Raw genomic sequence first — 56,142 nt, forward strand, 5'->3', positions numbered from 1 at the left:
GGGTCGTGGTCGACTACCTCGCGAAGGCCGGGCTGACCCCGCACCTCGACGCGCTCGGGTTCCACCTCACCGGGTTCGGGTGCATGACGTGCATCGGCGCCTCGGGTGGGCTCATTCCCGCAGCGTCGCAAGCGGTCCGCGAGGGCGACCTGTCCGTGGCGGCGGTCCTGTCGGGCAACCGGAACTTCGAGGGCCGCATCAACCCCGAGGTGCGCATGAACTTCCTGGCCTCACCGCCGCTGGTCGTCGCGTACGCCCTCGCCGGGACCATGGACGCCGACCTCGCGACCGAGCCGCTGGGCACCGATCCCGAAGGGGCGCCGGTGTTCCTGGCCGACCTGTGGCCGAGCCCCGAGGAGGTGAACGCGGTCATCGCCGAGGCAATCGACCCGGGCATGTTCGCGGAGGCGTACGCCGACGTGTTCGGCGGCGACGAGCGCTGGCGGTCCCTCGACGCGCCTGAAGGCGCCGTCTTCGCCTGGGACGCGGCCTCCGACTACCTGCGCCGGCCGCCCTATCTCGACGGCCTCGCCGCCGAGCCGGAACCGCTGGGCGACATCGTGAACGCCCGCGTGCTGCTGCGCCTGGGCGACACCGTGACCACCGACCACATGTCGCCGCCCGGCGCCATCGGCGCCGACACCGTGGCGGGCCGGTACCTGCACGACCGCGGCGTCCCCGAGCGGGCCTTCAACACCTACGCCTCCCGGCGCGGCAACCACGAGGTGATGGTGCGCGGCGCGTTCGCGAACGTGCGCCTGCGCAACCGCCTCGCCCCCGGCACCGAGGGCGGCTGGACCGTGCGCGACGGCGCCGAGGCCACCGTGTTCGACGCCGCGGCGGCCTACCGCGAGGCCGGGGTGCCGCTCATCGTGCTGGCGGGCAAGGAGTACGGCACAGGGTCCTCAAGGGACTGGGCGGCGAAGGGCCCGGCGCTGCTGGGCGTCAGGGCCGTCATCGCCGAGTCCTTCGAGCGCATCCACCGCTCCAACCTCGTCGGCATGGGCGTGCTGCCCCTCCAGTTCCTCCCCGGTGAGAACGCGGAGACGCTGGGGCTCACCGGCTTCGAGGCGTACACCGTGACCGGCGTCGAAGACGGGACCGCGACCGTGCGCGCCGACGACCGCGAGTTCCAGGTGACCGTCCGGCTCGACACCCCGCGGGAGGTCGCCTACCACCGGCACGGCGGCATCATGCCGTACGTGCTGCGGACCCGCTTCAGCCGTTGAGGCCCTTCGCAAGGCCGAGCCCTTTTGCAAGAAAACTGATCGACTCGTCGATCGCGGGCAGGCGCGGCAGGTGGTTCAGGTGCCCGTGGGTCATGCCGAGCGCGAGGTACGACTCGACCGGCACGCCCACTTCGGCGAGCTGACGCTCCAGCAGGTCGGCCGAGGCGCGCAGGTCGTCGTACTCGGCGGCCACGATCCGCGTCGGCGGCAGCCCGTCGAGCCGCGCCGCGCCCGGGAGGGCATCGGCGGGCACGTCGCTGATGCGGCCCACGTAGTTGCGGACCATGCCCTCGACGCCCTCGGGGTCGAACCGGGCCGGGACCTCGGCCATCTCCGGGTACCGGCCCCAGTCGAGCGGCGGGTTCGGGTAGTGCGCGAACGGGTAGGCGAGCAGCAGCGCGTCGGCCGGGCGCGGCCCGATGTCCCTGGCGCGCAAGGCGGCCGAGATCGCCAGCGCGCCGCCCGCGCTGGCCCCGCCGATGCCGATGGGCGCATTCGCGAACTCGCCGAGTCCGGCGAGCCAGGTCCAGGCGGCGTGGACGTCGTCGATCGGTACGGGGTAGAGGGTCTGCTCGCCGTCGGCGAGGCGGTAGTCCACGGAGACGACGAACGCCTGGGCGCGGCGGGCGAGCTCGATGGCGACCACGTGCCCTTCGTGCATGTCGAGGTCGCCGTGGCGGAAGCCGCCGCCGTGGGCCCAGAGGATGGCGCCGTTCAGCTCGCTTTCGGGCCGGTAGGTGCGGACGGGGACGGGCCCGTGGGGGCCGTCGACCGCGGCGTCCTCGATGACGAGTCCGGTCGTGTCCCAGGCGTCTTCGGCGAAGGGTTCGCCCTCCCCGCTGAAGATGGCGGTGAAGTAGGGGTGGACCGGCATGGGAGCCTCCTCGGTTCGGTGGTGACTCGTAGTCTCCCGCATCGAGGCAATCGCTTCCATGCCGGTCCGGGCGGGGCTCACCAGTCGATGTGGCCGAGGCGGTCGGTGAAGGTGGCGGTGGGGCCGTCGGGGTCGAGGAGGGCGAGGCGAACGAACGGGTCGGAGCCCTCGGTGACGGTGAGCTGGCCGCGGTGGCCGTTCATGTCGGTGGCGGCGAACTTGCCGGTGGAGACCTCGCCGGGGGTGACGGCGTTGAACTTGATGTCCGGGAACGCCTGGGCGTAGCGGATGGTGAGCATGTTCAGTGCGGCCTTCGAGGTGGTGTAGGCGAGTTCGTGCATCTTGGAGACGGCTTGGTTCGGGTCGGTGACGACGGCGAAGGAGCCGGCGGCGCTGGAGACGTTGACCACGCGCGGGTTCTCGGCGGCCTGGAGGAGCGGCAGGAACGCGTGGGTGACGCGGACCGGGCCGTACACGTTGACGTCGAACGCGGGCACGAGGTCGGCGACGGTCGCCTCGCTGGGGTGGACGATCGCGCCGGGCGATCCGGCGTTGTTGACGAGCACGTCGAGGTGGTCGGTGTGCTCGCGGACGACGCGCTCGGCGGCGGCCACGGACTCGTCGTCGGTGACGTCGAGCTGGACGTAGACGACGTCGAAGCCGTCGGCGGCGAGCTTGTCGGCCGCCGCGCGGCCGCGGGCCTCGTCGCGCGAGCCGAGGAAGACCTTCCAGCCCTCGGCGCCGAGGCGGCGGGCGGTCTCCAGGCCGAGGCCCTTGTTGGCGCCGGTGACGAGCGCGGTTTGAATGATCGGAGTTTCCATGGCTACCATCTGCTTCCTGTCGGGGTTGCTCTCACTGCTCTGACGGATCGCAGCGGAGGAACCAGACGGATGCGTGAAGAAAAGATCTCGGCTCTTGAGTTCGAGGGCCACCGGCCGCATTTGCGGGCGGTGGCGTTCCGGATGCTCGGGTCGCTCAGCGAGGCCGAGGACGCGGTGCAGGACGCCTGGTTGAAGGCGTCGCGCGCGGACGTGTCGGAGGTCGAGAACCTCGCGGGGTGGCTGACGACGGTCACCGGTCGGGTGTGCCTGGACCTGCTGCGGGCGCGGCAGTCGCGGCGTGAGGACCCGTTCGACGGGGAGGAGCCCCGGGTGCGGCTGGGGCGGCGCGTGGACCCGGAGGAGGAGGCGGTGCTCGCCGACTCGGTGGGGCTGGCGATGCTGGTGGTCCTGGACGCGCTGTCGCCGGTGGAGCGGCTGGCGTTCGTGCTGCACGACCTGTTCGCGGTGCCGTTCGCGGAGATCGCGCCGATCGTCGAGCGCAGCCCGGAGACGACGCAGCGGATCGCGAGCCGCGCCCGCCAGCGCGTGCGCGGCACCTCCAGCGTGGACGGCGACCTGGCGCGGCGGCACCAGGCGGTGGAGGCGTTCCTCCAGGCCGCCAGGGACGGCGAGTTCACGACACTGCTGACGCTCCTTGACCCGAGCGTGACGCTGCGCCTTGACGAGGCGGCGATCCGGCTCAGCGGCGGCGCGGACCTGGTCGGCGCGCGGGCGGTCGCGGAGGCGTTCTCCGGTCAGGCGCGGCTGGCGCGGGCCGTGCTGCTCGGCGGAGCTGCCACAACGCCCGAGGTCGCGGTGGCCGTGGTGCCGCGAGGCAACCTGCTCATGGTGTTCACGCTCCGCTTCGAGGGCGACCGGATCGCGGAGATCCGCGCGATCGGCGACGAGGCGGCGCTCACTACGCTCGAACTCCATGTCCCGTAACGGAGAAGGAAGATGATGATGCGGTTCGTCCTCGACTGCGACACCGGTTCCGACGACGCGATCGCGATCTTCGCGGCCGTCGGGCACCCCAGGCTCGAACTGGCCGCGGTGACGACGGTGAACGGGAACGTCGCCCTGGAGCACGTCACGGACAACACGCTGCGGGCACTGGACCTCGTCGGCGCCGACGTGCCGGTGCACGAGGGTGCCGCCCGCCCGCTGGTGCGCCCCGACCTGCCGGTGCCGCGGCGCCTCCTCAACGAGCACAGCGACTTGCAGCAGAACACCCTCGACCTGCCCGCGACGCGGTCGACCGCGCGCGAAGGCCACGCGGCGCCGTTCCTGGTGGACTTCTTCATGGACCCCGCGAACGCCGACGCGACCCTGGTGGCGACCGGCCCGCTCACGAACATCGCGCTGGCGCTGGCCCTGGAGCCGCGGCTCGCTGAGCGGATCGGGCGGCTGGTGCTCATGGGCGGCGCGCACGGGAACGGCAACGTGACCGCCGCGGCGGAGTTCAACTTCTGGGCCGATCCCGAAGCGGCCGAAGCGGTCCTGAGCTCAGGAATCCGGGAGGTGGTGGTCGTCCCGCTCGACGCGACCCACTCCGCGCCGCTCACCGCGGCGGACTGCGACGGGCTCGCGGCCCTCGGCACCCCCGGGGCGGTCGCGGCCGTCGCGCTCATCAGGCACCGCATCGAGCACGACCAGGCGTCGGGCGAGTCGGTGCCGTCCTCGCCGGTCCACGACCCGATGTGCGTCGCGTACCTGGTCCGCCCGGACCTGTTCACCGAGACCGTGGAGGCACACGTCAGCGTCGAGACCGCCGGGGCCCGCACCCTCGGGCAGCTCCTGGTCGACACCCGGCCGTGGCGGACCGAGCCCGCCAACGCGACGGTCGCGCTGCGCGCCTCAGGCGAGGTGTACCGGGAGTTCCTGCGCGAGGCTCTGGCCTAGATTCACGGCATGACCGAACACGACGGCTACTTCGTCCGGCTCGACCAGAGCGCGAGCTCCGCCCGCTTCCAGCCGACACCCCACACGGGCGGCGCCTGGAACACGAGCGAGCAGCACATCAGCCCCATGAACGGGCTCATCGTCCACGAGGTGGAGCGGTTCTGCGCGGGGCGCGGGCCGGACGGGATGGCGGTGAGCCGCATCAGCGTCGACATCCTCGGGGTGCTGACGCTCGACCCGTTCGAAGTCGAGGTGGCGGTGGTCCGGCCGGGGCGCACGATCGAGCTGCTGGAGGTCACGGTGGTCTCGGGCGGGCGCGCGGCCGTGCGCGCGCGGGTGTGGCGGGCGGTCGTGCTCGACACGGAGAAGATCGCGGGAGGCGAGGACGCGCCGCTGCCGGGGCCCGAGACGGCCGAGCCGATCGACCTGGAGCAGGTCTGGCCCGGCGGGTACATCCGGTCGATCGAGGCACGCCCGGTCGGCACGCCGAAGCCCGGGCGGATCACGGTGTGGATCGGCGCGAAGGTCCCGGTGGCCGCGGGCGAGGACGCGAGCGGCCTCGCGCGGCTCGCGGGCCTGGTCGACACCGCGAACGGCGCGGCCGTGCGCGAGAGCCCCGAAGCCTGGCTGTTCCCGAACGTGGACTTGACGATCCACCTGTTCCGCCAGCCCGAGGGCCGGTGGCTCGGCCTGGACACCACGGTCGTGTTCGGCCCCTCGGGGCTGGGCACCACCTCCAGCGCCCTCCACGACACGGCCGGCCATTTCGGCCACGCGCAGCAGACGCTCACCATCCGTCCCAGGCCCGCCTCAGCGTGAGCGCGTAGGCCCGGGTACGACCCAGGTACGACCCGGGCCCCTTGAAGACCCGCGTTCAGGCCCACGCGGTGAGAGGTTCCCGTCCGTAGCGTCGTTCCCATGAGGCCGCGAGCAGAACGCGGCGCGAAAGGGAACGAGGGAACCGCGATGATCGAGGCACGCGAACTGACCAAGCGCTACGGGGACAAGACCGTGGTCGACCGGCTGAGCTTCACCGTGAAGCCCGGCGAGGTCACCGGGTTCCTCGGCCCGAACGGGGCCGGGAAGTCCACGACGATGCGGATGGTCCTGGGCCTGGACGCCCCCACGGCCGGGCGGGTCACCGTCAACGGTCGCGCCTACGCGGGGCACGGCGCCCCGCTCCACGAGATCGGCGCGCTCCTGGAGGCCAAGTCGGTCCACCCCGGGCGTTCGGCGGTCGGCCACCTGACGGCCCTCGCGCAGACCCACGGCATCGACCGCAAGCGCGTCGACGAGGTCATCGACCTGGCCGGGCTCGGGAGCGTCGCCCACAAGCGGGTCGGCGCGTTCTCCCTCGGCATGGGCCAGCGCCTCGGCATCGCCGCCGCGCTGCTCGGCGACCCGGAGGTCGTCATGCTCGACGAGCCGGTGAACGGGCTCGACCCCGAAGGGGTGCTGTGGATCAGGAACCTCCTCAAGTCCCTGGCCGCGGAGGGCCGGGCGGTGCTCCTGTCCTCGCACCTGATGAGCGAGACCGCGCAGATCGCCGACCACCTGATCATCATCGGCCGCGGCAGGCTCCTCGCCGACACCACCGTGGACGCGTTCGTGCAGGCCACGGGCACCGGCTCGGTGAAGGTCGCTTCTGATGAGGCCGCGAAGCTGCGGCCCCTGCTCGCCGGACCGGACGTCACGGTGACCGCCTCGAACGAGACGGAGCTGCTGGTGTCGGGGCTGGACGCCCGCGAGATCGGGCGGGTCGCGCTGCGCCACGGCGTGCCGCTGCACGAGCTGACGCCGCTCGGGGCCTCCCTGGAGGAGGCGTTCATGGACCTGACCACTGACGAGCTGGAGTACCGCAGTGCCCCGGCGGACGGAAGGAGCGCGCAATGAGCGCCATGACGATCGAACGCCCCGCGGAGGGCGGCGCGGTGGAGCGGACGAAGGTGCGGCCGGTGCGGTTCCGCCGGGTCCTGCTCTCGGAGACGACGAAGTTCCGGACCATCAGGTCCACGTGGATCTGCCTGTCGCTGGGCCTGGTCCTGCTCGGCCTGTTCGGGTCGATCGGCGCGTTCACGTACGACGGCGCCGGCGCCGGGGTGACCGACGGGCCGCCCGGGATCGCGGGCCGCCCGCTCGACGCGGTGAGCCTGGCGGTCATGGGCCTGTCGTTCGCGTCCCTGGTCGCGGGCGTGTTCGGGGTCCTGTCGACCGCGGGTGAGTACTCGACCGGGACGATCCGCTCGACGCTGGCGGCGGTCCCGAAGCGCCTGCCGGTGCTGTGGGCCAAGGCGATCCTCGCGGGCGGTGCGGTGTTCATCATCAGCGCGGTCGGGGTGTTCGCGGCGTTCCTCATCGGCTCGGTCGGGCTCGACGGCGAGGCGATCTCCTTGTCGCTCACCGACGACGGGGTGCTGCGGGCGCTGTTCGGCGCAGCCCTGTACCTGGGGCTCGTGGCGGTGTTCGGGGTGGCGCTCGGCGCGCTGCTGCGGTCCCCGGCGGGCGGGATCGCCGCCCTGGTGAGCATCCTGCTGATCCTGCCGGGCCTGGCGATGCTGCTCCCCGACTCCTGGTACGACACGCTGAACCCGTACTTCCCGTCGAACGCGGGCGGCGCGGTCTACGCGCTCACCGAGACCTCTGACCGGCTCTCGCCGGGCGCGGGGATCGCGGTGTTCGCCGGATGGGTGGCGCTGACGCTCGCCGCGGCGGCGTTCCGCCTCAAGAAGACCGACGTGTAGCCGAGAGAACGGGCCGCCCCGGGGAGACACTCCCCCGGGGCGGCCCTTCGTCATGCGACGAGGTTCGCGGCGAGGTCGGTGCCGAGGAACAGGCGCGGGGCGCCGTCGAGGACCACGTTCGCGCGGCCCCCCGAGACGGGCACGGTGCCGCGCTGGCCGATGCAGTCGACGCGGGTCAGCGTGGATCCCGCGGCCTTCACCGACAACCCGGTCTTGGTGGGCCAGTGGTCCTCCCACACCTCGGGGGCGGCGAAGTTCCGTTCGGCGGGGTCGTGGTCGGTGTTGAGGAGGTACCCGTCGGCGCGGTGCCACAGGACGGCGGCTTCGCCTGCGGGCGTGTCGAACAGGAGGCCCTTGGCGAGCGGGTCGGCGAACGCGAGCCAGCCGAGCGGAGTCGCCTGGTCGAGTTCACGGGCGGCAGTGGCGTACGCGAGGAGCGAGGGCTTGGGGCTGGTGTCGCGGTTGACGAGCCCGAAGTGGTACTCGACGTTCTCGGGATCGGCGACCTGCGGCTTGCCCAGGACCGAGTCGTGGAACTGGTACCAGCAGACGTTCCGGATGCCCTCGGCCTTGGCCAGCGCGAGGGTGAGGAAGACGTTCTCGGCGGCGGCCCGGTAGGTGTCGTTCCACCAGCCGTTGGGGCGGGTGCAGGCGTACGCCTCGGTCAGCCAGACCTCCTTCTCGCCGTGGACCGCCATGAGCGCCTGGAGTTTCCGCAGGCCGCCGAGGAAGTTCCAGTACGTGCCGGTGGCGCCCTCGTCCCAGTCGTCGCCGTCGGGGATGTGGTCGGGCGTGAAGTTGCCGCGCCCGGGGTGGTAGGCGAACCCGTCGATGAGGTCCCAGCCGCCGCCCGCGATGAAGTTCTCGACCCACGGCTCGTCCATGCCCGCGAGGCCGTTGTTGAGGAGCTTGACGTCGGCGCCGGTGGCGGTGACGTAGTCGCGGACGGGCCGGATCGCGAGGTCGATGTACTTCTGGGCGGCGAGGCCGGTGTTGAAGGGCCGGTTGAGCTCGTTGCCGACCTCGAAGTACTCGGCCCCGGCGGCGACGGCGATGTCGGTGTTGACCTGCGCCCACGTGGCCGCGGCCTCGGCGTCGACGGTGAGGTCGGGTTGCAGCTCGACGTTGTGGGCCATGCCGCGGGCGTCGAACTCGGCGGGCGGCAGGCCGGGCCCGCCGTCGTAGGCGATGCGCACGCGGTTGACGCCCGCGAGCTGCCACAGGTCCATGAGCGCGTCAGCGGACGGCACCTGGAGCCACGGGTAGTTCGCCATGCCGAACATGCTCTCGGACCCGGACTGGTAGGCGTGGGCGCCGAGGACGGCGATGTTGGTGCGCGCGAACGCCTCCTGGCCGCCGTAGGACGCGATGACCTCGGCGGTGGCGATGCCCGCGGCCGGGGTCGGCACGCTGATGACGTGGTCCCAGGTGCCGCCCGCGGGCACGGACCCGGTGAGGTTCCCGAAGGTGAGCCGGGTGCCGTTGAAGTCCTTGACCCACCAGTCGAGGTCGACGGCGCGGGTGGCGTTGGAGCCATTGGCGACTTGGACGTGGAGGCTCGCGGTCGCCCCCGCGGCGGCCCAGAGGTTGAACGGCTGCTCGGTCCAGATCTCGATGCCGAGGTCCTGGGCGGTGCCGATGGACGCGGTCGCGGAGGGCCGCTCGGTGCTGAAGAAGAAGTCCGCGGTCGAGACGATCGAGCCGTCGGACTGGGCGACGCCCGGGGAGTGGATCCAGGTCGCGTTGGTCCACGCCTGGCGGGAGTCGGCGAGGAGGAACATGCCGTGGAGGGCGCCCCAGGTGGAGGCGTGGGCGATGCCGGTCGTGTGCTCGTAGGGGATGCCGCCGCCGGTGTCGCGGACCCATTCGGTGACGGGCACGTACGCGTCGGCCTCGGTGGGGGCCTGGACGGCGCGGCTGAAGAGGAAGCCTTCGGGGACGAGGGTGGATGGGCCGGTGACGTGCCATTCGAGGTGCACGCGGTTGGTGGCGACGGTGAAGAGGCCGTACACGGTGACGGCGCCCGCGGCGGCGGGCATCGTGTAGTCCATGCGGATCGCGGGGGTGCCGTCGGCGAGGGTCATGAGGACGGGGGTGCCGCCGGTGGAGGTCTGGATGCCCGCGGCGGTGTCCTTGATCTGGAACTTCGAGCCCGCGGAGCGGGTGGTGCCGTTCCCGTCGCGGATGGCGAGGCGCCCGCCGACGGAGGCGAGGATGCTCAGGCCACTGGCGCTGAGGGTCACGTCGCCCTCGGCGGCCCAGGCTTCGACGGGGCTCGCTTCGGCCGCGAGCAGCACGCCCGCGGCGAAGGTGGCGCCGAGGAGGCCGCGCCGGGTCAACTCTGATCGGTCAGACGTCATCGTCTGTCTCCCATGCTGGTTCTGATAATTCGCATTATCTGCGAATGCCGCTCATCGTGCCGGGCCGGGCGCGGGCGTGTCAAGGGGTCTTGCGGATTTTGATGTTACGTATTATCGTTCCGAGGACCGCGCTGCTAATGCGCATTATCGAGATCGATGGGACAACGACAGATGACAGGGAAGCCCGGCAAGGTGACGCAGCGCGAGATCGCGCGCATCGCCGGAGTCAGCCAGACGACCGTCTCGATGGTGCTCAACGACCGGGACGGGTCCAACATCCGCATCCCCGACGCCACCCGCGAGCGCGTGCGCCGCGCCATCGAGCAGTCGACGTACGTCGCCGACCCCGCCGCCCGCCGCCTCGCCGGTCTCGACAACAAGATCCTCGGGGTCTTCACGTACGAGTCGGCGCTGACCCCCGAGTCCATGGACTTCTACGGCCCGCTGCTCAACGGCATCGAGCGCGCCGCTGAGAGCCTCGGCTGCGACCTGCTGTTCTTCACCTCCTCCCCCGTCGAGGAGGGCCGCCGGCGCCTGTTCCACCGCAACACGCGGCTGCGCCTGGCCGACGGCTGCGTCCTGCTCGGCCAGCAGATGGACGGCGAGGACCTCGAACGGCTCGTCGCCGAGTCGTTCCCGTTCGTCGCCGTGGGCCGCCGCGACGAGACCGACGCGCCCGTGCCGTACGTGGGGATCGACTACGGCTCCCTCACCGGGCGGCTCTTGGACCGCACCGTCGAGCTGGGCCACGAGAAGGTGCTCTACCTGCACCGGGACCTGACCAGCCCCACCGCGAGGGACCGCCTCTCGGCGATCGGGCGGGCCCCCGGTGCGCTCGCCGTCGCCCCGTTCGCCGTCGGCGACGACCTGTCGGACCTGCCGCAGGTCGTGGCCCGCTCCGGCGCCACGGCCGTGTTCGCCGAGGACGCCTTCCTCATCGAGGACGCCGCCCTGGTCCTCGGCGGGGCGGACCTCTCGCTCGCGGCGCTCGCGGAAGTGCGCGGCCACCGCATCGGCGGGCGCGCCCTCTCGGGCTTCCACACCCCGCGCCAGCAGGTCGCGGCCGAGGCGCTCGCGCTCCTCCAGCAGCTCATCTCCACCCCCGCCGAAGAGCACAGCGGCATCGAGATCCAGCGGCTCCTGCAGGGCGAAGTGGCGTTCGGGGAGACCCTGACCGTGCGCGGCGGTGCCCGATGACGCACCTGAAGACCGACATCGCGGTCGTCGGCGGCGGGCTCGGCGGCGTCGCCGCGGCGCTCGCGGCCCTGCGCCGCGGCCGCCGGGTCGTGCTCTCCGAGGAGTACCCGTGGCTCGGCGGCCAGCTCACCTCGCAGGCCGTGCCGCCCGACGAGCACGTCTGGGTCGAGCAGTTCGGCGTCACCGCGACGTACCGGCAGCTGCGGGAGGGCATCCGCGCGTACTACCGCGACGCCTACCCGCTCACCGACGAGGCCCGCCGCGACCCGCAGCTCAACCCCGGGCGCGGGCGCGTCAGCCGCCTCTGTCACGAGCCGCGTGCGGCGCTCGCGGTCATCACGAAGCTGCTCGCCCCGCACCTGTCGAGCGGGCGCCTCACCGTCCTCCAGCCGCACGTGCCGGTCGCGGCCGAGACCGCGGACGGCATCGTCCGCTCGGTGACGCTGCGCCACAAGGACACCGGCAACGACACCGTCGTGGAGGCCGCGTTCGTGCTCGACGCGACCGAGACCGGGGACCTCCTCCCCCTCACCGGCACCGCGTACGTCACCGGCGCCGAGGGCCGCGACGAGACCGGCGAGCCCAGCGCCCCCGCGACCGCGCAGCCGCAGAACATGCAGTCCATCGCCTGGTGCTTCGTGTTCGACCACGTCGAAGGCGACCACACCATCGAGCGGCCCGCCGACTACGACCACTGGCGCGCCCTCGCCCCCGAGTTCTGGGGCGACGCGATGCTGTCGTTCACCGCCCCCAGCCCGCGCACGCTCGAACCCGAGACGCGCACCTTCAACGTCAACCCGCCGTACTCGACCGTGGGGAGCAAGGAGGCGCACGGCGACGACCCCGGGGACCTCGACCTGTGGGTGTTCCGCCGCATCGCCGCGCGCGAGACGTTCCTGCCCGGCAGCCTCGACAGCGACATCGTGCTCGCCAACTGGCCGCAACTGGACTACCTGGGCGGCAACGTCATCGACACGCCCGACCGGGACGTCCACCTGCGCGCCGCCAAGGCCCAGTCGCGGTCCTTCGTGTACTGGCTCCAGACCGAGGCGCCCCGGCCCGACGGGGGTACCGGGTGGCCCGGGCTGCGCCTGCGCGGCGACGTCGTCGGCACGGACGACGGCTTCGCGCAGGCGCCGTACATCCGCGAGTCCCGCCGCATCCGCGCGATGCGCACCGTCGTCGAACAGGACGTGGCGGTGGCCGTCCGCGGCCACGGCCGCCCCGCCCGGTTCGAGGACTCCGTGGGCGTCGGCATGTACCGCATCGACCTGCACCCCTCCACCGGCGGCGACAACTACATCGACGTCGAGTGCGCCCCCTTCGAGATCCCGCTCGGGGCCCTCGTCCCGGTAGAGACCCGCAACCTCCTGCCCGCCGCCAAGAACATCGGCACTACGCACATCACCAACGGCGCCTACCGGCTCCACCCCGTCGAGTGGAACGTCGGCGAATCCGCCGGCGAACTCGCCGCGTTCTGCCTCGACCGCTCCCTGCACCCCGGGGACGTCCTCGCGAAACCCGAACTGGTCCGCCGGTTCCAGGCCGCCCTCACCGAGGCCGGCGTCGAAATCCATTGGCCCGAGATCATCGGCTACTAAAAGGAACACATCATGCCCACGACAGCAAAGAAGCTGGTCAGCGCCCTCGCATTGGGAACACTCGCGACCACGGCCGCCTGCGGCGGCGGCACTGACGCCGCCACCGAGGACATCGAGCTGCGCATGTCCGTCTGGACCTCCAACGAGGACCAGCTCGCGCTCTTCGACTCCATCGCCGACGCCTACATCGCCGACCATCCCGAGATCAAGTCGATCACGTTCGAGAGCCTCCCCTTCGAGGAGTACAACACCACCCTGACCACCCAGATCGCCGGCGGCAACGCCCCCGACCTGGCGTGGATGGGCGACCTCTCGGCCGACCTCATCGACTCCGGCGCCCTGGTCCCCCTCACCGAGACCCTTGAGGGCACCGAAGGCTGGGACTACCCAGATCTAGTCCCCAGTGTCACCGGCGAGTTCAGCCGGGACGGCGAGCTGTACGCGTACCCGTTCTCCAACTCCCCCTTCGCCCTCTACGTGAACACCGACCTCCTCACCGAGGCCGGGCAGACCCTCGACCCCGCGGGCCTCACCTGGGACAAGGTCTCCGAGATCGGCGCGGCCGTCCACGACGCCACCAGCAAGGGCGGCTTCGTCGTCAACGACTTCAACTACTCCTCCTGGAACACCCTCGCCACCATCTGGACCGGCTTCGGCGCCAGCGCCTGGAACGAGGACGGCACCGAGTGCGGCTTCACCTCCCCGGAGATGACCGAGGCGTTCACGTTCCTGCACAAGGCGATCTACACCGACGAGTCGATGCCCGGCCCGGGCACCACCGCGGACTTCTTCGCCGGTGACGCGGCCTTCGCGGTCGCCCAGGTCTCGCGCGCCGGGAACCTCGACGGGTCCTTCGCCTACGACATCGCGCCGCTGCCCGCAGGCCCCGCGGGCGACTACTCCGTGATCGGCCAGGCCGGCATGGGCGTCCTCGCCTCCAGCGCGAACGCCGAGGCGGCCACCGGGTTCCTCGCGTTCCTCACCAACCCCGAGAACGCGGCCCAGCTCGCCCAGTACTTCCCGCCGCCGCGCCAGTCGCTCCTGACCGGCGAGGCCCTCGCGGCCAACAACGAGAAGTTCACAGCCGAGCAGCTCCAGACCGTCGTGGTCGACCAGATCCCCGACGCCGTGACGCTGCCGAACCACACGAACCCGGCCGAGATCGCGCAGAAGGCGAAGACCGAGCTCGACGCGATGTGGGCGCCGGACGCCGACATCCCGGGCGTGCTCGCCTCGGTGTGCTCGGCCATCGACCCGCTGCTGGTCGCCGGGTAATGGCGATCGGGACCCGATCCGCTCCCGGGACGGCCGCGGCCGCCCCGGGGGCTCCCGCGCGGCGCGGGCGGTGGTGGACGCTGGGCCGCGCCGACGCGGCCGCGGGCTACCTGTTCATCGCGCCGCAGCTGCTCGGCGTGCTGGTGTTCGTGATCGTGCCGGTGGGGCTGGCCGTCTGGTACAGCCTCAACGACTGGAACGTCTTCACCGGCGAGCTGACGTACGTCGGCGGCGGCAACTACCAGGCGGCCCTCGACGACCCGGCGCTGCCGAGCGTCCTCGGCGCGACCGCGGTGTTCTCCGGCGGCGTGGTGGCCCTCAACATCGTGCTGGGCCTGGCGCTCGCGGTCATGCTGAACCGGCGCTTCAAGGGCGCGGTGCTGTTCCGGACCCTGTTCTTCTCGCCCGTGGTGGTCTCGGTGGTCGCGTGGACCCTGGTGTGGGGGTTCCTGCTCCAGGACAACGGCGGCATCAACGGGGCGCTCGCCATGATCGGCGTGGACGGCCCGAACTGGCTCCAGAGCGGCCCGACCGCGATGGTCGCCGTGACGTTCACGCAGGTCGTGCGCAGCGTCGGCATCAACATGGTGCTGTTCCTGGCGGCGCTGCAAGGAGTCCCCGGGGAGCTGTACGAGGCCGCGCGCCTCGACGGCGCGGACTCGCGGCGGATCTTCTTCAAGATCACGCTGCCGCTGATCTCGCCGACGCTGCTGCTGACGGCGATCATCACGATCGTGGGGGCGCTCCAGTCGTTCGCGCAGATCGCGGTGCTCACCGAGGGCGGGCCGGGCCTGTCGACGACGGTGCTCGTGTACTACGTGTTCCAGCAGGCGTTCAGCTTCAACGACATCGGCTACGGCTCGACGCTCGCGCTGATGCTCCTCACGTTCGTGATGGTGCTGACGGTGATCCAGTGGCAGCTGCGCAGGAAGTGGGTGTTCTATGAGGACTGACGCTCCTGCGTCCCGGTTCGGGCCGCTCGCGCGCCGGATCGCGCTGTACGCGGCGTTGGTGGTGCTCGCGGTGCCGTTCACGGTGCCGACGCTGTGGATGGTCGCCTCGTCGTTCAAGCCGCTGAGCGAGATCTTCGCGTCCCCGCCGTCGTTCTTCACCGACTCCCCCACGGCCGCCGCGTACTCCGAGGCGTTCGCGTTCCAGCCGTTCGCGAGGCAGTACTTCAACAGCGTGTACATCGCGCTGGTGGTGACGGTGCTGGTGCTGCTGGTGTCGGCGCTGGCGGGGTACGCGTTCGCGCGCATCCGCTTCCCCGGCCGGAACCTGCTGTTCGTGGTGGTGCTCGTCGGCCTGCTCGTGCCGAGCGAGGTGACGATCGTGCCGCTGTTCCAGATGTTCAAGCAGGCGGGCATGGTGAACACGCACTGGCCGCTGATCCTGGTGACGGCGTTCGCGGCGCCGTGCGTGCTTGCGACGTTCATCATGCGGCAGTTCTTCATCGCGCTCCCGGTGGAGCTGGAGGAGGCCGCGCGCCTGGACGGCCTGGGCCGCTTCGGGATCTGGCGGCGGATCTGCCTGCCGCTGGCGAAGCCCGCGCTGTCGGCGGTGGCGATCCTGACGTTCCTGTCCTCGTGGAACCTGTACCTGGAGCCCACGGTGTACCTGACGTCGCCGGAGCTGTTCACGCTCCCGCAGGCGCTCACCCGGTTCACCGACCCGTACGGCGGCGAGATGTGGAACACCCAGCTCGCGGCGGCCACGATGACCGTGGTGCCGGTGCTGGTGGTCTTCCTGATCGCACAGCGCCAGTTCGTGGAGAGCCTGGCCCACTCGGGTCTGAAGGGCTAGGCCCTCACCTGGATGAAGGCGCGGGTGCCGGTGAGGCGCCAGTCGGGCGCGTCGGCGTCGAGCTTCGCGAGCCGCGCGGGCTCGACGCCGACGGCCAGGTCGGACTTCGCGGTCCGCAGGGCCGCCACCGGGCCCGGGAAGTACCCGGCGACCTCGCTGAACGGGGTCGCCGGGTCCCATTGCCGGTCGCCCACGAGGCGGCGGTAGTTCAGGTCCCCCTTGAGGATCACGAGCTTCGCGGCAGCGAACGCCTCGGCGAGGTCCGAGGGGACCGTGCGGTAGTCGGTGGGGTGGACGTACGCGCCGTGTGCGCGCAGCCGCAGCCAGCCGAGCCGGATCGCGTCCCTCAGGCGCCCGGCCAGGTCGCGCACGGGTTCGTGCGGGTCGCGGTCGAGGGCGTCGAGCGTGTCGAGCACGTCCCGGCCGGTGGCGTCGGAGACGAAGTACGGGTGCGGCTTGAGGTGCAGCTCGACGGGGCCGGTCCCGGTCTCCAGCAGGTGGTCGACGAGCGCGAGGTCCGCGGTGATCTCGCGTCCGGCGTTGTCGGCGACGACGATGACCGGCGCGTCCCCGGGCCCGTCGGCCAGCGCCCACAGGGCCTCGGAGTCGTCGGCGACGATCTCGCCGACGCTGGTGGAGGCGTCGGGGTTGTCGGTGCGGAAGCCGAGGTCGGCCTGGTTGCCCCAGAGGGCGGCGAGGAGGAGGGCGCGGCGGCGGTCGTCCGGCGCGGCGCCTTCGAGGGCGGCGTAGGCGTCGAGGTCGGCGCGGAGTTCGGGGCCGTCGAGCTGGGCGCGCTTCTGGGGCGCGAAGGGGTCGACGCCGCACCAGGGGCTGTCGTAGTGGTGGTACTCGACGGCGCGGAGGATGCGGCGGTAGAAGTACGACTCGGCCCACAGGAACGGCAGGGAGTCCCAGGTGCGGCCCGCGTGGGCCTCGGTCTCCAGGTGCCAGGTGTGGATCTCGGGGCCGCCGGGGGTGCGGGGCGGGACGGTTCCGGCGAGGGACTCGGCGAGGAGCGCTTCGAGGGCCTCGGCGATGTGCGGCGGGTAGGGGTGGTCGCCGAGGAGGTTGGCGATGAGCACGGGGTGGCGCTCGTGGAAGACCGAGCGGCTGAAGGAGCCGGGCCGGTCGATGCCGATGTGCGGGGGCAGTCCGGGCACTTTCGCCGCTCCGTTCTTCACAGCAGTTCACTCGCGGTACGCGGCAATGATGCCATCCCGTGGCGTGCCGTTGTGCGGCTGTTCGGACGTCCGTGTCCCCCTTGGGATGTGACGCACCGCATCTTACCGATAACACTTTTATCGGTCAATCGGTCCGCCACCTGGGGCGACGTTGCTCGAATTGTTACCACCACCGGTCTATCCAACCATTTATCTATGGGTTAGATTTACCCCCGTCTCAACCCCGTGCCGACGGTGTAGTCGGCGCAAGACAGAGAGAGGCCGAGACAATGGAGAACAAGATTCGCCGGCGCACACTGGTCCAGGCCGCGGCCACCGCGGGCGTCGCGGTCCCCGTCCTCGCGGCGTGCGGAGGCGGCGACGACGACGGCACCGGCCCCCTGAAGATGGTCGTCTGGGGCGGCGACCTCGACAAGGAGACCTACCAGGCCCGCATCGACTTGTTCGAGAAAGCGAACCCCGACGTCAAGATCGAGCTCCAGCTGATCCCCTCGGACCAGTACGAGCAGAAGGTCCAGACGATGATCGCGGGCGGCGACGGCCCCGACATCATGCAGGTCGCCGAGGGCGTCAACACCTACTCCTCGAAGAGCCAGATCCTGCCCCTCGACGACTACGCCAAGGACGCCGGCCTCGACCTGGAGGAGCGCTTCGGCCCCGTCGGCACCCTCTACAGCTACGAGGACAAGGTCTACGCGATCCCGGACCGCTCGGGCGCGATGATCGTCTACTACAACAAGGACCTCTTCGACGCCGCGGGCGTCGAGTACCCGACCGCCGAGTGGACCCAGGAGGACGCCAAGGCGGCCATGGAGAAGCTGACGGTCTCCGGTACCCAGTGGGGTTACGGCGGCGCCGGCTGGTGGCCGCAGTGGTGGTCCTTCGCCTACCAGAACGGCGGGCAGATCATCGACGACGGCGGCCAGCCGACCGCCAACTCCCCCGAGGTCGTCACCGCCCTCCAGTGGGCGAACGACCTGGCGCACAAGGACCACGTCGTGCCGACCGCCGCCGAGTACGCGGACATGGGCCCGGACATGGGCGGCGACCCCGCCTTCGCCGCGCAGAAGGTCGCGATCAACACGACCGGCTTCTGGGCCATCGGCGGCCTCCTCGAAGTGGACTTCAACTGGGACATCGCGCCGCTGTGGCGCGGCGCCGACCAGGCCGTCTCGGCCTTCGGCTCGGGCCTGGCGATCTCCCGCGACTGCAAGAACCCCGAGCGGGCGTTCAAGGCGATCGAGTTCCTGACGAACGCCGACGCGCAGGAGGTCATCATCGACAAGGCCCAGGACGTCCCGGCCAACCTCGAAGTGCAGCAGTCCGACGCGTTCCTGACCCCGTCGTGGGCGACCACGCCGCTGAACATGGCCGCGTTCGGCGAGTCCGCGGACTTCATCTTCCGCGCGCCGTTCATCCCGCAGTGGAACGAGATGCAGGCCGCGTTCAACGACAACCTGGGCACGTTCTGGAACGAGGGCGGCGACGCCCAGACCGAGCTGGACAAGATCCAGACGCAGCTCGAATCGATCATCACCGATTAATTAGGGCCCTGACGATGTCGAAGACCGTCGACGAAGCCCCCGGTGCGGCGCGCTCTGCGCGCCGCGCCGGGAGGCGCACCGTGCCGTCCCGCAAGATGTCCTCGCGACGCAAGAAGGAGGCCTTCTACTTCTGGCTCTTCATCTCGCCGTGGCTGATCGGGTTCGTGGGGTTCCTGCTGGGCCCCATGATCGCGTCGGTGTACATCTCGTTCACCGAGTGGGACTCGTTCACGCCGCCCGAGTGGGTCGGCCTGGACAACTACGCCAAGGCGCTCACCGGGGACCCGGTGTTCTGGAAGGCGCTGGGGAACACGTTCTACTACGCGCTCATCTCGGTCCCGCTGGGCCTGGTGATCGGCGTGTGGCTGGCGAACCTGCTGAACAAGCGGGTGCGCGGCCGCAAGCTCTTCCGCACCTTCATCTACCTGCCGACGCTGGTGCCGCTCGTGGCGACCGCGATGGTCTTCAAGATGGTGCTGGCGCCCTCGGGCCCGCTGAACGAGCTGCTCGGGTGGTTCGGCATCGAGGGCCCGAACTGGCTCCTCGACCCGACCTGGGTCAAGCCCGCGCTGATCGTGCTGTCCGCCTGGGGCGCCGGCGGGGCCACCGTGCTCCTGCTCTCGGCGATGAACGGCATCCCGCGCGAGCTGTACGAGGCCGCCGAGATCGACGGCGCCAGCGCCTGGCGCCAGTTCTGGTCGGTGACGTTCCCGCAGATCACCCCGGTGATCTTCTTCAACCTGATCATGGGCCTCATCGGCTCGTTCCAGATCTTCTCGCAGGTCTACATCCTGACCGCGGGCGGACCGGACAACGCCAGCCAGATGATGGTGCCGCTGCTGTTCCGCGAGGCGTTCTCGTTCTACCACTTCGGTTACGCGTCGGCCGTCGCCTGGCTGCTGTTCCTCGTCATCATGGCGTTCACGCTCATCGCGTTCCGCACGTCCCGCAGCTGGGTCTTCTACGAGCAGGAGGTCCGATGACCGCCATCGCCACCAAGCCCGCGTCCCGCAGGAAGCGGACCGGCGAGCGCGAGCCGCGCCTGCTGTCGGTGTTCAAGGCGTCGCCCGCGACCTACGCGGTGCTGCTCGTCGTGTCCGCGATCTTCTTCGTGCCGTTCATCCTCATGGTCTCGATCTCGCTGGCGAGCGACCAGACGAGCGCGCAGAACGCGTTCACGGTCCTGCCGACCGAGTTCGAGTGGAAGAACTTCACGGACGTGTTCACCGCGACCGGCCTGCCGGTCGGGCGGTTCGTCCTCAACTCGGTCCTCATCGCCACGCTCTCGGCGGTCGGCCAGGTGCTCTCGTCCTCGCTCGTCGGGTACGCGTTCGCGCGCCTGCGGGCGCCGGGCAAGGGCGTCATGTTCATGATCGTGCTCGCCACGATGATGATCCCCGCGCAGATCACGATGATCCCGCAGTTCCTGCTGTTCAAGGAGCTCGGCTGGGTCAACACCTACCTGCCGCTCATCATCCCGAACTTCTTCACCAACGCGTTCAACGTGTTCCTGGTGCGGCAGTTCGTCTCCCGCATCTCCGGGGAGCTGGACGAGGCGGCGCAGATGGACGGCCTGGGCTACTTCGGGATCTACCGCAAGATCATCCTGCCGATGATGTGGCCGATCCTCACGGCCATCGCGATCTTCACGCTCACGCACGCGTGGGGCGACTTCATGGGCCCGCTCATCTACCTCAACTCCGAGGAGTCGATGCCGCTGGCGCTCGGCCTCCAGTACATGACGGGGACGAGCAACGAGATGCAGCTGCCACCGTGGAACCTGGTCATGGTCGGGTCGATCATCCTGACACTGCCGATGATCGCGATCTACTACCTCGGCCAGAAGTACCTCTACGAGATGAACCTCCAAGGCGGAAGTGCAGGAGTGAAGTAGTGACTGATCTGTCCACCTCGGCCGTCCGGCTCGACCCCACCGGGCTCGTGCTCGACGGCCGCGAGGAGGCGCTGCTGTGCGCGTCGCTGTTCTACTTCCGGCTCCCTAGGGAGACGTGGGAGGCGCGGCTCGCCGCGGTCCGCGCCACCGGCTACCGCGCCATCGACGTCTACCTGCCGTGGAACTTCCACGAGACCGCCCCCGGCGTGTGGGACTTTGAAGGACGGCGCGACGTCGGGGCGTTCCTCGACCTCGCGCATGAGGCGGGCCTCGCGGTGATCGCGCGGCCCGGCCCGTACATCTGCTCCGAGTGGGACGGCGGGGCGCTGCCCGCATGGCTGGGCCTGGACCCTGCCTTGCGGGTGCGCCAGGCCGAACCGCGGTTCCTGGAGCAGGTCCGCGGCTGGTTCGACAAGGCGATGCCGCTGCTGGCCGAGCGCCAGTGGGGCCGCGGCGGCTCCGTCGTGGCCGTGCAGCTGGAGAACGAGCTCGACTTCTTCGACACCGCCGACCGGCACGCCTACATCAGCGCGCTGCGGGACATGGCGACCGGCCACGGCGTCGAGGTGCCGCTCATCGCGTGCGCGGGCCAGGGCGACCTGGTCGGCGCCAACGGCGGCGTCGAGGGCGTGGCGCCCGCGTTCAACTTCTACCCCGACGACCGCTCGCCGTTCGTCGAGGCCGAGGTGCGCCAGTACGCCGACCTGGTGGCCTCGCGCGGCCTGCCGCTGCTGGTCACCGAGACCAACCGCAGCCACGCCACGCTCCGCCGTCTCCTGGTCTCCGGCGCCCAGCTCATTGCGCCCTACCTCCAGGGCTCGGGCTACGACTTCGGGTACACGCCCTCGGTCGGCAACTGGGGCGACCCCGGCGGGTTCATGACCCACGACTACGACTTCGGCGGGTACCTCTCCCCCGTGGGCGAGGCGCGGCCGGAGACGGCCGAGGCCCGCGTGCTCACCGCGTTCGCGCGCACGCTCGGACCGGCCCTGGCGAAGGCCCGGGCCACCGGAGCCGAAGGCGTCGAAGCGGTCTCGGTGACCACGAGTTCCTCCCCGTCGCGGCTCGTCCTCGATGGCGGCGGCTCGGTCACCGGCGTCCCGAACCTCACCGAGAAGCCCGGGACGGCCCGCGTCGGCGGGGTCGAGGTGGCGCTCGCGCCGCGCTCGACCGCGCTCATCGTGCAGGACCTGCCGCTCGCGGGCTTCGGCCTGCCGGGCGTGCTGGAGTTCGCGTCCGCGGACCTGGTGAGCGCCACCGCGAACGGGCTCGGCTTCGCCTCGCGCGTGGCGGCCACGGTCGTCGTGGACGGCGAGACCGCCGTGTTCGAGGCGCCCGAGGTCGGGAGCCCGCTGCGCCGCACGGTGGGCCGGGTCGAGGTCGTCGTGCTCCACCCGGAGGACGTCACCGACGCTGACGGCGCGCACGGCGTCATCCACGGCCCCGCAGGGGAAGCCGTGGAGCTGACCGCCGCCTACCGCCGCGCGCTGCCGACCCGCACGGGCCGGACCGAGGCGCACGATCTGCCGCCGGTCTCCGAGGCCGTCGGCGTCCACCGCGGCCGCACGCACTACGCGGCGTCCGTCGCGGGCGTCGAGGAACTGCTCATCGAGGGCGCGGCCGACATCGTCGACCTCGCGCTCGACGGGGAGTCCCTGCCGACGCGGGTCGTCTACGGCGCCACGATCACCGTGCCGACCGCCGGGAAGACGGCGTTCACCGCGACCGTGGAGACCTGGGGCCACTGCAACTTCGATGACGCGCGGCTCCCGGGCCTCGCGCTCGGGTCGCTCCGCGGCCTCGGGAAGGTCTGGGCCGTCGCCGCACGCGAGGACGTCCACGCACTGTGGACCGTGGACGGCGGCGCGCAGTGGGCCGGCGACCCCGCGCCCGTGCGCAGCCTCGGCGGCTGGAGCAGCACCCGCATCGGCCGCCCGGCGACCTACCGCCGCGCGCTCCCGGTCGACGGCACGAGCCACTACGCCTTCCACATCGGCGAACTGACCCTCCCGGTCGAGGTCGTCGTGGACGGCGCGGCGCGCATCGTCAGCCCCATGGACCCGTGGGTCCACCTGGAGCCCGGGCAGGGCCGCGAGGTCGCGGTCACCGCGCCGCACTGGCCCGGTTCCGGTTCCGGCCCTGTGGAACTGCTCCGGCTCGAAGCCGTGCGCGGCTGGCAGGTCGAGGCTCAGAACGACGCGGCGGTCATCGCGCTCGCCGGTCAGGACGCCGAAGGGCTCGCCGTCGAACTCCCCCTGGAGCTCGCGCCCGGCGAGGAGGCGTGGCTCGACGTGCCCGTTCCGGACGGCGGGCTGTCGCTCCGGTTCGAGGGCGAGCAGGTCCGCTTGAGCGCCTTCGCGAACAGGGAACTTCTCGGCCGCGTGTGGCTCGACGACCCGCACCGCCCCCGGTTCACCGGCGGCGACTCGGGTCGACTGTGGATGCCCGCCGGCTGGAACTCCGGTACCGTCAGAGTGCTGGCCCGCGGCACCGCCGGAGGCGTCCAGCCGCGCCTCTCACGCGTCACCGCAGCCCCCGCACCGGAGTAGATCCGAGCCCCCAGGAGACACCGACATGGCCCCCACCAGGCGCACCTCGCGCGACATCCGCAGCGAATCGCGGCTCGACGTCCTGCACGCACTGCTCACCGCGGGAGAGACGACCCGCAACGACCTCGCGCGCACCACGGGACTGAGCACCGCGACCGTGGCGACGGTCGTCAGCGACCTGCTCTCGGGCGGGATCGTCACTGAGGCCCGCGTCGCCAGCGGACGGGTCGGTCGGCCCACGACGCTCCTGCGGCTCAACCAGGATCGCGGCCGCATCGTCGGCGTCGACGTCGCGGAGACGTACATCAGGGCGGTCGTGTTCGACGCGGCCCTCGATGAGATCGCCTCCGCCGAGGTCGCCGCCGACGAGCGGCACGACGAGACCGAGGAGGTCGTCGACGGCATCGCCCGCGCCGTCGACGCCGCCCTGGCCGAGGCGCGCACGCCGCGGCACGAGGTGCTCGGCGTGGGCATCTCGCTCCCCGGGTCCATGCAGCGCTGGGGCGGGGCCTCCCCCGTCATGCCCAACGCCGTGTGGCGCCACCTCGACCGCATCCGCGAGCGCCTCGACCTGCCGGTGGTGCTCGACAACCCGCTCAAGGCCATCGCCACGGCCGAGCTCTGGTTCGGCCAGGGCCGCAGGCACTCCAGCACCATCACCGTGAACCTCGGGACCGGCGTGGGCGCCGGGATCATCCTCAACGGCGCGATCCTGCGCGGCGCCACCAACTTCGCGGGCGAGTGGGGCCACAGTCTCCTCGCCCTCGACGGGCGGCCCTGCCGCTGCGGGCGCCACGGCTGCGTCGAGGCGTACGTGGGCGCCGACGGCATCCAGCGCACCCTGGGAGCGATCAACCCCGAGCACCCGCTCGCGTCGGTCACGCACCAGCGGGACTTCATCGGCGCCTTGGCGACCGCCCTCGAACCGCCCGAACCGGACCCGGCCGTCACCGAGACCATCGAGCGCACCGCCCGCTACCTGGGCGCCGCGCTCGCCGACCTCGTCGCGATCGTCAACCCCGAGACCATCACCCTCACGGGGTGGACGGTGTGGGCGCTCGGCGACCACCTCGTGCCCGCCGTGCGGCGCAGCGTGGTCGAGGAGGCCCCCGGCGACTCGGCCGCGGACCTGGAGGTCGAGGTGTCCACGGTGCGCGGCAACTCGGTCGCCACGGGGATCGCCACGATCGCCTTGGAGCGCTTCCTGAGCGACGTCGGCCTGGTCACCACGAGGGTTCCCACGGCCCTGTGAGGTGTGCGGTCCGCCGGTCCGGGTAACCGGGGGGCGGAAGACGACGCGCCGGCCGGCGCGTTCCGCGACCGAAGGAGGTCTGCCTTGAGCAGCATCACCGAATCAGTCGACGTCGAAGTCCCGGTCTCCACGGCGTACAACCAGTGGACGCAGTTCGAGACCTTCCCGTCCTTCATGGACGGCGTGGACGAGGTCCAGCAGATCGGCGAGACGCTCACCCACTGGCGCATGAGCATCGGCGGCGTCGCCCGCGAGTTCGACGCGACGATCACCGAGCAGCATCCTGACGAGCGGGTCGCCTGGAAGTCCATCTCCGGGCCCTCGCACGCGGGCGTGGTCACGTTCCACCGCCTCGGCGACGACACGACCCGCGTCACCGCGCAGATGGACATCGACCCCGACGGGTTCGCCGAGACCGTCGCCGACAAGGCCGGGTTCCTGCACCACCGCGTCAAGGGCGACATGCAGCGGTTCAAGTTCTTCATCGAGGACCGCGGCTCCGCGTCAGGCGGCTGGCGGGGCGACGTCGAGCCGCCCGGCCTGCCGGTCTGACCTACTCCGCCCCGAGGGCCTCGGCGAGTTCGCCGAGGCTCTCGCACTGCCAGTCGAACACGTCGTCCGGGCCGGGCGGGTCCCCAACGGGGCGGCGCACGTAGGCGGTCTTCATCCCGATCGCCTGCGCCCCGCGGAGGTCCCACGCGTGTGCGGCGACCATGAGGACCCGCTCGGGCAGGGTGCCGACCGCGTCGACGGCGAGGCGGTAGACCCCAGGCGCGGGCTTGTACGTGCGGGCGTCCTCCGCCGAGAGCGCCTGGTGCCAGCGCAGACCCGCGTTCGCGGTGAGGTGGAGCAGCGCGGAGCGGTTGGCGTTGGACAGGGCGAGCACGGGGAACGTGCGCGCGAGTCGTTCGAGGCCCGCGGCGGCGTCAGGCCAGGCGGTGTGGTGGCGACCGGCGCGCGCGAGGCGCCCGAACACGTCGAAGTCGGTCACTCCGGCGTGCTCGCAGACTCTCGCGGCGGCCTCGGCGTCGAGCTCGTCGGCGGTCGCGTAGCCGCGCACGCCCCTGACGATCAGGTCCTGTTGTTGTTCGATGTGGTTCTGCCACAAGACGAGCAGCGCGTCCGTGTCGGCGCCGGGCGCGGCCTCCGCGATGGCGGCGGTGAGCCCGCGCGGCTCGTCGACCATGGTGCCGAGGACGTCGAAGACGACGGCGTCGATATCGGTTCGGGTCATGCCGCAACGATAGGCGCTACCGACCCGCGGATGACGAGGTGCGCGCCGAGGGTGGTGTGCGGGGGCGGGCCGCCGTTGCGGGCGTGTTCGAGGGCGAGGCGCACGGAGGTGCGGCCGAGCTCCTCGTGGGGCTGGTAGACGGTGGTGAGGTCGATGTCGGCGGCGGGCGGGAGGTCGTCGAAGCCGATGAGGGAGACGTCGCCGGGGATCGAGAGGCCGTGCTCCACGAGGGCCTGGCGGGCGCCGGCGGCGATCTGGTCGTTGGCGGCGAACGCGGCGGTGAAGTCGGGCGGCCCGGCCGAGAGGCGGGTCTGCATCATCCGGTAGCCCTCGTACCGCTCGAAGGTGCCGTCCACCTCCAGGGAGGGGTCGTGGGGCACGCCGTGGGCGGCGAGGGCGCCCCGGTACCCGGCGATCCGCGCGTCGGGGGTGGTGTAGCCGGGGCGGCGGCCGAGGAACAGGATGCGCTTGTGGCCGTTGGAGAGCAGGTGGCTGGTGGCCGCGAAGGCGCCGCCGGTGTTGTCGTACTCGACCACGACGGCCGGGGCGTCGGGGCCCAGCGGCGGGCGCCCGCACAGCACGAGGCGGGAGCCGACGGCGGCGAGGGCGTGGGCGTAGCGGCTCATGCGGGCCTTGTACTCGTCGTCGGCGTTGACGTTGCCGACGAGGATCACGGCCTCGGGGTGCTGCTCGCGCATGAACTGGACCATGGCGAGTTCGCGTTCGGCGTCGCCGCCGCTGGTGCCGATCTGGCAGAGGCGCCCGTCCTCGGCGGCCTGGGTCTGGACGCCTTGGGCCACATGGGCGTAGTGCGGGGAGATCACCGAGTTGACGATGATGGCGATGCTCTTGCGGGTGGTCCCCTGGAGGGCGCGGGCGTGGTGGTTGGCGACGTAGTCGAGTTCCTCGACCGCGCGCATGACCTTGCTGCGGGTGGCGGGGGCGGCGGGGTAGGTGCCGGAGAGGATGCGCGAGACGGTCGCGACGGAGACGCCCGCGCGTTCGGCGACTTCGCGGATCGTGGTCTGGCGTTTGCCGTCTTTGTTCTCGCTCGCCTTGCGCGCCAAGCTGTCCGCCTCGTTTTCAGGTGTGGTTTCAGAGTTTCTGCAAACGGTTCCTGAAACAATGATCGCTCGCTCGGCGCGCGGGTGTCAAGGGCGGGGCGGGGGCGACCCCTCAGACGCCCCCGCCCCGCTGCGGTGATTACTGCTCGCTGGCGAAGAGGGTCTCCGCCTCGGTGAAGAACAGGTCGGCGGCGTCCTCGGGGGTCATGGTCGCGTACTGCACCTGCTGGTAGATCTCGGTGAACTTGGCCTCGACGGCGCCCGCGGCGGCGGGCGGGACGACGGGGGCGCCCGCGAGCTGCCCCTCCACGGTGGCCTCGTAGTCCATGACGGCCTGGGAGGCTTCGTCGAGCTCGACGCTGCCGAGGGCGGTCTTGGTGGCGGGGATGCCGCGGTTGGTGCCGAGGATCTTCGCGGCCTCGGGGTCGCCGAGGAGGAATTCGATGAGCTTGGCGGCGGCCTCGGGCTGCTCGGTGTTGGCGCCCACGACGTACTGCATGCCGGGGCGCAGGTGGAGCGCGAGGTTGGCGGGGTCGGCGGTGGGCGGGGCGATGATGCCGAGGGTGCCGCCGCCGTCGGTGACGGTGGACCAGTAGCCGTTGACGGCGGTGTCCCAGCGCAGCTCGGTGGCGATGGTGCCCGCGGCGACGCCGGGGGCGTTCTCGGCGGCGGTCTCCTCCGGGGACGGCACGGACCCGTCGGCCTGGAGCGGCGCGGCGATGGTCCACCACTCCACGAGCTGCTCCTTGGTGAAGTTGAGGCTCGCGGCGTCGTCGGAGTAGAAGCTGTCGCCCTGCTGGCGCAGCCACAGCTCGGCGAGGAGGTAGGACCCGGTCCAGTCGCTGCCGCCCCACTTGCCCTCCCCGAGTGTGGTGGTGAGGGTGCGGATCAGCTCGGCGTAGTCGTCCCAGGAGTACCCGGCCTCGGGGACGGCGATGCCGTGCTCCTCGAACCAGTCGGGCCGGTAGATGAGGCCGAAGACGTTGGTGCCCACGGGGACGGCGATCAGCTGCCCGTCGAGTTTGGCGGTGTCGAGCACGCCGTCGCGGAAGTCGGAGGTGTCCACGACGCCGTCGAGGGGCAGGAGCATCCCGGAGCCGCCGAACTGGCGCAGGCGCGGGTAGTCCATCTGGAACACGTCGGGGAGGTCGCGGGAGGCCATGCGGCCGGTGAGGCCCTCCCAGTAGGCGGGGTAGTCGGCGAAGTTGGCGGCGACCTTGATGCCCTCGTTCTTCTCCATGAAGAGGTCCACGGCCTGCTTGGTGATGTCGGCGCGCGCCTCGTCGCCCCACCATTCGAAGCTGATCTCGATGGGGTCGTCGGCGGTCCCGGCGGGGCCGTCGCCGTCGCCGCAGGCCGCGGCGGCGGCGAGGGCGGCGGAGGCGGTGGCGCCGGTGAGGAGGGTCCGGCGGCGGACGGGGTTTCGGCTCATCTTTGAACTCCTTTGCGAGGGGGTGGGGCTGGGGGGGTTAAATCGTTTTAACTTGCGTCGCGGTCACCTTAGATCGCGGTTTCCGGGCCTGTCAAGCGGACTGCTCCTCGCTCCCGGCGAAGAAGCGCGCCCGCAGGACGTGGCGGCCCGGCTCCAGCACCCCGGTGAGGACCGGCAGGACCGTTGCGGGCCAGTACATGTGGGTGCCGGGCATGGGCCAGACCAGAGACGCGGCGCGGTTGCCCGCGTCGTCCACGGCCTCGCTCCTGATCCCGCCGGAGACGACCGAGGCGCGGTCGTTCGCGACCGCCGCCTCGTGCCCGTCGCGGGGGACGCACCAGCCGCCCTCCCCCGTGTGCAGCCGCCGCCCGGTGGTGACGGTGTGCGTGCGGGTGTGCCACCCGTCCTGGGACGCTTCGAGTTCGGAGGTCACCGTGACGTCGGCGAAGGGCCGCCACGTGACGGTCAGCCGCCCGCTCCAGTCGACCGCGCACGACTCGGCGTCCTCGCGCCCGCGCCAGTGGACGCCGTCGTCGGAGAGCACGAGCGCCCCGTCCGGCGCGGCGGCTTCGAGCCCCGGCCCGTCGACCGCGTGCGAGAAGCCCGCGAGGGACGAGTAGGCAAGGCGCGCATAGGTGTCCTTGCCGCCGCGCATCTTCTCGCGCCACGCCTGGCCGTTCAGGCGCGTCACGTGCCCGCCGGTGTCGCGCACGTGGACCGTGCCCGCGGCCGGGCTGGGATCGGTGACCGGCCCGGGGGCCTCGGCCTCGGCGGTCCAGAACGGGTGGTCGGCGGGGGCGAGCAGCCCGGTGAAGACCTTCGCGGCCCACCACGGCGACCCGGCCGTCAGGTACTGCTCGGCGAGGAAGTCGTTCGGGTAGCCGTAGCCCACCGTCAGCCGGTGGTCGGGGGTGAGGATCGGCTTGTCCCACCACCATTCGAGCAGGCGGCGGCTGAACCCGGCGGCCTCGCCCCACGGCACGGCCTCCACGTCGGCGGCGGCCAGCGCGCCCCACAGCGACCCTTGGGCGAAGCGGTAGCCCATGCTGCGGCCGTAGGGGACGGCGGCGCCGTCGGCGGCGAACCAGGAGCGGAAGGCGCGGGCGAACTCGGCGGCGGGCTCCACGAAGCGGTCGTCGCCGCCGAGGCGGTAGTGCAGGAGCGCGTAGGTGTGGATCGCGAAGGGGTTGTAGTAGTCGATGCGCCCTTGGGGTCCGTCCTTGAAGACGCCGCCGCCGAGGTGGAACTCGCCGATGCGGTCGAGGTGGGCCTTGGCGACCGCGGGGTCGCGGTCGGCGCCGACGGCGTCGAGGCCGTGGCCCACGAGCACCGGGAAGTAGTGCCAGTTGTTGTCGACCACTCCGGTCGCGTACGCCTGCGAGAGCCAGGCGATGACGTGGTCTTTCGCCTTGGGCTCCAGGGGTTCCCAGAGCCGTTCGGGGGCGGTGGCGAGGGCCCAGCCGAGGGCGGCGGCCTCGACGCAGCGCTGGTCGCCGTCGTGGAAGTCCCCGGCGTACCAGTCGTCGCCGGGGTCGACGGCGCGGGCGATGGTGGCGGCGACGGCGTCCCAGAGGTCGTCGGGGACGGCGCCGGCGGCCGCGGCCAGGCCCCAGAGCGGGCGCATGAGCTGCTCGAACCAGTTCTCGTTGTGGGAGTGGTTCGACATGGTCACGGGCATCGCGTCGGGGCCCTGGACGGCGAGGTCGATGCCGGGCCGTCCGATGGCGAGGGCGGCGGTCTGCCAGCCGGTCCGGGTGTGGTCGAGCGGGCCGAAGGCCCGCAAGGGAGTGGTCACAGCAGGTTCAATCCATGGGGTCGGGCGGGGCCGCCGGGGCGGCCCCGCGGTGCGTCAGTAGGTGATCGGCGGGACGGGCGGGGTGGTCATGCCCGAGCCGAGGTAGTAGTCGACGTGGTGGGACTGCATGTAGCCGTGGACGGTCATGCAGTTGCGGTACTCGGGGTTGTGCGCGAGCGTGTAGAGCCTCGTGGTGGAGGGCTTGTCGGTGGTGAAGATGATGAGCTGGTCGTAGGCGGCGTTGGTGTAGACGGCCTCTTCGCGCCAGTCGCCGAGGAGGTCGCCGACGAGCGTGGGCCCGCCTTGCGCGGCCTTGGCGGCGCCGTAGCTGGTGACGGTCTCGATGCGGGGCAGGCTGTTCGTGGGGGTCGGGTTGAGCGGGTCCCACTCTTCGAGCTTGCCGTCGTTGAGCAGTTCGATGGAGAGGTCGCCGTCCCACCACAGGCCCAGCTGCGGCCAGGGCCGCAGGGAGGTGTTCGGTTCGGTGAGGGTGTTGGAGGCGGCGTTGTAGAGGCCGTCGAAGGACCAGACCTCCATGCCGGGGTAGCGGGGGTCGACGTCGCCGGCCATGCCGCGGCCGACGTCGGCGGTGCCGGAGAGCACGTGCTGCCAGATCATCTGGCCGGTGGCGGCGTCGTAGTAATACTCGCGCAGGCCGGACGCGTTGTCCTGCTGCACGCCGTAGCCTTCGAGGCCCGGGTTGGAGGGGTCCATGTCGGCGATGTGGAACCGGTCGCCGTGCTGGATGCCCTGGCTCGCCAGGGAGTAGCGGAGGGTGCCGTCGCCGTTGAGCACGAACCCGATGTGCGCCACTTCGTCGGTGCCGTTGCCGTCGACGTCGACGATGCGGATGTTGTGGCCGTCGGCAGCGTTGGTGGAGCCGCGGTTCCACTTCCACTGCTGGGTGAGGTTCTGGCCCGACCAGGAGTAGGCGGCGATCATCATGTTGAAGTCGCCGCTGCCGATGCGGTTCTTCATGGAGACGACGAGGGACGGGCGCTGGCCGTCGAGGTAGCCGACGCCGAACTGCGCGGCCATGGGGCCGTCGGCGAGGTAGTCCTGGGGGATGCCGGCGTAGTTGCGGAGGGCGCCGGTGCGGCCGTCGAGGATGGCGATCCACTGGCGGTTGTCGTCGGCGTGGGTCCAGGTCTGGCCGTCGCCGAAGACCACGCCGTCGGCGATCTTCAGGGCGACCTCGGCGTACCCGTCGGAGTTGAAGTCGTAGACGGTGACGCCGTCCCAGTGGCCCACGTCGATGGTCGCGGACCCGGGTTCGATGTTGTCCTGGTTGGTGGAGTTGGGGCCGAGGTTGACGGTCCAGAGGAACTGGCCGGTGCTGGTGTACGCCTCGATCGACTGCGGGGAGGTCTGGCGGTCCACGACGTAGTCGTACTCGCCGTCGCCGTTGAGGTCGCCGGTCCAGGTGAACTTGACGGGGCCGCCGGAGCGCAGCGGGATGCGCACGGCGGGCTCGTCGGCGTGGTTGGCGGTGAGGGTGAAGGCGCCGCTGGGGGTCTGCTCGGCCCCGCCGACGACGGGGACGACGCGGTAGCTGTTGGCCTGGGAGAGGGTGGCGCCGGTGTCGGTGTAGTTGGTGCCGCCGGTGAGGACGGCGGAGTTGAGCTTGGTCCAGGCGCCGCCGTTGGCCGAGCGGTAGACGTTGAAGCCGATGCCGCTCGGGTCGAGCCCGAGGAGGCGCCAGGACACGAAGACGCTGGAGCCGTTGCGGACGGCGACGACGCTGCGGCCGAGGTCCTCCATGGTGCGCACGGTCGCCTGGGCCTCGACGGCGTCGTCGGACTCCTGGGCGTAGGTGGTCGGGGCGCTCACGGCGAGGGCGGCGGCGGCCGCGAGGCCGATCACCGCCCCGATCGCCGGGAGTCGCTTAAACGTTTTCATGATCGCTCCAAGTATGCCGGTGGAATGCGCGCGCCGCCAGGCCCCGTGGCCGACATTCTCATCGGCTCCATGCGGGTTACGCTCGATCGGTTGACGATACATCGATGCGTGACTATATTGAACCCCCTGAGTTAAAACGATTTAAGTCAGGACCCGTCCGCTCCCCCTTGGAGGCAACGTGACCAGCCCTTCCCCCGCCCCCGAACCCACACCTGAACCCGCATCTGAACCCTTGGCCCGCACCGGGTTCAGCCGCCGCGGCGTCCTCGCCACCACCGCGGGGGTCGCGGCGGCGGCCGCCCTGTTCGAGGCCGCTCCCGCGCACGCCCAGACCGGCCCGACCACCGACCCCGGGCCGGACTCCGTGCGGCTCAACTGGCTCGAAGGCGCCCCCGCCGAGTCCCCCGGCTCCACCTGGGGCGTCCCGTGGGGTCCGGGCCGCTTCGCCGAGGACCAGCAGTTCAAGCTGACGGGCGCGGACGGCGCGGCCGTGCCGCTCCAGACCTGGCCCCTCGCCTACTGGCCCGACGGCTCCCTGAAGTGGACCGCCCACGCCGTCGGCCCGGCCGCCGTCCAGGAGTCGTTCACCCTCGAAGCGGGCACCCCGGCCGAGTCCGAGCACGTCGTGTCGGTCTCCAAGGCCCGCAACCACATCGACGTCGACACCGGCGTCGTGCAGGTCCGCATCGGCAAGTCCGGCACCGACCTCATCAAGCACGTCAAGCGCGGCGACCGCACGATCGCCTCCGAGGGCCACCTGGTCAACATCACCCAGACCGAGGCTCCGAGCACCGAGTCCGGCTCGATCACCCGCGACCGCTACGCCAGCGACATCGACGAGGTCAGCATCGAGCAGGACGGCCCGCTGCGCGCCGTCATCCGCATCGACGGCACCCACCGCAAGACCCGCGGCCGCGGCCGCTCCTGGCTGCCGTTCATCGTGCGCCTGTACTTCTACGCGGGCGGCGAGTCGTTCCGCATGGTGCACACCTTCGTCTACGACTCCGACGGCGACGACGCGTTCATCGCCGGGCTCGGCGTCCGCTTCAAGGTCGCGCTCTCGGACGAGATGTACGACCGGCACGTGCGGTTCGTGGGCGAGGGCCACGGCCAGCTCACCGAGGCCGTCAAGGGCGTCACCGGCATGCGCCGCGACCCCGGCGAGGCCGTCAGGAACGCCCAGATCGCGGGCACCGCCCTCCCCGATCCGTCCACTTGGGACCAGCGGGTGACCACGCGCCTCCAGTGGATCCCCGACTGGGGCGACTACTCCCTCACCCAGCTCACCTCGGAGGGCTACCAGATCAAGAAGCGCACCAAGGAGGGCCACGCCTGGGTGCCGGTGGACCAGGGCCGCCGCTCCTCCGGCTTCGGGTACGTCGGCGGGCCCTCCGGCGGGTTCGCGTTCGGCATGAAGGACTTCTGGCAGCGCCACCCGTCCGGGCTCGACATCCGGGGCGCGCACACCGACGAGGCCAGCGTGACCGTGTGGATGTGGTCCCCCGAGGCCCAGCCGATGGACAACCGCTTCTACCACGACGGCCTCGGCCAGGACACCTACGCGAAGCAGCTCGACGCCCTGGAGATCACCTACGAGGACTGGGAGGCCGGGTTCGACACCCCGTACGGCGTCGCCCGCACCACCGAGCTCCTGTTCTGGGCCCTCGACGCGACCCCGTCCCACGGCCGCCTGGGCGCCATGGCCGACGCGGTGCGCGCGCAGCCGCAGGTCGTGGCCCCGCCCGAGCACCTCACGGCCGCAGGCTCATTCGGCGCCCTCGTCGGGCCCGTGGACCGCTCGCACCCGTTCAAGGAGTTCACCGAGGACGTGCTGGACGCGAACTTCCAGTACTACAGGGCGGCCCAGGACCAGCGGCACTGGTACGGCTTCTGGGACTACGGCGACGTCATGCACTCCCAGGACGGCGACCGGCGGGTCTGGCGCTACGACGTCGGCGGCTACGCGTGGGACAACTCCGAGTTCTCCACCGACCAGTGGCTGTGGCAGTACTACCTGCACACCGGCACCGCCGAGTCGTTCCGCTTCGCGGAGGCCATGACCCGCAAGACGACCGAGGTGAACACCTACCACCTCGGCGACTGGGCGGGCCTGGGCACGCGTCACGGCGTCATGCACTGGGGCGACTCGTCCAAGCAGGTGCGCATCTCCAACGCGAACTACTGGCGGTACTACTTCTACCTGACCGCCGACGAGCGCGTCGGCGACATCCTCCACTTCCTGCACGACTCCGAGAAGACCGCGCTCGTCCTCGACACCGGCCGCAAGATCCGCGACCCCGAGGCCGACCCGTGGGTCCCCGACCCCACCGCCATGGACATCGGCTTCGGCACCAGCTGGGCCGCGGTCGCGGCCGCGTGGCTCACCGAGTGGGAGCGGCGCGGCCCCGAGTGGGAGTCGTGCCGGGACAAGGTCCTCGGCACGATGGAGACGATCGCCGCGCAGCCCAACGGGTTCGCGCAGGGCAGCGCGCCGTACAACATGGAGACCGGCCGGTACGCCATCGCCGAGACGCCCGTGGTCGAGCGCTCCAACCTCTCCTCGGGGTTCGGCCGCTTCGAGATCGTGGCCGAGCTGCTCCAGCAGGTCGACATGCCCGCGTTCGAGGCCGACTGGCTCCGCTACTCCCGCTTCTACACCGCGACCCGCGCCGAGCAGGAGGCCGAGTACGGGGGCCGCTTCGGCGACCTGTTCCTGTGGGCGTTCTGCCGCGGCAACGCCCAGGTCTACGCCCGCACCGGCGACGAGGCCCAGGCCCGCCACACCTGGAAGGTCTTCCGCACCCAGGCCGAGTACTGGCGCGGGGACTCAGACACCTGGCCCGCGTTCGAGCGGGTCGAGACCACGCTGAACCCGACCGACTGGTGGCCGCGCATGGCGACCAACGACGCCGCCCAGTGGGGCATGGCCGCGATCCAGAACCTCCACCTCGTGGGCGACTTCGTCCCCGACGAGTAGGGCCTCCGAAGCCGCGGCGCCGTCCGGAGACGGCGCCGCGGCCTGCCTGGCGGAATGCGCGGAACTGTGGTGCCCGATTCCTACAATGAGCGCGATTTCTCCTTCATTGCCCGGCAGGAAAGTGAACGAATCCACCATGAAGATCAGAGCAGCGCTGTGCTGTCTGGCCGCCTCGGGCTTCCTCCTGAGCGCGTGCAGCGACGACAGCGGCACCATCGACGAACCAGACGAGTCCGCGACCTCCCAAGCGGCCGAAGAGGAGGCAGAGGCCCAGGCGTTCGATCCGCCGAAGGAGTTCGACGCCGGCGCGGGCGTGGCGCTGCCGCCGGAGGCCGTGCAGTCGAAGATGAACACCACCGGGGTCAACGTCCAGCGGCTCCCGGTGGCCCTCGTCGGCACGAAGGCGTTCATCGCCACCGCCGGGTACCTCCAGATCGTGGACCCCGCCACCGGCGAGGCGTTCCCCGACGTCGTGCCGGCCTCCGGGACCCCCATGGCCCCGATCGTCACGACCGGGATGGTGGGCGAGAACCCGTACGAGGCCCCGCTCGCCGTCGAAGCGGGCGGCACCTCGCTGCTCGTGGCGCCGTTCATCGTCACCGGCACCGATGGGAACTACGACCTCGACGTCGTGGGCGTCGACGCGGCCTCCGGCGAAGTCGCCTTCGACGTCCCGGTCGACCTCCCGTCGATCTCCTTCAGCGGCTACCCGCACGCCGAAGCCGCGGGCGAATCCGGCGGCGTCGTCGTGATCAGCGTCGGCGACCAGTACACCGTCGCCTTCGACACGGCCGCACAGGCGAAGGTCTGGGAGAAGGCGTCGGCGCCCACCGTCGTGACCGGCGACGTCGTCATCAGCTCCTCGCCCAGCGGCGACTACACGTACGACGCGTTCGCGATCGCCGACGGCTCCCCCAGGTGGCAGGGCAAGGACATCGGCCTGGACGACCTCTACGCCACGTACTCGATCCAGGCCGCCGGCCCGAACTTCTTCGCGGTCCTCGGCTCCAACTACACGCTCACAGACGGGCAGCTCCCCTACGACATGCTCTTCGACGCCGCCACCGGCGAGCCCGTCGCCCAGGACGAGCGGGACATGAGCGGCGTCGAGTGCCGGTTCGACGGACAGGAGACCGTCGTCTGCTTCTACCGCGGCCCCGACAACTGGGTGGCCGCACTGGACGCCACGACCGGCGAATGGCTGTGGGACACCGAGACCGGCGTCGTCGGCGTCAACGTCACCGCCGTGTGGCACGGCGTGGTCTACGGCGTCGGCGCGAACGGCCCGGCCGCCCTCGACGCCCGCACCGGCCAGGACACCGGGACCGCCCCGGGGGTCGCGCCGTACGTCGTCAACGAGTACGCCGCGGTCGCCGACACCACGACCGGCACGTGGGGCGACGGCGGCGTCTCGGTCTATCCCGCCATCGGCTAGGCCCGCAGAACTTCACGAACAGGCATGAACCGCCCCTTCGGGGGCGGTTTTTTCATGCCCTCAAACTCAAACTTAAGAAAATCAATCTTCTGGAGTTGACACCTTGAGATTCTCAAAGTACAAATGAAGAAGGAACACCACCACCGACGAGAAGGGGCCGAGATGGACTGGCAGGAGCTGACGGACCTGACGCGAGGGCAGGAATTCGTCGTCGAGCGCGTCCGCCTCACCGAGAGCGGGATCGCCGTCGAAGGCGAGTTCGAGCCGCCGCAACTGGCCCAGCTCAGCGCCGACGACCAGATCTTCGTGGCCGCGTTCGTCAAATCGCACGGCTCCATCAAGGAGATGGAGCGGACCTTCGGGGTGAGCTACCCGACGGTCAAGGCCCGGCTGAACCGCATCGCCGGGCACCTCGACTTCGTCGACACCGACCCCGCCCCGACCGGCGCCGACGTCATCGAGCGCCTGCGCCAAGGGGACATCAGCGTCGAAGAGGCGCTGGCGGAACTTGAGAGGTCCAGATGATCCCCCAACTGGTGACGGCGCGCTGGCGCCGCCGGGACGGCCGCTACCGCAGGCTGTTCCTGCCCGTGATCCCGATCGTGCTGCTGCTGTCGCCGCTGCTCGTGCTCGCCGTCGTCGGCGGGATCATCGCGTGCCTCATCTTCGACCTGCCGCCCTTCAAAGCACTCGCCGGCGTGGGGCGGATCTTCTGGGCGCTGCCGGGCGCCCGCTTCGAGATCGAGCAGGGTCGCACCGCCGTGCTCGTCGCCGTCAAGTAGCACCGCACCCGCATAACAGCAAAGGAAACCAGGAACCATGAACGAACAGCGCCGCCAGATCCTCCAGATGCTGGCCGAAGGCAAGATCACCGCCGACGAGGCCGAGCGCCTCCTCACCGCCGTCGAGACCGAGGAGCCCGAGGCCGCGCCCGCGGCCCGCGGGAAGCGCCCGAAGTTCCTGCGGCTCGTGGTCGACGCGAACGACGAATACAGCGGTGAAACCAAGGTGAACATCCGCGTCCCGCTCAAGCTGCTGCGCGCCGGGGTGAAGCTCGCGGTCTTCGTGCCGCCGCAGGCGCTCGAACGCGCCAACCAGGAGCTCGTCAAGCAGGGCGTGCCGATCGACCTCACCGAGATCAAGCCGAACCAGCTCGAAGACCTCGTCGACGCGCTCGACGAGCTCACCCTCGACGTGGACCAGACCGACACCAAGGTCCGCATCTTCTGCGAGTGACCCGCCGTGCTCGACCTGGGCCTGCTGCTCACCCTCTATCCACCACCGAAGCGAGGAGCCATGAACACCCCTGCACCCGCCATCCGCATCAGCGGACTCCAGAAGTCCTACAAGGACCTCCACGTACTGAAGGGCGTCGACCTCGACGTCGCCCGCGGCAGCATCTTCGCGCTGCTCGGCTCGAACGGCGCCGGGAAGACCACCGTCGTCCGCATCCTCTCGACCCTCCTCAAGGCCGACCAGGGCACCGCGGTCGTCAACGGCTTCGACGTCGTCGCCGAGCCGGACAAGGTCCGCGAGTCGATCAGCCTCACCGGGCAGTTCGCCGCGGTCGACCCGATCCTCACCGGCCGCGAGAACCTCGTCATGATCGCCAAGCTCCGGCAGGTCAAGGGCCCCAAGGAGGTCGCCGACGGCCTCCTGGAGCGCTTCGGCCTCGCCGAGGCGGGCGGACGCCGCGTCGCCACCTACTCGGGCGGGATGCGCCGCCGCCTCGACATCGCGATGAGCCTCATCGGCGAACCGCCGGTGGTCTTCCTGGACGAGCCCACCACCGGGCTCGACCCCGAGGCCCGCATCGAGGTGTGGGGCATCGTCCAGAACCTCGCCGACAACGGGACCACGGTCCTGCTGACCACCCAGTACCTGGACGAGGCCGAGAAGCTCGCCGACCGGATCGCGATCCTCCACCAGGGCGTGATCATCGTGAACGGGACGCTCGCCGAACTGCGCGAACTGCTCCCCTCCGCGACGGTGGAGTACGTGGAGCGCCAGCCGAGCCTGGAGGAGATCTTCCTGGCGATCGTCGGCGACAAGACCCCCGCGAACGGCGAGAACACCAAGAGCGGCAAGGAGGAGCGGTGATGAGCGCGCACACCGTCAGCAACACGGGCGTCATGCTCGGGCGCTCGATGCGCCACATCACCCGCAGCATGGACACGATCATCACGGTCACGATCACGCCGATCGCGATGATGCTCCTGTTCGTGTACGTCTTCGGCGGCGCCATCCAGGCGGGCACCGACAACTACGTCAACTACCTGCTGCCCGGCATCCTGCTGATCGCCATCGCCAGCGGCATCGCGTACACCGCGTACCGCCTGTACGGCGACCTCCAGTCCGGGATCTTCGAGCGGTTCCACTCCATGCCGATCGCCAGGTCGGCGGTCCTGTGGGGACACGTGCTGACCTCGCTGGTGTCCAACCTGATCTCAGTCGTGGTCATCGTGCTGGTCGGGCTGCTCATGGGCTTCCGCACCTCGGCGGGCCCGCTCGCGTGGCTCGCGGTGGCCGGAATCCTCGTCCTGTTCACGCTGGCCCTGACCTGGCTCGCGGTCATCGCGGGGCTCACGGCCTCGTCGCCCGACGGCGCGTCCGCGTTCTCCTACCCGCTGATCTTCCTGCCGTTCATCAGCTCCGCGTTCGTCCCCACCGACACGATGCCCGCTCCGGTGGAGTGGTTCGCCCAGCACCAGCCGGTGACCTCGATCGTGAACACGATCCGGGCCCTGTTCGCGGAGCAGCCGGTCGGGAACGACATCTGGGTGGCCCTCGCTTGGCTGGTCGGCATCCTCATCGTCGCCTACGTGTGCGCGATGGCCGTCTACCACCGCAAGATCGCTTGACCCCCAAGGAAACCAGTGCGGGTCGGCCCGGATGCGGGCCGACCCGCCGCCCTGTGCGCAGCGGTTCGGTCACCTATATTGGAACAACGCTCCAGAACGACCGACTGCCCCGGACGGAGACATAGAGGACGTGCGACCCGGCACCATCATCGCCGACCGCTTCCGGCTGGACGAACGCTTCGCCGCCGGAGGCATGGGATCGGTCTGGCGGGCCCTCGACCTGCGGCTCGAACGCGAGGTCGCCGTCAAGGTCCTCCGCTCCGGCCTCGACGACGAGGTCCGCGCGGTCGAGCGGTTCACCCGCGAGGCCCACAGCCTCGCGAGCCTCCGCGGGACCGGGTTCGTCGAGATCTACGACTTCGGCGAGACCGAAGCGCTCGGCGAACCGCTCTGGTACATCGCCATGGAGCTCGTCCCGACCGGGTCGCTGAGCCGCGCACTCGCCGAGCGCGGCCCGCTCGATCCGGAGGAGACGATGCGGCTCGTGGCCGAGGCCGCGGAGGCCCTCGACAAGGCGCACCGCCAGGGGATCGTGCACCGCGACATCAAGCCCGGCAACCTCCTCATCGACGAGGACGGGCACGTCAGGGTCGTGGACTTCGGCATCTCCCTGGTGGCCGAGCGCACCCGCCTGACGCCCGCCGAGGAGTCCTTCGGGACCTTCTCCTACGCAGCCCCCGAGCAGTTGCGGCGAGGCGAGGCGACCACGGCTCGCTCCGACCTGTACTCGCTCGGGTCCGTCGCCTACGAATGCCTCACGGGCGCACCGCCGTTCGCGGGCGAGGACCCGATGACCGCGGTGCACGGCCTGCTCTACGAGGAGCCCGCGCCGCTGCCGGAGGAGGTCCCGCCCGCAGTCGCGGCGGTCATCGCCCGGTGCCTGCGGAAGGACCCGGAGGAGCGGTACGCGACGGCCGCCGACCTCGCGGCCGCCGCGCGCGCTTCGACCGGCCCGGACGCCTCGGCCGCGCCACCGGTCCCTCCCCCGGTCGAAGTCGACACAGAGGACGACACCGAGGACGACACTGAGGAGCAGCCAGCTGCCGAGAAGCCCGAGCGGCGGCGGCGCCCGCTCATCGTCGCGCTGCTCGTAGTACCGGTCGTGGTGGTGACGGGCGCGGTCGCGGTCATGCAACCGTGGCGGGAGGCGCCCCTCATCGGGGCGGACGACGAGACCACCGCCGTTGCCTCGCAGACGGACACGGAGGCGTCGGGCCTCCCGGCCGAGAGCATCGCCGAGGAGACTTCCACTCCTGCGGCGGGCACCGACACGTCCGATCCGGCCGCGGAGACGACCACGGGCGCCGGGAACGGCGACGGTGCCGGGAACGGTCAGGACGACGGGAGCGGCCAGGACGACGGCGACTCCGGCGAGGCGACGACCGACGCGGAGCCGGAGCAGCCCTCGGGTCCGATCGAGATGCCCGACGTCATCAGCGTCAACTCCCACGAGGCGGTCGACCAGCTGGAAGGGCTGGGGTTCACCAACGTCACCGTGGACAAGTTCCCGGGCGTGTGGGTGGGCTTGGAGGAGTGCGACATCAACAACCAGAGCCCCATGAAGGGCGAGATGGTCGACCCCGGCGATCGGGTCTCCCTCGGGTTCTACTCCGCGGACACGGAGAATGACTGCAAATGAACGACGTATCCGTATCTGAGGTGGCCGAGTGGTTCGCGGACGCCCAGGCCGCCGTGGTGCTGACCGGCGCCGGCATCTCCACCGAGTCCGGGATTCCGGACTTCCGAGGGCCGCAAGGGGTCTGGACCAAGAACCCCGCGGCCCAGTTCATGTTCACGATCGAGAACTACCTGGCCGACCCCGAGGTGCGGCGCCAGGCGTGGGCGGCCCGGCTCGCGAGTCCGGTGTGGAGCGCCGAACCGAACGAGGGCCACCGCGCCCTGGTCGAGTACGAGCGCACCGGACGCCTCCGCGCGATCCTCACCCAGAACATCGACGGCCTGCACCAGGCCGCCGGGTCGACCGAGTCGCGGGTGGTGGAGCTGCACGGCACGATGCGCGAGGTCATGTGCCTCGACTGCGGCGACCGCAATCCGATGCCTGAAGTGCTGCCACGCATCGAAGCGGGCGAGACCGATCCCCCGTGTCTGGAGTGCGGCGGCATCCTGAAATCCGCCACCATCTCCTTCGGACAGCAGCTTCTCCCCGAGGTCATCGAGACCGCAGTGGCCGCCACGCGCGGCGCGGACCTGTTCGTGGCCATCGGAACCTCGCTCGGCGTCTACCCGGCCGCCGGGCTGTGCGACTACGCAATAGCACGCGGAATCCGGCTTGTCATCATCAACGCCGAGCCCACTCCGTACGACGATGACGCCGATATCGTTCTGCGCCAACCGATCGGGGAGATTCTGCCGATCCTGGTCGGCGACACACCAAAATAATTTGGCGAAATTATTTGGGTCGCCCAATGCACAAAGGAAGTAACCGCCCGTGGCGGTTCTCGTTTGCCCTGGGGACATGGGAACCTAAATGTCCCACCAGGTACGACGGAGGTGCGCACATGACGATTCCCTCGGCACTCACATGCTGGCAGATCGGCATCCATCTCGCCGACGCGCGGGAGAAGAAGGACCTCAAGCCCAGGCAGCTTGCTGTGATGCTAGGAGTCAGCGAGGGGACGATCAACAACTGGGAGAAGGGGAAGACGCTACCGACCTACCCGGAGATGCTCGGCATCGGCCAGACCCTCGGGATGGATCCGGATGTCGCGCAGTTCCTCGCCAACATCGCCCGGGACAAGACGAGTCTCAACCTGGAGGACTCACCGCAGTACAACACGCTCGGCCTCGCGAAGGCAGAGCTCCACTACGGCTCCATCTGGAAGGCCAACCTACTGAGCTTCCCGGGGATCATCCAGACCCGGGCCTACAACAAGCAGGTTCTGCAACCTGCGGAGGACCTCACCGACGATGAGGCAGAAGTAGGCGGTAACTACAAGCACCAGCGGCAAGTCGAGATAAAGGCACGCACTACGCCCTACCGGATGAGCATCGTCACCAGTGCCTCTTCCTTCTATGACCTTCGGGTCATGGACCGAGAGGCTCGGCAGGAGCAGATCGAAGCCATCCGAGAGTGGAATGCGCTGCCGAACTGGGAGATCAAGGTGATGAACCAGGCCCACGATCTCGGCGGCACATTCGATGTGTACGTGCCGGGCAGGAGCCATACAGCCGGTCCCGCCTTCGTCCACACCCAGATCCTTGATCGGAGCTGGTGCATCGAGGAGCTGGAGCGTGTCGAGGGATACCATGGGCGCGTCAAGAAGAACTGGACGCGCTGCGATGATGTGGAGGCATTCCTTGATGCAGAACGTAACCGCTTGGCGTAAGAGCACCCGAAGCAATGCCGCGGGGACCAACGAGTGCGTCGAACTGCGGCGTCAGGACGCTGGCTTCCATGTTCGGGACTCGAAGCTCGGCGACAGCTCTCCGCTGTTGGACCTGGGCGAACGCGACCTAGTTGCCCTTATCCGAACGCTCTGAGCGCCATAAGGATCAGAATCTCGACATCCTCGTCTTCCATCGGGCGGCCGATCATGCCCATGCGGTGGAGCAATGTCCCCGTGATGACGTCGATGAACAGCAGAATCCGCTGTTCGGATTCGCCGAGATAGTCCTTCAACATCTCCAGATAGGGCGCCTGGAAACGGGTGTTCAGCATTTCCCTGAGAGCCGGGTCGTGGACCGCATCGCTGAAGACCCCAGCGAAGGCGGCACCGACACCCGGCTCTCCGATCTTCCCGGCGAGCCAGCGCACCGCGCCCGCGAGCGTCGCCGACTGGTCCTCCCCCAGCTCGGGCATCGGGCTGAAGACCTCCAGCAGGCAGTCGATGATCAACGCCCCCTTTGAAGGCCAGCGCCGGTAGAGCGTGGTCTTCGCCGTCCCCGCCGCCGCCGCGATCCGGTCCATGGTCGCACCGGCGTACCCGAGTTCCTCGACCGTGCGCAGCGTGGCCGCGAAGACCGCGGCGTTCAGATCCGACCGCGGCCGCCCGGCCGAGGAGGCAGTAGATGATGGCACCCGGACAGGCTAGCGCCAACGGCCCGGCCGGAAGCGCATCCGCCCCGACCGGGGCCGCGCGGACAGGGCGGTTCAGGCGTTGACGGCGTGTTCGACGAACTGGCCGCAGGCGCGGAATCCCAGGCGGCGGTACACGGGCTCGCCCTCGGCCGACGCCTGTAGGACCGCGATGCGGTTGTCCCGTTCGCGGGCCGATCGGAGGGCCGCGAGCGTGATGGCGCCGCCGTAGCCGCGTCGGCGATGGGCGGCGAGGGTGGCGATGTTGTAGATCCCGGCGACTCCTGCATGGTGGAAGACCTCGGCGGAGCAGACCGGACGGTTCTCCTTGTAGCCCAACAGGTATCGGGCCGGGCTGGTCGCGGCCAGCGCTTGTGGAGCGGCGCGGGCGAAGAAGTCGCGCACCGTCTGGGCGGGCGGGTTCCAGTTCGCGGCGAGGACCGTGGCGTAGTCGGCGAGCTGCTCGGGGGTGGTCACGATGCGGATGTCCAGGCCCTCGGCCGCGGGAGGCGGCAGGGTGTCGTCCAGTTCGGCCCACATGGCCGTCTCGCGTTCGGACTCCGGCAGACCGGCTGCCGTCAGGCGGTCGGTGAGGCCGGTCGGTGTCGAGGCGGGCCCGACCCACCAGGAGAAGCCGCGGCCGGTGTCGGCGAGCGTCCGGACGGTCTCGGCGATGCGGGTCTCGGCATCGTCGGCGGTGAAGCGGGCCGCGGCGACGATGTTGAACGTGTCGTCGTCGAGGCCGCTGTCGGCGATCAGGAGGTCGCCGGTCTCCGTGACCGTCGCGCCGGGCAGGTCCCGGTGCAGGTGGCAGGCGTGTTCGGCGAGGTTCCGTTCCATCCTGTCCGTCAGGTCGGCTTCGTCGGGGAGATAGTCGCGCATAGGGATGTATCCCAGCACGGCCGGGCGGGGACCGCATGTCATTTGAATACAGCCGTGTGGCAGGCCCTCCGACATTACGCTACTATCGGTAGCGTATTCGAGATCGGAGGAAGCCATGACCCTGAAACCCCACCTCGGCGTCCGGATCCTGATGAAGGACAAGGTCGACTGGAAGGCCGTCACCCCTGAAGACGTCGTCGCGATGCGCGCGAAGTCAGAGAAGCTCATGACCTCGCCCCTGTTGCAGTTCGCGACCGGCAGGCCCGACCCTGGCGCGCGGATCGAGGAGCGGTTCCTCGACCTGCCCGGGCGGCGGCTGCGGCTGCGCGTGTTCCGGCCAGTGCGGGCCGAGGGGCCGCTGCCGCTGGTGCTGTCGTTCCACGGCGGCGGGTTCATCAGCGGGCTGCCCGAGCAGAACGACTGGGTGAACAGCGGCATGTCGGCCGCACTCGGCGCGGTCGTGGTCGGCGTGGACTACCGCCTGGCCCCCGACCACACCGCCCCCGACGCCGTCGATGATGGCGTCGCGGTCCTCGACGCGCTCGCCGCGGACCCCTTCGGCTGGGGAGTCGACCCCGAGGCCATCGCAGTGTTCGGCGAGTCGGCAGGCGGAACCATCGCCGCACTGCTGGCCCTCCGATCCCGCAAGGAGGGCCCGAAGATCCGAGCACAGGTCCTCGCGAACCCGGCCACCGACTGGTCGGCGAGCTTCACCGACTACCCGTCGATCGAGCGCAACGCGCTCCAGCCGGGCCTGTCGGTCCCGAAGTTCCGCAAGTCCGCAGACCTGGCGTTCCCGCCCGGCGTCGACCGGTCCGCCTACTCCCCCGTGACATTCGCGAGCCTCGCAGGCGCTCCGCCCGCATTGGCAGTGGTCGGCGCCCTCGACGCGGCACTGGACCACGCCACCCGCTACATCGACCGCCTGCAAGCCGAAGGCACCGAAGCCCGAATCGCGGTCTACCCCAGAGCAACCCACGGCTTCATCAGCGCCCCGGGCCTGGTCCCCGCCGCCAAACTCGCACGCGCCGAGGCAATCTCATTCCTCACCGCCCAACTCCGGGCCGACATGCGGCCGAAACCGGTTCTGCCGGAGTCCCGCCGGTCGCCCGCCTGAACGGAACAGTCCTCCCTGACTACCTTTACAGGACTGTTCCATGCCTCCCTCACCAGACCGAACTGCGAGGTACCAGTGCGACCGCACCCTGCGCACAGCTTGCCGACGTATCGACGGCGGGGCTCCGCCGCCGTTTCAACAGTCCGGAGCGCACTGCTCGCCGTATTCCTCATGGCCGCCGCGACGGGTTGTGTGTTGACGGTCGATGACGCCGACATGGTGGGGACGTTCGAAGAGCGGGACGGGGACGCCACCATCGCGCTGCGCTCGGACGGCACGGGCGCACTGGACGGGTACTTCTCGAACTACCCCGAACTGCCGGGGACCTGGGAACGGCATGTCGACGCCATCGACTTCTCCTCCGAAGTGGGTCTCACGACCATCTACATCAACTCCGCAGACGAACTCTGGATATCGACGGACGTTGACGGGAGCGACCGGCGCGAGTTCGAGCGCAGCAGCGACGAGGCTGAGGCGGCCGCACCTGTCGAGTCCTCAAGTGCGGAGGGTTCAGGCGCGCCCTGCGCCGAGCTCTCTGCACTGCTCGACGCGGCGGCGGGGGTTCTCGCAGGCATGGAGGCCGACATCGAGAGCGGGATCCCCGGAGAGCAATTGCAGCTCAACGCCTCCGACCTCGCGCTCTCCGGGCTTCAAGTCGAGCCCCTCGTCCCCGAGGCCATCGCGGCCCATGCCCGCACGCTGGCGGACACGGGCTCGGCGATCACGGAGGCGATCGAGAACGGCGGCACGCTGCTCGACGTCATGTCCCTCTGGGCCGCTCCCGAGGTCCTCGACGCCAACGCGGCCGTGCAGGTCTACCACGACGGCGAATCCGGCTGCGGGCCTTAGACGCGACACGCTCTCAGTCGCCGCGGGCGCGGAGTTCGGCGTAGACGCGGGTGTTCCGGTAGGCCGTGAAGGTGGCCTCCTGGGGGCTGGCGGTGCGGGCGATGAGGTCGCAGGCTTCTTGGAAGCGGTCGACCGCCTCGAGGACCCGGTCCTGGAGGAAGATCGCGGTGCCGAGCTCGAAGACGGTGCGGTGCCGGAGTTTGCCGAGGTGCTTGTCCTGGTCGTCGCCATCCGCCCCGAGGAGGGGCAGGGCGTCGCGCAGGACGGCCTCGGCGTCCTCGGGCTTGCCGTTGGCGAGCTGGCAGGCCGCGGTGGTGACGGCGAGGAACCCGGTCTCCCAGTCGCCGGTGCCGGGGACGGCCGCGGCGGGGTCGCCGGGCTGGTGCCGGGCCTCCTCCAGGAGCGGGAGCGCGGTCTCGACCTCACCGGCCTCCATGAGCGCGGCGCCCACGAGCTGGGCGAAGAGGAGCTGCTCGTCGTCGTTGAGGCCCAAGGCGTTCCGGTCGCGCACGAGCGAGCCGAGGGTCTCGGCGAACTGCTCGTGGCGGCCGGAGGCGCGGAGGCGCTCGGCGAGGTCCTGCATGGCGAAGGCGTACGGGAGGCCGCCGAGGTCGTGCAGCTGCTCGGCCTGGAAACGGATGCGCTCGATCTTCCGGAGCGCGCGGGCGCCGCCGATGGGGCGCTCCTCGGCCTGGATGATCTTCAGGCCGCCGACGACCGGGGACTTCGGGCCGTGCACGACGCTGGCCTCGCGGATGACGTACCCGAGGTGGTCGCGCAGGCGGCGTGCGCCCGTCCCTGCCCGGAAGAGGGCCTCCGCGTACCGGGAGCGGATGTCCGTGAGCAGCGGGTCGAGGCGCGAGAGGTGCGACTCGGCGGCGTTGAGCGCGCGGACCGCGTACCTGACGCGGGCGCGGTTCGAGACGCTGTAGCCGTGGTCCTCGTCGTCCTTGACGAACACCTTGAGCTGCGTCGTCTTCAGCTCGTACCGCTCCTGGTCGGTCTTGCCGTACACCACTGTGGGCCCTCCCCGATCATCCGGGCTCCACGGTGGGCGCACGGCGGCGGGCCCGGTCCGGCGGAGACCGGTCCCGCCGACGTACTCGATGCTAGATGAACCTCCAGAGGTGGTCGGCGGTGCCGTTGTCGTCCCAGAGGACGATCTGCGCGCCGGAGGCGGTCGAGGCGCCCGAGACGCCGAGGACGCGGCCGCCGTTGGCGCACTGGATGCGGAAGGCGTTCCCGCTGCCCCAGCGCAGGCGCCAGCGGTGGTCGGCGGTGCCGTTGTCGTCCCACTGCATGATGCGGGAGCCGTTGGCGGTGGCGGCGTTCTCGACGCCGAGGACCTTGGCGCTGTTGGAGTTGCGGAGCTTGAAGTAGCCGCCGGTGTCGAGGACCGCGGTCCACAGGTGGTCGGCGGTGCCGCTGTCGGCCCACTGGATCGCGAGGCCGCCGTTGGCGGTGGACATGTTCTGGACGCCGATGACCAGGCCGCTGTTGACGTTCTGGATGCGGCGGGCCCCGGCGGGGACGAAGCGCCAGCGGTTGTCGGCGGTGCCGTCGTCCGGTGCCTGCACGGCCTGGGCCCCGGCTGCGGTGGAGGCGCCGGAGATCCCGAGGAGCTTGGAGCTGTTGGAGTTGCGGAGCTTGTGGGTGCCGTCGCCCTGGTCGACGGGGGTCCAGAGGTGGTCGGCGGTGCCGTTGTCGGCCCACTGGAGGGCCGCGGCGTTGTCGGCGGTGGACATGTCCTGGATGCCGAGGACCTTGCCGCTGTTGCGGTTGCGGATCTTCAGGGCCGAGCCGGAGACGACCAGCTCCCAGAAGTGGTCGGCGGTGCTGGTGTCGTTCCACTGCACGGCGAGGCCGCCGTCCGCGGTGGACATGTCGCGCACGCCGAGGACGAGGTTCGAGTTGGCGTTGTAGAGCTTGTAGGCGGGGGCGCCGGTGCTGCCGCCGCCGGTGTTCCAGTAGACGGTGTAGTTGTGGCCGTGTGCGTCGTAGAACGGGCCCAGGTTCACGGTGGCGCCGTTGGCGGTCGCGGTGAACGCGAGCGCGGAGGTGCTGGTGCGCTGGATCGACTCGGGTTCGAGGACGGGGAGGGCGCTCAGGGCCGTGGACCCGTAGTTGCCGGAGAGGACCGTGGGGCCGAAGACCGCGGCCGCGACTTCAGCGTTGTCATTCGAGGGCTCGACGACGAGCCGCATGGGGAGCTTGAGGGTCACCGTGTCGCCGGAGGCCCAGGTGCGCGTGAGGGTCGCGTACGTGCCGGGCGTGGTGTCGATCGACTGGACCGTGCCGTTGACCGCGACCGTCGCGCCCTGCGTCCACGAGGGGATGCGCAGGCGCATCGTCCAGGAGCCGGAGGTGGAGCCGGTGACGGTGAGGGTGGTCGTGTCCGAGACCGGGTAGGTCGTGGACTGGGCGACCGTGATGCCGCGCTCGGACCAGGTGAGGGTCGAGGGCGTGAACAGGTTGACCCACAAGGTGGTCCCTGCGTACCAGTACACCGAGTCCATGAGCTTCGTGAACGTCTCCACGCCGGTGCCCTGGCAGCACCAGAACGAGTTGTAGTCGGTGGACCAGGTGCCGCCGCCCCAGGCCGGGCCGACGCCGCGGCGCCCACCGGGGTTCAGGGGCGTGAAGTACGTGATGTGGCCGTGCGCGCTGCCCGGGTCCTGCCAGCCGATGAGGTGGTTGAGGAGGGCGCGCTCGAAGAAGTCGAAGTAGGAGGCGTCCTCGGGGTCGAGCTGCCACAGTTCGCGGGTCAGCTTGAGCATGTTGTAGGAGTTGCAGCCCTCGCAGGTGTCGGTGTCCAGGTAGGACGCGATGGCGTTCGCGGGCCGGAAGTGCTCGGCCTCGGAGTTGCCGCCGATGGCGTAGGTGTGGGCGCCGGTGACGATCGACCAGAAGTTGTCCGCGATGTTGCGGTACCGGGTGGTGCCGGTGGCCTTGTACTCGCGGGCGGCGCCGATCGCCTTGGGCACCTGCGTGTTCGCGTGCAGGCCGTTCAGGGCGTCCGTGCCGCTCGCGAGCGGGTCGAAGACGGCGGCGTGGTCGAAGCGCTGGGCCGCGGTGAGCCAGCGCGCCGTGCCGGTCTGCTGGTAGAGGTCGGTGAGGACGGCGTTCATGCCGCCGAACTCGGTGCGCAGCACGGTCTGCATCTGGGTGGAGGTGAGGCGGGCCGTGCGGGTGTCGACCCATCCGGCGAGCGCGAGGAGCACATCGCGGGCTTGGGTGTTCTCGTTGAGGCGCCAGACGTCGAGGAGGCCCGCGAGGGTTTTGTGGACCACGTAGTAGGGCACGTTGCCGTTGGTGAGGGTGCCGTTCTCCAGGGCGTTGAAGTCGGATTCGGGGAAGCCGCAGAGGTAGCCGGCGCTGAAGCCGACGGCGGCGTTGTTGTTCTGGCACTTGGCGAGTTCGGCGACTATGGCGTTGGCCCGGTCGCGGCTCGTGGTGTCGCCGAGGACGGCCCAGGCCTGGGCCCAGGCGGTGAGGACGTGGCCCTGCATGTGGGTGCGGAAGGGGAAGGTGGGGGCGTCCCAGCCGCCGTTGGCGGCGGCGCCCGCGGTGGAGAGGCCGTGGTTGGCGCGGAAGTTGTAGAGGAGGCGGTCGACGCTGACGTCGCGGAGGTATGAGAGGGTGCGGTTCTGGTTGTCGAGCCAGCGCCCGGCGTTGAGCCTGACGCGCCCGAGTGCGAAGGGCTGCGTGAGGTTCCCGATGTCGGTGCGCACGGGCGCGACGGCGGCGTGGGCGGTGCCGGGGGCGGCCACGGCGGTCGCGACGGCGGCCGCGCCGGCCGCTTGGAAGAGGCGGCGTCGACTCAGAGGTGAGGACGGCATAGAGTGCTCCTATCTGGATTATGTGCACGGTCACATTGATACCAATATATTTATCGATAACACTCGTGTCAACCTGCCCCTCGCTGGATTTGTTGTCGTCATTGACAAATAGGCCCCGCGGTGATTAACCTGCGGGAGTACCCGAACGGTGACGGGGCGGGGCAACGGAGCGCAGTTCTCGGAGGGGAACGCATGATCGAGACGACCACCATCCGCGACGACCAGGGCGGCCTGCTGGTCTCCACGGCCCAGGTCGCGACCCCCAGATCGGCCAGCTACGCCGACCTGCTCGCGGAGCACCTGGGGCGCAAGGTCCCCGTCGAGCCGCTGCCCGGCGGCTACCGGCTCCACTTCGGCATCGGCGAGGGCCTCCTCAACTTCGGCCCCGAGTCCCTCTCACTCCTCGTGATCGCCGACGACGGCGCCTCCCTCTCGAACCTCCGCGACGCCCTCGCCGTCCACCTCGAACGCCTCGGCCATCGCGACAACCTCCGCGTCGTCTGGCGCTGACCGGGGATCGGCGCCGCCCGCGTCCTCCATGCGGGAGAATGCGGGTGACGAAGGGGGTCGACAGTGGCGGCTAAGAAGAGGCCGATCGGCGCGCACGTGCCGGTGGGCGGGGGCCTGGTCAAGAAGGGCCTCGCCGAGGCCGACGCGATCGGCGCCGAGGTCATCCAGATCTTCATCGGCTCCCCGCGCGGGTGGGCCCTCCCGAAGGTCGACGCCTCGGCGGCCGAGAAGTTCAGAAGCGAATGCGCCGACCGGGACCTGCCGGTCTACGTCCACGCGTCGTACCTGATCAACCTCGCGTCCCCCGACAAGGACGCGTTGGACAAGTCCGTGGAGCACCTGCGGGCGGCGCTGGCGGCGTCCGCGAAACTCGGGGCGCTCGGCGTGGTCGTCCACGCCGGCTCCTCCAAGAACGGCGACCGCGACGCCGCCCTGGGCCGCCTCGGCAGCGCGTACGCGGCCGTCATGGAGGGCGCCCCCGACTCGGTGCGGCTCCTGGTCGAGCCGACCGCGGGCGCCGCCAACTCGATGGCCTCCACGTTCGAGTCCACCGCCGAATACCTTGACGCCGTTGGCATCCCCGAGGTCGGCCTGTGCCTCGACACCTGCCATCTCCACGCCGCGGGCGAACCGCTCGCCGACGCCAAGGCCCTCGCCGCGTCCCTGCGCACCCTCACCGACGACATCGGCCCCGACCGCATCGGCCTCGTCCACTACAACGACAGCAAGGACGCCCGCGACTCCCGCCGCGACCGCCACGAGACCCTCGGCGAAGGAATCCTGGGAGACAAGGGCCTCCGCACCGCCGCCCGCACCCCCCTGCTCAAGCACATCCCCCTCGTCACCGAGACGGACACGCGCGAGCACGACGTCGCGTACGCGAAGCAGCTCGCTAGAGGATGAGGAGCGCCGCGCCGACCGCGGTCATCGCGAGCGTCGCGATCTCGAACTGGCGCTGCTCCACCCGCTTGACGACCGCGCGGCCCGCCAGCGCGCCGACCGCCACGGCCGGGAGGAGGCAGGCGGTGAGGACTAGGGTGCCCCAGTCGATGAGACCCAGGCCCACGCTGATCGGGACCTTGAAGAGGTTGATGGCGAGGAAGAACCAGGCCATCGTGCCGAGGAACTGGAGCTTCGAGAACCCGGCGAGGAACAGGTAGAGGACCATGACCGGCCCGGCGGCGTTCGCGAGCATCGTGGCCGCGCCCGCGGCGGTGCCGGTGAGGCCCGCGGCGCCGTGGCGCAGGAGCGGGGGCAGCTCGGGGGCCGCGTCCTTGTCCTTGCGCGCGAACCGCATCACGAGCTGGAGCACCAGCAGCGCGAGCAGGATCCAGCCGATGAGCGGGCGGACCGCCGCGTCGTCCGCGTAGTTGAGGATGAACGCGCCGCCGACGACCCCCACGACCGCCCAGGGCGCGAGGCGGGCGAGCATCCGCCACTCGACGTGGCGGGAGTAGTAGCGGATCGCGAACATGTCGCCGAGGATGAGCACGGTGAGGAGCGCGCCGGTCGACTCCTTCGCGGGCATCACCGCCGCGAACAGCACGATCGCGATCGAGGAGCTGCCGCTGATCCCGGCCTTCGCGAAGCCGACGAGGAGGGCGCCGACCGCGAGCGCGGTCCAGGCGAGGGCGTCGTGCGGTAGGGCGGTCACGGTTCCCGATCCTCGCATGTGCGATCATCCGGCGACCGCGAGAAAGGGACCGCATGACATTGACCACCTGGTACTTCGAGATGCGCGACCGCGCGGACCTGCACGCCGCGAAGGCCCCGGCCGAGGCCGTGTCGGTCGTGCGGGCCGAGATCCCCAGCGTCGCGTTCAGCCGGTTCCTGTACACCGCGGTCGGCGGCGACTGGAACTGGACGGACCGCCTCGCCTGGTCCGAGGACGAGTGGCGCGGCTACCTGGAGCGGCCGGGCGTGGAGACCTGGGCGGGCTACGTGCGCGGCACCCCGGTCGGCTTCGCGGAGCTCGACGGCTCGAACCCCGGTGAGGTCGAGCTCGCGTACTTCGGGCTGCTCCCCGGGTACATCGGGCGCGGCTTCGGCGGGCACCTCCTCTCGGAGGGCATCGCGCGGGCCTGGACGCTCCACGAGCGCTGGCCGTCCCTCGCGGCGCCCGTGCGGGTGTGGGGGCACACCTGCACGGACGACTCCCCTGTGGCCCTGCGCAACTACGAGTCCCGCGGCTTCCGGGTCTACCGCACCGAGGAGACCTAGCGCGGGACCCCGACCCGTCCCATGCCCGGGGGCAGCGGATCGCAATCTCGTGACCATAGGAGTATTCTGGTCATGAGTTTGACGGGAGGGGCGGCCATGGCGAAGTCACAGCGGACCGACCTGGGCAGGCGCGCGGACGCGCTGCTCGACGCGGCGGCCGGGCTGCTGCTCGCGGACGGGTCGCGCCGCATCAGGATCGAGGAGGTCGCCGCGCGGGCCGGGGTCGGCAAGGGGACCGTCTACCTGCACTGGCCGAGCCGGGACCACCTCCTCCTCGCGGTCGGCGCGCGCGAGGCCGCGGCCATGCTCGACCTGGTCGCCGCAGCCGTCGAGGCCGATCCAGTCGAGGCCGCCCCGCATCGGTACCTGCGCCGGCACTTCCTGGAGGCGGTGCGGCGGCCCGTGCTCCGACTGATCTTCGGCGCCGAGGCGGGCGAACTCGACGCGCTGGCGCGGCATCCGGCCCGCGAGCGCGTGGCCGAGGCGAAGCTCGTCGCCGGCCGCGAGTACCTGTCGGCACTCGACCGCCACCGGCTGCTGCGGCCGGGACAGGACCTCGCCGACGTCGAGTACGGCATGGAGGCGGTCGCGTACGGGTTCTTCGCCGCGGAGCCGTTCCGGCCCGGCGCGGACCCCGACTACCGCGCCGACCGGCTCGCGGAGGTGGTGCGGCGCGCGTTCGAGCCGTCCCGCGCGCCCTCGCCCGACCGCTACCGCGAGGCCGCGCCTCAGGTCGTCGCGGCCTTCACCCGCCTCGCAGTCCAGTTCCGGCACACCGCATACGGCACCGCGGCCGACTGACCGCGCCCCAGGAGAAAGGCCGCCGCCATGGCAGACGACATCACCGGCATCCACCACATCGGACTCGTCGTGCGCGACATGGAGGTGGCGCTGGAGACGTTCCGGCACCTGGGATTCCACGTCGGCGCCCCCGCGTACCCCGCGCTGCCGCCCGAGCCGGGCGCCGCACCCGAGCCGATCGGCGCGGGCAACACGCACGCCGACTTCCCGCGCAGCTTCATCGAGCTGATGGCCTTCGCGCCCAAGGACCCCGCGCGGCTGCCCGCGTCCGCGAGGCTCATCCCCCTCGACGTCCCCGAGGATCGCCTTGCGGCCACCCGCGGCGTCCTGAAGCAGACCCTCGGCGGCCTGGCGCGGCGGCTCCGCGAGGCCGAGGGCGCGCACATCCTGGTCTTCGCCACCCGCGACGCGGCCGAGACGGCCGGGCGCCTCTCGTCGGTCGGCGTCCGGAACAGCGGCGCGCTCAGCGCGCAGCGGCCCATCGCGACCGCCGAGGGCATGCGCCTCGCGGAGGTGCGGTTCCTGGAGGTCCACGACGCCGCGTCGGCGTCCTTCGGCATGGTCGCCGAGGGCCGGATCGGCGCGGCCGAAGACGCCCCGGCCGCCCTCCTCGACGCGCAGCTCGGCACCGACCACCCGAATGGCGCGATCGGCGTCGCCGAGGCGCTGGTGTGCGTCGCCGACGACCGCCGCAGGTCCACGGTGGAGCGCTACTCGCGGTACCTCGACCGCTCCCCCGCGCCGGAGGGGCCGGCGTCGGTGTTCACGGCCGGGACCGGGCGCATCGTGTTCACCTCGCCTCGCGACCTCGCCGAACGCCTCCCCGGGGCGGCCCCGCGCCTGGTCCCGGGCGTGGCCGCGTACACGGTGGCGGTCCGCGACCTCGACGCGACCGTCGAATGGCTCCGCTCCCGGGGCGTGACGGTCCGCCGCGCCGCGGACGGCCGCCCGTTCGTGGCGGCCTCGGCCGCCCACGGCGCGGCGCTCGTGTTCCAGCAGGCGGACTAGGAGCGCGGGCCCGCGGGCTTGACCGGTTGGCGCAGCACGGTCTTCAACTTGGCGGGCTCGGTGCGGCGGGGATCGCTGAGGTAGACCTCGTGGTGGTCGCCGTTGAAGGTGAGTCCGTGCTCGGGCATGAAGGCGTTGTGGAGGCGGTCGAGCGTCGGCGCCTCGTCGTCGTAGGAGCCGTGGTGGAGGATCTGGACGCTGGTGCCCTCATTGAGGGTGAGGACGCGGAGCTCCGCGAGGGCCGGGTTGTCCTTCTTCTCGGCGGCCTTGGTGGTGGCCGCTCGGACCTGGTCGTCGGTGATCCACTCGGGGAGGCTGATGATCATCGTCCAGTCCCAGTCCTCCTTGCGGCGCTCCACGAACGCCGACAGGTCCGCTGAGCGCCAGAGCCCTTCGAGGGGGCCGACGGTGAAGTCGCGGCCGTCCGCTTTGCTCGCGAACTTGAGGGTGTACGCGGTGCTGTAGAGGGCTTCGACGGCGTCGGCGTACGCGGAGTCGGCGTTCGGGTCGCCGTGGCCGTCGACCGCGAGGTAGCGCAGTTCGGGGACCTCGACGATCGCGAAGTCCTTCGCGGAGGGGGCGTAGAGGTCCTTGCGGGCCTTCTTGACGTCGTACTTCTCCATGGCGGTCTCCTGGTCGTAGGCGGTGAGAGTGGTGTCGGCCCAGGCGATCTCGGCGGCGAGCATCGCCTCGCTGTAGTCGAAGATCCCGCGGGCGGCGGTGGGAAGCGGCTCCTGGGCGGCGCGGATCGCGCGCAGTTCGGTGAGGCGTTCGCGCAGTGCGGTGCGGCGCTCGGCCAGGCCCGCGGCCACTTCCGCATCCGGAAGTGCGGGGCTGTTCGCCATCGCCACGAGCACGCGGGCGCGCACCGGGGACGGCGCCGCCAGCGCCTCCCTTGTGGCCGCGGCGCACTGCTCGCGTCCGGTCGCGGTGGCCTGGAAGGGGACCCGCGACTTGGCGGCGGCGCGCGGGCCCACCGCCTCGATGAGGCCGCGCTTGGCGAGCCTGTCGAGCACGTAGTAGATCGAGGAGAACCCGAGCGCGGTCCAGTTGCGCACGCCGCGCTCCTCGATCACGTGCTCCAGCTCGTAGCCGTGGCGCGGGTGCTCCACGAGCAGGCCGAGGATCGTCAGTTCGGCGTCGGTGAGGGCGTCCATGCCCCTATTCTAGTACTAGAATCCTGGCGCCGGAGGTGTACGGTCGCGTTCGTCATTTCCGCCCCCGACCCCTGCAAGGAGAACCCGTGTCCGGCAGGACCAAGTTCTACGGCATCATCGCGCTCATCATGGCCCCGTTCATGTTCTACGGCGGATTCACCATGACCACCTCCGACGAGGTGGACTGCGGCGGCCAGACCATGGCCGAAGGCGACATCTGCACCACGTACGACGACGGCAGCTCCACCGACCGCACCGTGGACGAGCAGCGCAGCGACAACAAGGGCACCGGCGTGATCCTCTTCGTCGTCGGCGTCGGCATGCTCGGCTTCGGCATCTTCACCGTCGTCCAGATCGCCCGCGGCCGCCAGACCGCCGCCCCCGTCATGCACCAGCCCCACCCCGGCCAGTACGCCCCGCAGCCCGGGTACCCCCAGCAGCCGCAGCCCGGCCAGTACCCGCCGCCCGGCGCCTACCCGCAGCAGCAGTACCCCCAGCCCGGCTACCCGCCCCAGCAGCAGGGCCAGTGGCCCCAGCAGCCCCCGCCCGGCTACGGCCCCCGCTAGACCCGGACGGGCCCCGGCGTCGCCCGCCGCGGGGCCGCCGGGGCATCATCTCCGGGTGACATCGATCAGACCGGTCCGCTCCGGCGACGCCCCCGCGATCGCGGAACTGCGGCGCAAGCACCGCGAATACCTGGCGCCCTGGGAGCCCGCGCGCTCCGAGGAGCACTTCACCGACGAGCACGTCGAGGCGGGCCTCGCCGCGGCGGTCGCGAACGCCGAGGCCGGGACCGGCCACAC

General features: G+C 70.8%; 52 protein-coding genes (2 of these 52 running past the window's edge). 37 read left to right on the forward strand and 15 right to left on the reverse strand.

Annotation, left to right across the window (positions count from 1 at the left end; all coding sequences use genetic code 11):
- Positions 1-1,229, forward strand: partial view of an aconitate hydratase AcnA gene (acnA, locus tag AB0A65_RS16815; protein ID WP_359952161.1) — the 3' end only. It extends 1,345 nt beyond the left edge of the window; 1,229 of the gene's 2,574 nt are visible here — the last part of the coding sequence; the start codon falls outside the window, past its left edge; it ends in the stop codon at positions 1,227-1,229.
- Here acnA and AB0A65_RS16820 read toward each other — a convergent pair.
- The gene (locus AB0A65_RS16820) at positions 1,219-2,103 is read right to left on the reverse strand and encodes an alpha/beta hydrolase (RefSeq protein WP_359952162.1); all 885 of its coding nucleotides are present in this window, start codon (positions 2,101-2,103) and stop codon (positions 1,219-1,221) included. The genes acnA and AB0A65_RS16820 overlap by 11 nt on opposite strands.
- A gap of 77 nt (positions 2,104-2,180) precedes the next feature.
- Complete coding sequence (locus AB0A65_RS16825) at positions 2,181-2,924, reverse strand: SDR family NAD(P)-dependent oxidoreductase (protein WP_359952163.1); 744 nt, start codon at positions 2,922-2,924, stop codon at positions 2,181-2,183.
- A 69-nt stretch (positions 2,925-2,993) separates the two neighbouring features.
- On the opposite strand from AB0A65_RS16825, the gene AB0A65_RS16830 reads away from it, so the two are divergent.
- The 5 genes from AB0A65_RS16830 to AB0A65_RS16850 all read left to right on the forward strand — a co-directional run bounded on the left by AB0A65_RS16830 (position 2,994) and on the right by AB0A65_RS16850 (position 7,567).
- On the forward strand, positions 2,994-3,869 hold the full coding sequence (locus AB0A65_RS16830) for a sigma-70 family RNA polymerase sigma factor (protein WP_359952164.1): 876 nt from the start codon (positions 2,994-2,996) through the stop codon (positions 3,867-3,869).
- Between the two features lie 12 nt (positions 3,870-3,881).
- Positions 3,882-4,826: a nucleoside hydrolase gene (locus tag AB0A65_RS16835; protein WP_359952165.1), complete on the forward strand. Its 945-nt coding sequence runs from the start codon at positions 3,882-3,884 to the stop codon at positions 4,824-4,826.
- A 9-nt stretch (positions 4,827-4,835) separates the two neighbouring features.
- A complete protein-coding gene (locus AB0A65_RS16840) occupies positions 4,836-5,645 on the forward strand; it encodes a thioesterase family protein (protein ID WP_359952166.1) in 810 nt (269 codons plus the stop codon).
- A 147-nt stretch (positions 5,646-5,792) separates the two neighbouring features.
- Positions 5,793-6,719, forward strand: a complete 927-nt coding sequence (locus tag AB0A65_RS16845) for an ABC transporter ATP-binding protein (protein WP_359952167.1) — start codon at positions 5,793-5,795, stop codon at positions 6,717-6,719.
- Entirely contained in the window at positions 6,716-7,567 is an 852-nt protein-coding gene (locus AB0A65_RS16850) for an ABC transporter permease subunit (protein WP_359952168.1), read from the forward strand. Before AB0A65_RS16845 ends, AB0A65_RS16850 begins: the two co-directional genes overlap by 4 nt.
- 50 nt (positions 7,568-7,617) lie before the next feature.
- Here the strand turns inward: AB0A65_RS16850 and AB0A65_RS16855 are convergent, their stop codons facing one another.
- Complete coding sequence (locus tag AB0A65_RS16855) at positions 7,618-9,927, reverse strand: hypothetical protein (RefSeq protein ID WP_359952169.1); 2,310 nt, start codon at positions 9,925-9,927, stop codon at positions 7,618-7,620.
- Between the two features lie 156 nt (positions 9,928-10,083).
- On the opposite strand from AB0A65_RS16855, the gene AB0A65_RS16860 reads away from it, so the two are divergent.
- From AB0A65_RS16860 to AB0A65_RS16880, 5 genes are read left to right on the forward strand one after another with little or no spacing between them, the layout of a single operon-like run.
- Positions 10,084-11,124 carry a LacI family DNA-binding transcriptional regulator gene (locus AB0A65_RS16860; RefSeq protein WP_359952170.1) on the forward strand — a complete coding sequence of 347 codons (1,041 nt, stop codon included), beginning with the start codon at positions 10,084-10,086 and terminating at the stop codon, positions 11,122-11,124.
- On the forward strand, positions 11,121-12,725 hold the full coding sequence (locus tag AB0A65_RS16865; RefSeq protein WP_359952171.1) for an FAD-dependent oxidoreductase: 1,605 nt from the start codon (positions 11,121-11,123) through the stop codon (positions 12,723-12,725). The genes AB0A65_RS16860 and AB0A65_RS16865 overlap by 4 nt, the downstream gene beginning before the upstream one ends.
- Positions 12,726-12,737: 12 nt before the next feature.
- The gene (locus AB0A65_RS16870) at positions 12,738-14,000 is read left to right on the forward strand and encodes a sugar ABC transporter substrate-binding protein (RefSeq protein WP_359952172.1); all 1,263 of its coding nucleotides are present in this window, start codon (positions 12,738-12,740) and stop codon (positions 13,998-14,000) included.
- The gene (locus tag AB0A65_RS16875) at positions 14,000-14,953 is read left to right on the forward strand and encodes a sugar ABC transporter permease (protein ID WP_359952173.1); all 954 of its coding nucleotides are present in this window, start codon (positions 14,000-14,002) and stop codon (positions 14,951-14,953) included. The genes AB0A65_RS16870 and AB0A65_RS16875 overlap by 1 nt, the downstream gene beginning before the upstream one ends.
- Complete coding sequence (locus tag AB0A65_RS16880) at positions 14,943-15,803, forward strand: carbohydrate ABC transporter permease (RefSeq protein ID WP_359952174.1); 861 nt, start codon at positions 14,943-14,945, stop codon at positions 15,801-15,803. Before AB0A65_RS16875 ends, AB0A65_RS16880 begins: the two co-directional genes overlap by 11 nt.
- Here the strand turns inward: AB0A65_RS16880 and AB0A65_RS16885 are convergent.
- Entirely contained in the window at positions 15,800-16,963 is a 1,164-nt protein-coding gene (locus tag AB0A65_RS16885) for a damage-control phosphatase ARMT1 family protein (protein ID WP_359952175.1), read from the reverse strand. The genes AB0A65_RS16880 and AB0A65_RS16885 overlap by 4 nt on opposite strands.
- Before the next feature lie 290 nt (positions 16,964-17,253).
- Between AB0A65_RS16885 and AB0A65_RS16890 the strand changes: the two genes are divergently transcribed.
- The 6 genes from AB0A65_RS16890 (at position 17,254) to AB0A65_RS16915 (ending at position 24,775) form a co-directional block, all read left to right on the forward strand.
- The gene (locus tag AB0A65_RS16890) at positions 17,254-18,528 is read left to right on the forward strand and encodes a sugar ABC transporter substrate-binding protein (RefSeq protein WP_359952176.1); all 1,275 of its coding nucleotides are present in this window, start codon (positions 17,254-17,256) and stop codon (positions 18,526-18,528) included.
- Between the two features lie 14 nt (positions 18,529-18,542).
- The gene (locus AB0A65_RS16895) at positions 18,543-19,511 is read left to right on the forward strand and encodes a sugar ABC transporter permease (RefSeq protein ID WP_359952177.1); all 969 of its coding nucleotides are present in this window, start codon (positions 18,543-18,545) and stop codon (positions 19,509-19,511) included.
- Positions 19,508-20,422, forward strand: a complete 915-nt coding sequence (locus AB0A65_RS16900) for a carbohydrate ABC transporter permease (RefSeq protein ID WP_359952178.1) — start codon at positions 19,508-19,510, stop codon at positions 20,420-20,422. The genes AB0A65_RS16895 and AB0A65_RS16900 overlap by 4 nt, the downstream gene beginning before the upstream one ends.
- Positions 20,422-22,971: a beta-galactosidase gene (locus tag AB0A65_RS16905; protein ID WP_359952179.1), complete on the forward strand. Its 2,550-nt coding sequence runs from the start codon at positions 20,422-20,424 to the stop codon at positions 22,969-22,971. Before AB0A65_RS16900 ends, AB0A65_RS16905 begins: the two co-directional genes overlap by 1 nt.
- A 25-nt stretch (positions 22,972-22,996) precedes the next feature.
- Positions 22,997-24,223, forward strand: a complete 1,227-nt coding sequence (locus AB0A65_RS16910) for an ROK family transcriptional regulator (protein ID WP_359952180.1) — start codon at positions 22,997-22,999, stop codon at positions 24,221-24,223.
- Between the two features lie 84 nt (positions 24,224-24,307).
- Entirely contained in the window at positions 24,308-24,775 is a 468-nt protein-coding gene (locus AB0A65_RS16915; protein ID WP_359952181.1) for an SRPBCC family protein, read from the forward strand.
- Position 24,776: 1 nt separating this feature from the next.
- Here AB0A65_RS16915 and AB0A65_RS16920 read toward each other — a convergent pair whose 3' ends face one another.
- From AB0A65_RS16920 to AB0A65_RS16940, 5 genes are all read right to left on the reverse strand, one after another.
- Positions 24,777-25,457, reverse strand: coding sequence for a haloacid dehalogenase type II (locus tag AB0A65_RS16920; RefSeq protein WP_359952182.1), 681 nt, complete (start codon positions 25,455-25,457; stop codon positions 24,777-24,779).
- On the reverse strand, positions 25,454-26,524 hold the full coding sequence (locus tag AB0A65_RS16925; RefSeq protein ID WP_359952183.1) for a LacI family DNA-binding transcriptional regulator: 1,071 nt from the start codon (positions 26,522-26,524) through the stop codon (positions 25,454-25,456). The genes AB0A65_RS16920 and AB0A65_RS16925 overlap by 4 nt, the downstream gene beginning before the upstream one ends.
- A gap of 136 nt (positions 26,525-26,660) precedes the next feature.
- Positions 26,661-27,953 carry an extracellular solute-binding protein gene (locus AB0A65_RS16930; RefSeq protein WP_359952184.1) on the reverse strand — a complete coding sequence of 431 codons (1,293 nt, stop codon included), beginning with the start codon at positions 27,951-27,953 and terminating at the stop codon, positions 26,661-26,663.
- A gap of 91 nt (positions 27,954-28,044) precedes the next feature.
- Positions 28,045-29,748: a DUF2264 domain-containing protein gene (locus tag AB0A65_RS16935; protein WP_359952185.1), complete on the reverse strand. Its 1,704-nt coding sequence runs from the start codon at positions 29,746-29,748 to the stop codon at positions 28,045-28,047.
- Between the two features lie 54 nt (positions 29,749-29,802).
- Positions 29,803-31,647 carry a hypothetical protein gene (locus AB0A65_RS16940; protein WP_359952186.1) on the reverse strand — a complete coding sequence of 615 codons (1,845 nt, stop codon included), beginning with the start codon at positions 31,645-31,647 and terminating at the stop codon, positions 29,803-29,805.
- 232 nt (positions 31,648-31,879) lie between these two features.
- Between AB0A65_RS16940 and AB0A65_RS16945 the strand changes: the two genes are divergently transcribed.
- The 11 genes from AB0A65_RS16945 to AB0A65_RS16995 all read left to right on the forward strand — a co-directional run bounded on the left by AB0A65_RS16945 (position 31,880) and on the right by AB0A65_RS16995 (position 42,421).
- On the forward strand, positions 31,880-34,624 hold the full coding sequence (locus AB0A65_RS16945) for a Tat pathway signal sequence domain protein (RefSeq protein ID WP_359952226.1): 2,745 nt from the start codon (positions 31,880-31,882) through the stop codon (positions 34,622-34,624).
- A 136-nt stretch (positions 34,625-34,760) separates the two neighbouring features.
- The gene (locus tag AB0A65_RS16950) at positions 34,761-36,059 is read left to right on the forward strand and encodes a PQQ-binding-like beta-propeller repeat protein (RefSeq protein WP_359952187.1); all 1,299 of its coding nucleotides are present in this window, start codon (positions 34,761-34,763) and stop codon (positions 36,057-36,059) included.
- 162 nt (positions 36,060-36,221) lie between these two features.
- A complete protein-coding gene (locus AB0A65_RS16955; RefSeq protein WP_359952227.1) occupies positions 36,222-36,584 on the forward strand; it encodes a DUF2089 domain-containing protein in 363 nt (120 codons plus the stop codon).
- The gene (locus AB0A65_RS16960) at positions 36,581-36,841 is read left to right on the forward strand and encodes a hypothetical protein (RefSeq protein ID WP_359952188.1); all 261 of its coding nucleotides are present in this window, start codon (positions 36,581-36,583) and stop codon (positions 36,839-36,841) included. Before AB0A65_RS16955 ends, AB0A65_RS16960 begins: the two co-directional genes overlap by 4 nt.
- 37 nt (positions 36,842-36,878) lie before the next feature.
- Positions 36,879-37,295 carry a hypothetical protein gene (locus AB0A65_RS16965; RefSeq protein ID WP_359952189.1) on the forward strand — a complete coding sequence of 139 codons (417 nt, stop codon included), beginning with the start codon at positions 36,879-36,881 and terminating at the stop codon, positions 37,293-37,295.
- Between the two features lie 60 nt (positions 37,296-37,355).
- The gene (locus AB0A65_RS16970; protein WP_359952190.1) at positions 37,356-38,159 is read left to right on the forward strand and encodes an ATP-binding cassette domain-containing protein; all 804 of its coding nucleotides are present in this window, start codon (positions 37,356-37,358) and stop codon (positions 38,157-38,159) included.
- Positions 38,159-38,920 (forward strand): ABC transporter permease, encoded by a 762-nt coding sequence (locus tag AB0A65_RS16975; protein ID WP_359952191.1) that lies wholly within the window; start codon positions 38,159-38,161, stop codon positions 38,918-38,920. The genes AB0A65_RS16970 and AB0A65_RS16975 overlap by 1 nt, the downstream gene beginning before the upstream one ends.
- Positions 38,921-39,050: 130 nt before the next feature.
- Positions 39,051-40,559 (forward strand): serine/threonine-protein kinase, encoded by a 1,509-nt coding sequence (locus tag AB0A65_RS16980; protein ID WP_359952192.1) that lies wholly within the window; start codon positions 39,051-39,053, stop codon positions 40,557-40,559.
- Complete coding sequence (locus AB0A65_RS16985; protein ID WP_359952193.1) at positions 40,556-41,320, forward strand: NAD-dependent deacylase; 765 nt, start codon at positions 40,556-40,558, stop codon at positions 41,318-41,320. Before AB0A65_RS16980 ends, AB0A65_RS16985 begins: the two co-directional genes overlap by 4 nt.
- A gap of 119 nt (positions 41,321-41,439) precedes the next feature.
- The gene (locus AB0A65_RS16990) at positions 41,440-42,267 is read left to right on the forward strand and encodes a Scr1 family TA system antitoxin-like transcriptional regulator (RefSeq protein WP_359952194.1); all 828 of its coding nucleotides are present in this window, start codon (positions 41,440-41,442) and stop codon (positions 42,265-42,267) included.
- On the forward strand, positions 42,242-42,421 hold the full coding sequence (locus AB0A65_RS16995) for a DUF397 domain-containing protein (protein WP_359952195.1): 180 nt from the start codon (positions 42,242-42,244) through the stop codon (positions 42,419-42,421). The genes AB0A65_RS16990 and AB0A65_RS16995 overlap by 26 nt, the downstream gene beginning before the upstream one ends.
- Here AB0A65_RS16995 and AB0A65_RS17000 read toward each other — a convergent pair.
- Together AB0A65_RS17000 and AB0A65_RS17005 are read right to left on the reverse strand one after the other, a co-directional pair.
- Positions 42,405-42,959 carry a TetR-like C-terminal domain-containing protein gene (locus tag AB0A65_RS17000; RefSeq protein ID WP_359952196.1) on the reverse strand — a complete coding sequence of 185 codons (555 nt, stop codon included), beginning with the start codon at positions 42,957-42,959 and terminating at the stop codon, positions 42,405-42,407. The two genes, AB0A65_RS16995 and AB0A65_RS17000, sit on opposite strands and share 17 nt — an antisense overlap.
- 72 nt (positions 42,960-43,031) lie before the next feature.
- Positions 43,032-43,796: a GNAT family N-acetyltransferase gene (locus AB0A65_RS17005; protein WP_359952228.1), complete on the reverse strand. Its 765-nt coding sequence runs from the start codon at positions 43,794-43,796 to the stop codon at positions 43,032-43,034.
- Positions 43,797-43,953: 157 nt separating this feature from the next.
- On the opposite strand from AB0A65_RS17005, the gene AB0A65_RS17010 reads away from it, so the two are divergent.
- Positions 43,954-44,955 (forward strand): alpha/beta hydrolase, encoded by a 1,002-nt coding sequence (locus tag AB0A65_RS17010; protein ID WP_359952197.1) that lies wholly within the window; start codon positions 43,954-43,956, stop codon positions 44,953-44,955.
- Between the two features lie 195 nt (positions 44,956-45,150).
- On the forward strand, positions 45,151-45,804 hold the full coding sequence (locus tag AB0A65_RS17015; protein WP_359952198.1) for a hypothetical protein: 654 nt from the start codon (positions 45,151-45,153) through the stop codon (positions 45,802-45,804).
- A gap of 13 nt (positions 45,805-45,817) precedes the next feature.
- On the opposite strand, the gene AB0A65_RS17020 is transcribed toward AB0A65_RS17015, so the two are convergent.
- Positions 45,818-46,822 carry a hypothetical protein gene (locus tag AB0A65_RS17020; RefSeq protein WP_359952199.1) on the reverse strand — a complete coding sequence of 335 codons (1,005 nt, stop codon included), beginning with the start codon at positions 46,820-46,822 and terminating at the stop codon, positions 45,818-45,820.
- A gap of 91 nt (positions 46,823-46,913) precedes the next feature.
- Positions 46,914-49,643 carry a beta-L-arabinofuranosidase domain-containing protein gene (locus tag AB0A65_RS17025; RefSeq protein WP_359952200.1) on the reverse strand — a complete coding sequence of 910 codons (2,730 nt, stop codon included), beginning with the start codon at positions 49,641-49,643 and terminating at the stop codon, positions 46,914-46,916.
- 192 nt (positions 49,644-49,835) lie between these two features.
- On the opposite strand from AB0A65_RS17025, the gene AB0A65_RS17030 reads away from it, so the two are divergent.
- Together AB0A65_RS17030 and AB0A65_RS17035 are read left to right on the forward strand one after the other, a co-directional pair.
- Positions 49,836-50,153 (forward strand): DUF2218 domain-containing protein, encoded by a 318-nt coding sequence (locus AB0A65_RS17030; RefSeq protein ID WP_359952201.1) that lies wholly within the window; start codon positions 49,836-49,838, stop codon positions 50,151-50,153.
- 63 nt (positions 50,154-50,216) lie between these two features.
- Positions 50,217-51,056, forward strand: coding sequence for a deoxyribonuclease IV (locus tag AB0A65_RS17035; RefSeq protein ID WP_359952202.1), 840 nt, complete (start codon positions 50,217-50,219; stop codon positions 51,054-51,056).
- On the opposite strand, the gene AB0A65_RS17040 is transcribed toward AB0A65_RS17035, so the two are convergent.
- Positions 51,046-51,807, reverse strand: coding sequence for a sulfite exporter TauE/SafE family protein (locus AB0A65_RS17040; protein ID WP_359952203.1), 762 nt, complete (start codon positions 51,805-51,807; stop codon positions 51,046-51,048). The two genes, AB0A65_RS17035 and AB0A65_RS17040, sit on opposite strands and share 11 nt — an antisense overlap.
- Before the next feature lie 53 nt (positions 51,808-51,860).
- On the opposite strand from AB0A65_RS17040, the gene AB0A65_RS17045 reads away from it, so the two are divergent.
- The 3 genes from AB0A65_RS17045 to AB0A65_RS17055 all read left to right on the forward strand — a co-directional run bounded on the left by AB0A65_RS17045 (position 51,861) and on the right by AB0A65_RS17055 (position 54,182).
- On the forward strand, positions 51,861-52,373 hold the full coding sequence (locus AB0A65_RS17045; protein WP_359952204.1) for a GNAT family N-acetyltransferase: 513 nt from the start codon (positions 51,861-51,863) through the stop codon (positions 52,371-52,373).
- 96 nt (positions 52,374-52,469) lie between these two features.
- The gene (locus tag AB0A65_RS17050) at positions 52,470-53,174 is read left to right on the forward strand and encodes a helix-turn-helix domain-containing protein (protein ID WP_359952205.1); all 705 of its coding nucleotides are present in this window, start codon (positions 52,470-52,472) and stop codon (positions 53,172-53,174) included.
- 27 nt (positions 53,175-53,201) lie between these two features.
- On the forward strand, positions 53,202-54,182 hold the full coding sequence (locus tag AB0A65_RS17055; RefSeq protein ID WP_359952206.1) for a VOC family protein: 981 nt from the start codon (positions 53,202-53,204) through the stop codon (positions 54,180-54,182).
- On the opposite strand, the gene AB0A65_RS17060 is transcribed toward AB0A65_RS17055, so the two are convergent.
- Entirely contained in the window at positions 54,179-55,339 is a 1,161-nt protein-coding gene (locus tag AB0A65_RS17060; protein ID WP_359952207.1) for a GyrI-like domain-containing protein, read from the reverse strand. The genes AB0A65_RS17055 and AB0A65_RS17060 overlap by 4 nt on opposite strands.
- Before the next feature lie 86 nt (positions 55,340-55,425).
- On the opposite strand from AB0A65_RS17060, the gene AB0A65_RS17065 reads away from it, so the two are divergent.
- Together AB0A65_RS17065 and AB0A65_RS17070 are read left to right on the forward strand one after the other, a co-directional pair.
- Entirely contained in the window at positions 55,426-55,905 is a 480-nt protein-coding gene (locus AB0A65_RS17065; protein WP_359952208.1) for a hypothetical protein, read from the forward strand.
- 55 nt (positions 55,906-55,960) lie between these two features.
- Positions 55,961-56,142, forward strand: partial view of a GNAT family protein gene (locus AB0A65_RS17070; protein ID WP_359952209.1) — the beginning only. Its footprint extends 340 nt past the window's final position; 182 of the gene's 522 nt are visible here — the first part of the coding sequence; its start codon is at positions 55,961-55,963; the stop codon falls past the right edge of the window.

The sequence above is a fragment of the Glycomyces sp. NPDC047010 genome (assembly GCF_040644205.1).
Classification (GTDB): Bacteria; Actinomycetota; Actinomycetes; order Mycobacteriales; family Micromonosporaceae; genus Glycomyces.

Bases quoted from the DNA above. Each gene is read 5' to 3' on its own strand.
- AB0A65_RS17045 (WP_359952204.1), top strand. From the start codon at position 51,861: ATGACATTGACCACCTGGTACTTCGAGATGCGCGACCGCGCGGACCTG.
- AB0A65_RS16895 (WP_359952177.1), top strand. From the start codon at position 18,543: ATGTCGAAGACCGTCGACGAAGCCCCCGGTGCGGCGCGCTCTGCGCGC.
- AB0A65_RS16820 (WP_359952162.1), bottom strand. From the start codon at position 2,103: ATGCCGGTCCACCCCTACTTCACCGCCATCTTCAGCGGGGAGGGCGAA.
- AB0A65_RS17010 (WP_359952197.1), top strand. From the start codon at position 43,954: ATGACCCTGAAACCCCACCTCGGCGTCCGGATCCTGATGAAGGACAAG.
- AB0A65_RS16860 (WP_359952170.1), top strand. From the start codon at position 10,084: ATGGGACAACGACAGATGACAGGGAAGCCCGGCAAGGTGACGCAGCGC.
- AB0A65_RS16835 (WP_359952165.1), top strand. From the start codon at position 3,882: ATGATGATGCGGTTCGTCCTCGACTGCGACACCGGTTCCGACGACGCG.
- AB0A65_RS16910 (WP_359952180.1), top strand. From the start codon at position 22,997: ATGGCCCCCACCAGGCGCACCTCGCGCGACATCCGCAGCGAATCGCGG.
- AB0A65_RS16985 (WP_359952193.1), top strand. From the start codon at position 40,556: ATGAACGACGTATCCGTATCTGAGGTGGCCGAGTGGTTCGCGGACGCC.
- AB0A65_RS16825 (WP_359952163.1), bottom strand. From the start codon at position 2,924: ATGGAAACTCCGATCATTCAAACCGCGCTCGTCACCGGCGCCAACAAG.
- AB0A65_RS17030 (WP_359952201.1), top strand. From the start codon at position 49,836: ATGATCGAGACGACCACCATCCGCGACGACCAGGGCGGCCTGCTGGTC.
- AB0A65_RS16855 (WP_359952169.1), bottom strand. From the start codon at position 9,927: ATGACGTCTGACCGATCAGAGTTGACCCGGCGCGGCCTCCTCGGCGCC.
- AB0A65_RS16830 (WP_359952164.1), top strand. From the start codon at position 2,994: ATGCGTGAAGAAAAGATCTCGGCTCTTGAGTTCGAGGGCCACCGGCCG.
- AB0A65_RS16995 (WP_359952195.1), top strand. From the start codon at position 42,242: ATGCAGAACGTAACCGCTTGGCGTAAGAGCACCCGAAGCAATGCCGCG.
- AB0A65_RS16930 (WP_359952184.1), bottom strand. From the start codon at position 27,953: ATGAGCCGAAACCCCGTCCGCCGCCGGACCCTCCTCACCGGCGCCACC.
- AB0A65_RS16990 (WP_359952194.1), top strand. From the start codon at position 41,440: ATGACGATTCCCTCGGCACTCACATGCTGGCAGATCGGCATCCATCTC.
- AB0A65_RS16890 (WP_359952176.1), top strand. From the start codon at position 17,254: ATGGAGAACAAGATTCGCCGGCGCACACTGGTCCAGGCCGCGGCCACC.
- AB0A65_RS16850 (WP_359952168.1), top strand. From the start codon at position 6,716: ATGAGCGCCATGACGATCGAACGCCCCGCGGAGGGCGGCGCGGTGGAG.
- AB0A65_RS16975 (WP_359952191.1), top strand. From the start codon at position 38,159: ATGAGCGCGCACACCGTCAGCAACACGGGCGTCATGCTCGGGCGCTCG.
- AB0A65_RS16950 (WP_359952187.1), top strand. From the start codon at position 34,761: ATGAAGATCAGAGCAGCGCTGTGCTGTCTGGCCGCCTCGGGCTTCCTC.
- AB0A65_RS16840 (WP_359952166.1), top strand. From the start codon at position 4,836: ATGACCGAACACGACGGCTACTTCGTCCGGCTCGACCAGAGCGCGAGC.
- AB0A65_RS16875 (WP_359952173.1), top strand. From the start codon at position 14,000: ATGGCGATCGGGACCCGATCCGCTCCCGGGACGGCCGCGGCCGCCCCG.
- AB0A65_RS16940 (WP_359952186.1), bottom strand. From the start codon at position 31,647: ATGAAAACGTTTAAGCGACTCCCGGCGATCGGGGCGGTGATCGGCCTC.
- AB0A65_RS16865 (WP_359952171.1), top strand. From the start codon at position 11,121: ATGACGCACCTGAAGACCGACATCGCGGTCGTCGGCGGCGGGCTCGGC.
- AB0A65_RS17060 (WP_359952207.1), bottom strand. From the start codon at position 55,339: ATGGACGCCCTCACCGACGCCGAACTGACGATCCTCGGCCTGCTCGTG.
- AB0A65_RS16880 (WP_359952174.1), top strand. From the start codon at position 14,943: ATGAGGACTGACGCTCCTGCGTCCCGGTTCGGGCCGCTCGCGCGCCGG.
- AB0A65_RS16900 (WP_359952178.1), top strand. From the start codon at position 19,508: ATGACCGCCATCGCCACCAAGCCCGCGTCCCGCAGGAAGCGGACCGGC.
- AB0A65_RS16970 (WP_359952190.1), top strand. From the start codon at position 37,356: ATGAACACCCCTGCACCCGCCATCCGCATCAGCGGACTCCAGAAGTCC.
- AB0A65_RS16870 (WP_359952172.1), top strand. From the start codon at position 12,738: ATGCCCACGACAGCAAAGAAGCTGGTCAGCGCCCTCGCATTGGGAACA.
- AB0A65_RS16965 (WP_359952189.1), top strand. From the start codon at position 36,879: ATGAACGAACAGCGCCGCCAGATCCTCCAGATGCTGGCCGAAGGCAAG.
- AB0A65_RS16960 (WP_359952188.1), top strand. From the start codon at position 36,581: ATGATCCCCCAACTGGTGACGGCGCGCTGGCGCCGCCGGGACGGCCGC.
- AB0A65_RS17005 (WP_359952228.1), bottom strand. From the start codon at position 43,796: ATGGAACGGAACCTCGCCGAACACGCCTGCCACCTGCACCGGGACCTG.
- AB0A65_RS17055 (WP_359952206.1), top strand. From the start codon at position 53,202: ATGGCAGACGACATCACCGGCATCCACCACATCGGACTCGTCGTGCGC.
- AB0A65_RS17025 (WP_359952200.1), bottom strand. From the start codon at position 49,643: ATGCCGTCCTCACCTCTGAGTCGACGCCGCCTCTTCCAAGCGGCCGGC.
- AB0A65_RS16920 (WP_359952182.1), bottom strand. From the start codon at position 25,457: ATGACCCGAACCGATATCGACGCCGTCGTCTTCGACGTCCTCGGCACC.
- AB0A65_RS17050 (WP_359952205.1), top strand. From the start codon at position 52,470: ATGGCGAAGTCACAGCGGACCGACCTGGGCAGGCGCGCGGACGCGCTG.
- AB0A65_RS16955 (WP_359952227.1), top strand. From the start codon at position 36,222: ATGGACTGGCAGGAGCTGACGGACCTGACGCGAGGGCAGGAATTCGTC.
- AB0A65_RS16845 (WP_359952167.1), top strand. From the start codon at position 5,793: ATGATCGAGGCACGCGAACTGACCAAGCGCTACGGGGACAAGACCGTG.